Raw genomic sequence first — 55,884 nt, forward strand, 5'->3', positions numbered from 1 at the left:
CCGGGCCGCGCAAAACGCTCTTGCAAATCCGCTGCACTTATCGGTGCCATGAAGACACGGGGGGGGTTGTCTTCGCGGGCCAATGCCGGTTTCTGGGCTCAGTGGCAACAGGTGGGTCCCAATATGCAGACGCGGCAGGATGTGGCGGAGATGATCCGCGTGTTCGGGCGGATCGGGCTTCTGTCTTTCGGCGGACCGGCTGCACAGATCGCGCTGATGCATCGCGAGTTGGTCGAGCGGCGGGACTGGCTGAGCGAGCGGCAATTCCTGGGGGCCCTGTCCTTCACCATGCTGTTGCCCGGGCCAGAGGCGATGCAACTGGCGACTTATGCGGGCTGGCGGCGGGATGGCACGCGGGGCGGGCTGATCGCGGGCGGGTTGTTCGTGGCGCCGGGGGCACTGGTGGTGATGCTGCTGGCGGCGCTCTATGTCAGTTTCGGGCAGATGCCACTGGTCGCGGCGCTGTTCCTCGGCATCAAGGCCACCGTGATCATCGTCGTCATCGAGGCGCTGTTGCGGGTCAGCCGCAAGGCCCTGAAGGGGCGGTTGGCCTATGGGTTGGCGGCGCTGGCGTTTCTCGGGCTCTTCGCCTTCGGCTTGCCATTTCCGCTGGTCATCGCGGTCGCGGCGCTGCTCGGGGCATTGTGGATGGGCCGCAAGGCAGAAGACGCGGAAGCGCCGCCCGTTTCCCTGATGCGCAGTCTGCGGACCGTCCTGATCTGGGGCGCGCTCTGGCTGGGGCCGCTGGCCCTGCTGTGGGGAATCGCGCCGGACAGCGTGCTGACCGAGGTGGGGCTTTTCTTTTCCAAGCTGGCCGTCGTCACCTTCGGCGGGGCCTATGCGGTGCTGGCCTATATGGTGCAGCAGGTGGTGGGCGATTTCGGCTGGCTGACCACCGGGCAGATGATGGATGCGCTCGGGTTGGCGGAAACCACGCCGGGGCCCCTGATTCTCGTGACGGAGTTCGTCGGGTTCCTGGCCGGGGCCGGGCAGGGGGGGCTGGGGCTCGGCCTGCTGGCGGCCTGCGTGACGCTGTGGGTCACCTTCATGCCCTGCTTCCTGTGGATCTTTGCCTTCGCGCCTTATGTGGAGTGGATCACCGCGCAGCCGCGTCTCAACGGGGCGCTGTCGGGGATCACGGCCGCCGTGGTCGGGGTGATTCTGAATCTGTCGATCTGGTTCGCGCTGCATGTCTTTTTCACGGATGTCACGCCAACGGCGCTTGGCCCCGCCACGCTCTGGTTGCCAGAACTGTCGACAATCGACCCCGGCGCGATTCTGTTGGCGGGGCTGGCGGCTTGGCTTCTGATGCAGCGCAAATGGGACCTTCTGGCGGTTCTTGGCACCATGGCAGCGGCCGGAGCGGTCTGGAGCCTCGGAATTCTGCCCCTTTTCGGTTGACACCACATCGCGCAAGGGTAAAAGACGCGCTCAACCAGAGATACGAGCGCTTGGGATCGTCTGCCCCCCGCGCGCCCCGCTTTGCAGGAGTTTGACATGGCGAAGCCGACCACAATCAAGATCCGCCTGAATTCCACGGCGGGCACCGGCCACTTCTATGTGACCAAGAAGAATGCACGCACCATGACCGAGAAAATGACCGTACGGAAGTATGACCCGGTCGTGCGCAAGCACGTGGAATACAAGGAAGGCAAGATCAAGTGATCTGACCCTTTCCAGGTAAGTCTTTGAACCGGGCCGCGCTGAAACCAGTCGCGGCCCGGTTTCTATTTGGGGAAGGACCATGGCTGGAAACATGCGCATCCGCAAAACGCATGCGGCTGATCTGGAGCCGCTGAACCGGCTGTTCATGGACAGCTACCCGGTGTTGCTGGCGGCCGACTACGCGCCGGATCTGTTGGCCCGCGCCCTACCGTTGATCGCCCGCGCCAATCCGGGCCTTCTGGTCTCAGGCAGCTATTACCTTGCAGAGCCCGAGGATGGTGGCGCCCCCCTTGCGGCAGGCGGCTGGACGGTAGAAAGCCCGCATCAGGCGGAACCGACTGGCACGGGCCAAATCCGTCACGTGGTGACACATCCGCAGGCCACGCGGCAGGGGCTGGCGGCGGCGATCATGCGCCGATCTTTCGAGGAAGCGCGAGCCGCCGGGCTGACGCAACTGGTGGCCCTGTCAACGCTGACCGCCGTGCGCTTCTACGCGGCCATGGGCTTTGCGGTGGAGCGGGAGGAGATCATCGCCATGGCCCCTGATGTCAACTTCCCGGCGGTGCGGATGATCCGGGCGCTCTAGGGGCTGTCATCAGAAGATGAGGGGTCAGGGCTTTGGCCCAGAGGGCATAGGCCTGGGGCGCGGGGTGGAATCCGTCCTCGGCCATCAGATCGGGCTGCATCGGCATGCTGAAGGGCAGGTAGAGATGCCCCGCGCGCTCCGCCTGCGCGTGCAGCTGGCGTTCCAGCCGCGCCGCCCGTTGCCCCAGAATCCAGCGCAGGGGATCGGGTAGCAGCGGGAATTGCGCAAGCGGCGGGATGCCGGTGATGATCAGGTTGGGGGTGTTGAGCCGCGCCGCGACCTCCTGCGCGATCTGCGCCCGGTCGGCAAGGATGCGCGTCAGCGGAGCGAAGCTGGTCACGTCATTGACCCCCAGAACCAGCAGGACGATGTCGAAGTGCTGCCGGGGCAGGGTCTCCAGCCGGGTCAGCGTGCTGCGGCTGGTGGCGCCGGTCCTCGCCTCCAACTGCCAGGTCAGGCGGCGATGTGGGGCGAGGGCAGCGGCAAGCTGACCACTCAGCGCCTCCCCTTGATGCGCGGCCCCCACCCCTGCGGCAGAGCTGTCGCCAAGGATCAGCAGGCGCAAATCAGGCCCTCGACCGAGCTCACCGCGTCGTGGGCCGGGCGGTTCCGGCAGGCGCAGCGCACGGGCGCGCAGCCGCAGGGCCTGGGCGATCAGGAGAGGCGACAGAAGCGGGGCAAGCAGGCGATCCATGACGGCAGGATAGGGGCAGGGCGGCACAAGGGAACCGGCGACATGGCGTCAGGGGGCAAAGAAAAAGGCCGGGGATGATCCCCGGCCTCAATTCGTTTCGTCAGTAAAGGTGTTATTCCTGCGAGCCCATGAACATCAGCAGGAACTGGAACATGTTCAGGAAGCTGATGTAGAGGCTGAGCGCGCCGTCGATGGCGGCTTTTTCCAGCCATTCCTGATCGCCATGCATGGCGTGGGCCACGTAGGTGTTCTTGATGTCCTGCGTGTAGAACGCGGTCAGACCCGCGAAGATCAGCACACCGATGGCCGAAATGGCGAACATCATCGCAGGCGATTGCAGGAAGATGTTCACGATCATCGCGATCAGCAGCCCGATCACACCCATCATCAGGAAGGTGCCCATGCCCGACAGGTTGCGCTTCGTCGTGTAGCCATAGAGGCTGAGCGAGGCGAAGGCGATTGCGGTCACGAGGAAGGTCTGCACGATCGAGTAATCGGTGTAGACGAGGAAGATCGAGCTCATCGACACGCCGATCGCAGCGGCGAAGACGAAGAAGCCGAACGACACCGCGGCAGCCGAACCACGGCTCATGAGCGCGCCCCAACCGAAGAACAGGAAGGCCAGCGGGCCGAACATCACAACCCATTTCAGCGGGCTGAGATAGATAGCCTCACCCACGCCAGAGAGGTATTCGCCTTCACGCAGCATGTAGGTTGCGCCAACGGGATCGGTGGTCACGGCAAGGCCTGCGATGGCCCAAGCAGCAAGCGCTGTAATGAGCATGCCGATGGACATGGTCGCGTAGACCTTGTTCATGTGGGCGCGCAGGCCCGCGTCGATCTGGGCGGCGCTGACGCCACCTGCGCCGGCGCGGATCGTGTCGAATTGTGCCATCTGGTCCTCCGAAGAAAGGCATATGAGTGGTGGCGGAAACGCAAAACGCCCCGCCTTACCTGACAATATCGGTAAGACAGGGCGCTATTTCAAGCTCCGCCGGACAGGGAGAACAGTCTTTTTACGGCGTGTGGCTTGGAAGGTGCGGGATCAGACCAGCCAGCTTTGCGGCACGTCCCATGCGGGGCGGTTGATTTCGCGGGTAACGTCGGCCTGGCTCAGGCCAAGATCGCGGCGGGCATTGGCATCCAGACGTTCCAGCGCGCGGCGCTGGCGCCATGCGGCCACGGCGGCACGGAAAAAGGCGATCCCGCCAGACCGGCGGGGGGCGGAGATCGAAGAGCGTGCGATTGCATAGGCCATGGGATGTTCCAGTTCGTGATTGTCGGCGTTTGTCATATTTCGATGGTTGATACATAGGGCGGGTTTGTGCATTATGAAAATGAATGTTTTTGAAAGTTATAATCACAAGGCTTGATGAAATGCGCAATCTCGACATGACCGCCCTGCGCGCCTTCGTCACTGTGGCCGATGCGGGGGGCGTGACCAAGGCCAGCGGGCTGCTGAACCTGACGCAATCGGCGGTGTCGATGCAGCTCAAGCGATTGGAGGAAAGCATCGGCGTGTCCCTTCTGGACAGGTCGGCCCGCAAGATGGCGCTGACCAATTCCGGCGAACAGATGCTCAGCTATGCACGCCGGATGCTCGCCCTCAATGACGAGGTGCTGGCGCGGCTCACGTCTCAGGATTTCGAGGGCGAGCTGTTTCTCGGGGTGCCCCACGACATCGTCTACCCCGCCATTCCGCAGGTGCTGCACCGGTTCAACGCGGCCTTCCCGAGGATGAAGGTACAGCTTGTCAGCTCCTACACCTCGCGGCTGCGCCGGATGCTGGAACGCGGCGAGGTGCATCTTGCCCTGACCACGGAAGGCGCGCTCGACAGCGGCGGCGAGACCTTGCAGGAACGCCCGCTGGTCTGGGTGGGGGCGATCAAGGGCAATGAATGGCGGCAGCGTCCCCTGCGGCTGGCCTTCGAGCAACTCTGCATCTTCCGCAAACCGGTGCAGGAGGCACTGGATAACGCGGGGATCAGCTGGGAAATGGCGGTGGAAAGCGACAATTCCCGCACGGTAGAGGCCTCGATCAGTGCCGATCTGGCAGTGCATGCCTGTGTCGAGGGGGCCGAGCCGCCCTATGTGGAACGCATCCATCACCACGGTGCCTTGCCTGATCTGCCGTCGATCAAGATCAACATGTACGGTGCGGAACTGGCCAAGGAGGAACCCGTGCAGGCGCTGGCCGAGATGGTGCGGCAGGCCTATCGGGCGATGTGAGCCCTAGCGCGGCGCGGGTCCGAGCGTCTCTCGGTCGCACAGGTAGGTGTCCAGCCGGGTGCTGGCCATCGGGCCATCACCGTTGAGCTGTTGCACCAATAGCCGCGCTGCCATGCGCCCCATATCGCGATGCGGGACGTGGACGGTGGTCAGGGGCGGATCGACCAGTTGCGCAAGTTCGATATCGTCGAACCCGGTGATCGACACGTCGCCCGGCACCGACAACCCCATCTGACGCGCCGCGCGCAACGCGCCCACGGCCAGCACGTCATTGCCGCACATCACGGCTGTTGGCGGATCTGGGCTGTCCATCACCTGCCGAAAGGCGGCAGCGCCGTTCTCGATGGAATAGGGGGTCTCGTGCAGCGCCATCGCGTCGGCGGGCAGAGCATGCGCCGCCATCGCCTCGCGGATGCCCTGCACCCGTTCGCTGGCCCGGTCATTGGAATCGCAGGGGGCCGAGATGACGCCGATCCGCCGGTGGCCCTTGGCGATCACCAGTTCCGCCATCTCGCGCATGGCGGCGCGGTTGTCGAAACCGATGGAGGGTTGCGGCTTGTCGGGGTCATAGACCCAGGCCACCAGCACCGGCACCGAGCGCGCCTCCAGAAAATCCAGCGTCCCCTGGCTGCGATGGTGACCGATCAGCAAAAGCGCGTCGGCCCCCCGTGCGCACAGGGTGCGGATCTGTTCCCGTTCCACATCCTCACTGTAGGAAGAACTGGCGACCAGCAGGGTCATGCCGTGCAGCCCAAGCTCTTCCTGAAAGGCCTGAAGCCCGCGCGCGAAGATCGCGTTTTCCATCGTCGGGATGATCGCGCCGATGGTATTGGTGCGTTTCGCCGCCAGGGCCCGTGCCCCGAAATTGGGCGCGTATCCCAACTGGTCCACCGCCGACATCACCCTGTCGCGCGTGCTTTTCACCACCCGGTCGGGCGTGTTCAGGCAGCGCGAGACCGTCGCCGTCGACACACCTGCCAGACGGGCAACATCTTCCAGCGTGGGAACGGGGCGCGGGGCCTGGGGGGCCTTGGCGGTCATATCTCGGTCAGTGCCTTTGGTCTCGTTATGTCGGCTGTCTTTACCCGCTACGTTACGGTGCCGCGAGGGTAAAGCACAAGTGTAAGCGCTTGCACGATGTCGTGTAAGCGCTTACACTGATCTCGAATCGGCACTTTTGCCGAGTTCGGGAGGAACCATGGTCTTCGCAATTTCAGCAGTCTTGTTTCTGATCTTCCTTGCCAATGTCGTGCTTGGCGCTTTCGCCAATGCCGCGTTCATGGGCGATGTGGCTGAAATGATCGTCCTCTTCCTGACATCCATCACGTTCGTGTCCGGCATTCTGAAGGCAGAGGCCCGGCGCAACGCTGACGAATAAGACCGCGAAACTAAGGGAGGAAGCGGAATGGACTTCAAAGACAAGCAGGAGCTGAAATCGGCCGAACGGCGGAATTTCCTCAAGCTGGCAGGGACCGGTGGCTTTACCGCTGCAATGGTTGCCGGGGCAGGGGGCGTTCTGTGGTCCGATCAGGCCGTCGCACAAACCGCGCAGGAGGAGCGCGAGCGTGAGGATGCCGCCGATCACATCATGACGCTGGCCACCGCTTACGTGCTTGGCGCGTCGCGCAGCTATCCGATCATGCAGCTGGACCTGAAGGAAAACATCCAGAACATGACCAACGGCAAAGTCTATGTGCGCCTTGCCCCCGGCGGCCAACTCGGCGCGGGCGGTGCTCTGGTTCAGGCGGTGCAGGGCGGCACCATCCAGTGTGCGCAGCACTCGCTGTCCAACTTCGCCCCCTTCGCCAGCGTGGTGGACCTGATCAACCTGCCGTATTTCTGCGGCTCCAACCAGCGGTTCACCAACCTCACCAGCTCCGAGGCGTGGAAGGCCGAAGTGGACCCGCGCATCGCGCAGGCAGGCTTCAAATCGCTGTTCTACATCGTGATCGACCCGCGTGTTGTCGCGGTCCGTCGTGGCGGCGATGCCATCATCACCCCGGCCGATATGGAAGGCGTCAAGTTCCGCGTTCCGGGGTCCGCCATGCTGCAGCAGTATTACCGCATGGTCGGCGCCAACCCGACCCCGGTGGCATGGGGCGAAACCCCGTCGGCGATCCGTCAGGGTGTGGCCGATGCGCTCGACCCGTCGGTCGGCGCGCTGCATGTCTTCGGCTTCGGTGAAATCCTCAGCCACGTGACCTTCACCCAGGCGGTGCCGGACAGTCAGGTCTATTCTATCAACCTCGAATGGTTCAACTCACTGCCTGCCGACGTGCAGGAAGGCATTGAGTTCGCAGGGGAAATCACCCAGGCCCAGAACCTCGCCAAGGTTCCGGCGGCGCGTTCCTACGCCATGGCGCAGCTGATTGCCAACGGTGTGGAATTCCACTCGCTCAGCGACGACCAGCTTGCCGAATGGCAAGAGGTCGGTGGCTACCAGCGCAGCGAATGGGACGAGTTCAAGATGGAACTCGCCGGATCCATGGAAACCTTCGCACGCCTCGAAGAGGCCGCAGGCACCATGGGCCGCTACTACGTGCACGACGCGTAAGACCAACACAACCCGGATCGGCGCGCAGGTGGTGCGCCGGTCCTTATCCCAACTCCCACAGCGTGTGACGAGATGGAGCCGGCAAGCCGGGTGGAGGGGCCATGTCCAGACTGTATGAAGCCATAGACAGGAACGCGGAGCGCTGGCTCCTGCTTGTTTTCTACGTGATGCTGGTGGTTACCATGGCCATCGAGGTGCTGCGGCGGGAAATCCTGTCCTATTCCTCGATCTGGGGCGAAGAAATCGTCCGCTATTCCTTCATCTATCTCGCCTGGATCGGCGCCGCCGCCGCCGTGCGCGAGAGGGGCCATATCCGTATCGACGTGATCATGAATTATGTCGGGCCACGGGTGAAGGCGCTGCTCTACATCTTCGGCGACATCGTCATGTTCTGCGTTTCCGTGATCGCGCTCTACTGGTCGTGGGAGGCGGTGCACGTGTCCTGGGTCTTCGGCTCGGTCACGCATGGTCTGCGCATCGGCTACTACTTCTTCCTTTTCGCCGTGCCCTTCGGGTTTGCCCTCGTCATCTTCCGGCTGGTGCAATCCTTCCTTCGTGACATCTCTGACCTTCGTAACGGCCGGCCCGTTTACGAAGGCGACAAACTCTTCGATTAAGGGAGGATCTGCACCATGATGTGGCAAGCCCTGCAGGAAACCTCCCTTCAGCTTGGATGGGATTTCTACGGCCCCGTACTTATCTTCGTCGTTCTGGTCGCCCTGGCGGTGCCCGTTTGGGCCTCGATCGGTGTATCGACGATCCTCATGCTGGTCTGGTCCGGCGCGCTGCCGCTCAGCCTTTTGGGTGAAAAGCTCTTCAGCGGCATTGACGCCTTCGCGCTGACCGCCGTGCCCCTGTTCATCCTGACCGGTGACGTGCTGGTGCGCACCGGGTTGTCCCGAAAATTCCTCGACGTGGCCGAGGCGCTGACCTGTTGGGCGAAGGGCGGCTTTGGTTCTGCCACGGTTCTAGTCTGCGGCATGTTCGCGGCGATCTCGGGTTCCGACGCCGCCGGGGCCGCCGCCGTGGGCCGGATGACCATCGACCGTCTGGTCGAGAGCGGCTACCCGCGCCCCTATGCCTGTGCGCTTGTCGCGGCGGGGGCCTGTACCGGCATCCTCATTCCGCCCTCGATCGCCTATATCATCATCGGCCTTGTCCTGGGTATAGCGGTCTCGACCCTGTTCCTTGCTGCCCTCATTCCCGGCATCCTGATCCTGCTGTCGATCCTTGCGACCAACGTTGTCATGAACCGCCTCAACGCCTGGGAAGGCGGCGGCATCATGACCCCTGCGGAATGGCGTGCGAACCTGTGGCGGACGATCAAATCCGGCTGGTACGCCTTCCTCGTGCCCGGCATCATCTTCTACGGCATCTTCTCGGGTCGCCTGACCCCGACCGAGGCGGGCGCTGTCGCCGTGGTCGTGACCATCGTCATGGGCTTCATCCTTGGCACGCTGAAACTGTCGGACTTCCCGGCCATGCTGGTCAGCTCCGCCAAGGTCAATGGGGTGATCCTGCCCATCATCGCGTTTTCCATCCCGCTGGCCGAGGCGCTCGCCATCATCGGCGTGCCGCAGGGCTTCGTGGGGGCGCTGACCTCGCTTTCCGACAACGAGTACGTGCTCATTGGCATGATGGTGCTGATCCTGATCGCGGCGGGCTGCGTCATGGAAACCACGCCCAACATCGTGATCCTCGCGCCGATCCTGAAGCCGCTCGCTGACAATATCGGCATGAACGAGGTTCAGTTCTGCATCATGATGATCACCGCGCTCGGTGTGGGCTTCATCACCCCGCCGCTCGGGCTCAACCTCTTCGTGGTGTCAGGGATTACCGGCGAGTCGATCCTCAGGATCGCGCACCGGGCCATCCCCTTCGTCTTCTTCATGCTGATCGTGACACTGCTGATCGCTTATGTCCCCGCGATCTCCACCACTCTTCTTCCCGAACTATACAGGTAACCGAAATGCCGAGAGAGTATCTCAAGAAAGCTACCCTGACCTCGAAAAGCGACGCCTCCGAGACGCACAAGATCGTGCAGGGCATCCTTGACGACATCGAGCAGGGCGGGGACGCCAAGGCACTGGAATATGCCGCGAAGTTCGACAAATACGAGGGCAGCATCATCCTGTCGCCCGAGGAAATCGAGGCTGCCTGCGCACTGGTGCCCGAAAAGCTCAAGGCCGATATCCGCTTTGCCCATGACAACGTGAAGCGTTTTGCCGAGCGTCAGAAGGAAACCGTCGCCAATGTGGAATACGAGGTGGTGCCGGGGCTGATCGCGGGGCAGAAGGCCATCCCCGTGGACGCAGCGGGCTGCTACGTGCCCGGCGGGCGTTACAGCCACGTCGCCAGCGCCATCATGACCGTGACCACCGCCAAGGTCGCGGGCTGCCGTCACATCACCGCCTGTTCGCCTCCGCATCCCGGCGTGGGCGTGGCACCCGCGATCATCTATGCAGCCCATATCTGCGGCGCTGACAAGATCATGGCCATGGGCGGCGTGCAGGGCGTGGCGGCGATGACCTTCGGCCTCTTCGGTCTGCCCAAGGCCAACATCCTCGTCGGTCCCGGCAACCAGTTCGTGGCAGAGGCCAAGCGCATCCTCTTCGGTCGCGTCGGGATCGACATGATCGCAGGGCCAACCGACAGCTTGATCCTGGCCGACAGCACCGCCGATCCGATGGTGGTGGCGACCGATCTCGTGGGGCAGGCGGAGCATGGCTATAACTCGCCCGTCTGGCTGGTGACGGATGACCGCGCGCTGGCCGAGGAGGTCATGCGTCTGGTGCCCGAGTTGATCAACGATCTGCCCGAGGTCAACCGCGATAACGCCACCGCCGCCTGGCGCGACTATGCCGAGGTGATCCTCTGCGCGGATCGTGAGGAAATGGCGACCTGTTCCGACGATTACGCGCCGGAACACCTGACGGTGCAGGCCGAAGACCTCGATTGGTGGCTCGACCGGCTGACCTGCTACGGCTCGCTCTTCCTTGGGGAAGAAACCACCGTGGCCTTTGGCGACAAGGCGTCGGGGACGAACCACGTTCTGCCCACCTCGGGCGCGGCCAGCTATACCGGCGGGCTCAGCGTGCACAAATACATGAAGATCGTGACATGGCAGCGCGCCACGCGCGAAGGCGCCAAGCCCGTGGCCGAGGCCACTGCGCGCATCGCCCGGCTGGAGGGGATGGAGGGCCATGCCCGCACCGCCGATATCCGGTTGCACAAATATTTCCCCGACGAGGTCTTCGACCTCAGCGCCGAGGCCTGACATGGACAACCCATCCGGCCTCTTCGACCTGACGGGCCGCGTGGCCTGCGTCACCGGGGCCAGTTCCGGCCTCGGGCGTCGGGCCGCGTCGGTTCTGGCGGCGGCGGGCGCTTGCGTCGTGGGCGTTGCCCGCCGGGCCGAGGCGCTGGCCGACTGGCAGGCGGAAACCGGCGAGCGGGCCGCCGTGGTGGCCTGCGACCTTGCCGACCGCGTAGCGCGCGAGGGACTGGCCGAGCGTCTCTCCGCCCCTTTTGGTGCGCCCGATATCCTCGTGACGGCGGCGGGGATCAACACCCGTCAGCCCGCTGACGAGGTCACGGAAGCAGGCTGGGACGTCACGCTGGAGCTGAACCTCTCGGTGCCCTTCTTCCTTGCGCAGATGCTGGCGCCGGGGATGAAGGAAAAAGGCTGGGGCCGGATCGTCAACTTCGCTTCGCTGCAATCCACTCGGGCGTTTCCGGGCGGCATCGCCTACGGCGCCAGCAAGGGCGGCATCGCGCAGCTGACGCGTGCCATGGCCGAGGCCTGGTCGCCCCACGGCATCACGGCAAACGCCATCGGGCCGGGGTTCTTCCCGACCGAGCTGACGGGGGCCGTGTTCAGCGACCCGGACCGCGCCGCCCGCAACGCGGCGCAAACCTGCATCGGCCGCAACGGGGCACTCAGCGACATCGACGGGCCGCTTCTGTTCCTGGCCTCGAACGCCTCGTCCTACGTGACCGGGCAAATCCTGATGGTGGACGGGGGGTTCACGGCCAAATGAAAGCACTTGTCTATACCGGGCCCGAGGCCCTGATGGTCACCGACTGCCCCGATCCGGTTGCGGGCGCGGGCGAGGTCATGATCCGCGTCGACAGTGTCGGCATCTGCGGGTCCGACATGCATGCCTTTCTGGGCCATGACGAACGCCGCCCCGCGCCGCTGATCCTGGGCCACGAGGCAGCAGGCGTGATCATGGGCGGCGCGCGCGATGGTGAACGGGTGACGATCAATCCGCTTGTCACCTGCGGCAGCTGCAAGCCCTGCACCACGGGGCGCGAGAACCTCTGCACCAGCCGCCAAATCATCTCCATGCCGCCGCGAGAAGGCGCGTTTGCGCAGCTTGTAGCGATGCCCGAAGGCAACCTTGTGACCGTGCCCGACCACGTGACGCTGGAACAGGCCTCGCTGGCCGAACCCATTGCCTGCGGCTGGCATACGGTGCGTCTGGCGCTCGACGTGCTGCGTGATGAGCCGCGCGAGGGCCTCACGGCCCTTGTCATTGGTGGCGGTCCCATCGGCGTCGGTGCCGCGCTCAGTCTGAATGCACAGGGTGTTCCGCAGGTGCAGGTGATCGAACCCAACCCGATCCGGGCCGAATACCTGAAGACACGCGGCTTCGACGTGATCGCGCCCGACGATCTGGCCGCCGGTCACATGGTCGATCTGGTGATCGACGGGGTGGGCTACCCCGCCACCCGCGCCACCGCCTCGGCCCATACCCGCCCCGGCGGCGTGATCGGCCATATCGGGCTTGGGGCCTCCGAAGGCGGGCTCGATATCCGGCGGATGACCCTGCAGGAGATCACCTTCATCGGCACCTACACCTACACCGCACAGGATTTCCGCGACACCTGCGCGGCCATGTTCTCCGGCGCGCTCGGTCCCCTCGACTGGACCGAAACGCGCCACCTGGCAGAAGGCCAGCAGGCCTTTGCCGACATCCGGGGCGGACAGGTTCCTGCCCCGAAAATCATTCTCAAACCCTGACACGAGGAAAGAAGACCAATGTCAAACATCCCGCATCTTCTGGTGCATGATCACGAAGACAATGTCGGCGTGGTCGTGGTCGAGGGGCTCACCGCAGGCACCGAGATGTTCTGCTGCGTGACCCATGACAACTCCACCTTCACGCTGACCGCCGGGGCGGATGTGCCGATCGGGCACAAGATCGCGCTCAAGGACCTCAAGGAAGGCGACACCGCCATCAAGTACGGCGAGGACATCGGCAAGATCATCGCCGACATCCCCAAGGGCGCGCATGTGCACACCCACAACTGTAAAACCAAGCGCTGGTAAGGAGCCAAGGACATGGCATCGAAATATTCCAACATCACCTTCATGGGATACCGGCGCGAAAACGGCCGCGTGGGTGTGCGTAATCACGTGATCATCCTGCCTGTGGATGACATCTCGAACGCGGCCTGTGAGGCCGTGGCCAACAACGTCAAGGGCACGATGGCGCTGCCCCACGCCTATGGCCGCCTCCAGTTCGGTGAAGACCTCGAAACCCATTTCCGCACCATGATCGGTACCGGGTCCAACCCCAATGTGCATTCGGTCGTGGTGATCGGGATCGAGCCGGAATGGACCCGCCGCATTGCCGACGGCATCCGCACCACCGGCAAGGAAGTGGCCGAGTTCTCGATCGAACAGAAGGGCGATTTCGAAACCATCCGCGCCGCCAGTTGGGCCGCCAAGGACTTCGTCCACAAGGCCACCGAGGTGCAACGCGAAGAGTGCTCGATCTCGGAACTGTGGGTTTCCACCAAATGCGGCGAATCCGACACCACCACCGGTCTCGGCTCCTGCCCGACGGTCGGCAACATGTATGACAAGCTGCTGCCCGAAGGGATCACCGGCTTCTTCGGGGAGACCTCGGAAATCACCGGGGCGGAGCATATCTGCCAGAAGCGCGCGATCAACGAGGAAGTGGGCGAGCGCTGGTACAAGATGTGGAAGGCCTATCAGGACGAGGTGATCTTCGCCCACCAGACCGATGACCTTTCCGACAGCCAGCCCACCAAGGGCAACATCCTGGGCGGCCTGACGACCATCGAGGAAAAGGCGCTTGGCAATCTCGAAAAGATCGGTCGCACGTCGCAATATATCGACATCCTCGACCCGGCCGAGCAGCCCTCGTCGGGCAACGGGCTCTACTTCATGGACAGCTCCTCGGCCGCGGCCGAATGCGTGACTCTGATGGCCGCCGGTGGCGCCGTGATCCACACCTTCCCCACCGGGCAGGGCAATGTGGTCGGCAACCCGATCGTTCCGGTGATCAAGATCACCGCGAACCCGCGCACCGTGCGCACCATGGGTGAGCATATCGACGTGGACGTGTCGGGCATCCTGCGCCGCGACCAGACCATCGACGAGGCGGGCGACGCCCTGATCGAGATGATCCGGCGCACCGCCAATGGCCGCAACACGGCGGCGGAGGCGCTCGGGCACCGGGAATTCTCGATGACCAAGCTTTATCGCAGCGCGTAAGCGCCCCGACCGGGCGGCGGATTTCCCTGCCGCCCGGCACCAGATCACGGACCCCGAGCCATGACCCAGACCACCCGTATCGGCATGGCCGATGCGACCGACCTTCTGTTTCGCGCCTTCCGCGCCACGGGCCTGACCGGCGACGCCGCCCGGTCGGTGGCCGTGGCGCTCGTGCAGGCCGAGGCGGAGGGGCAGGTGGGCCACGGGTTTTCCCGGTTGGCCGACTACATGGCGCAGGCCCGATCTGGAAAGGTCAATGCCGGGGCTGTTCCCCGCGTCCAAACGCTTTCGCCCACGCAACTGGCCGTCGATGCCGATCACGGCTTCGCCTTCCCCGCGCTCGATCTGGGCATCGCAGAGGGGCTGAGGGTGGCTGGCGAGCTTGGTTTGGCCTCGGTGGCCATCACCCGATCCCACCACGCAGGCGCATTGTCCGTGCAGGTGGACCGGATCGCGCGGGCGGGCTTCATTGGCCTCATGATGGCCAATACCCCCAAGGCGATTGCGCCATGGGGCGGGTCCGCGCCGGTCTATGGCACCAACCCGATTGCCTTCGCGGTCCCCCGAGAAAATGCCGATCCGCTGGTCATCGACCTGTCGCTGTCGCAAGTGGCGCGCGGCAAGCTCATGCATGCCCGCAAGACGGGCCAGCCGATCCCGGAAGGCTGGGCATTGGATGCCGAGGGCCAGCCAACGACGGACCCGGAGGCGGCGCTGCAAGGCTCCATGATGCCCATTGGCGGGGCCAAGGGCACGGCGCTGGCGCTGATGGTCGAGATCCTGTCCACGGTCCTGACAAGTGCTGCTTTCAGCGCCGAGGCCGGGTCCTTCTTCACCGCCGACGGTCCACCCCCCGGCGTCGGGCAATTCCTGCTGATCCTGCGGCCAGACAGCCCTGCACATGATTTCGCCGCGCGGCTGGAAACGCTTCTGTCGCTTGTAACGGGTGAAGACGGCACACGCCTGCCCGGAGAGAGGCGGCTAAAGCAGCTGCGGGCGGCCCAACTGGACGGGCTGACCGTGCCGGTCCACTATCTTGCCATTGCCCACGAACTGGCCGATCGCCCGGCGGCCCAGGCCTAGGAAAGGGAGAAACCCCATGTACAAGAAGATTATCGTCTCACTGGCACTCGATCAGGGCTTTGCCCCCACAGCGCTGGAACTTGCCCGCAAGCTGAAGGATGACGGAGGCGAGATTATCGCGCTCCATGTGTTCGAACCGCTGCACGGATCAGTGAGGGCCTATGTGCCCGATGAGGTTGTTCGGCAGGCGCTGGACAAGGTGCGCGCCGGTCTGGCCGAACGCATCGGCGACGCGGATGACGTGACGCCGATAATCATCAAGGGTCACTCGGGCCGCGACGTGACGGATTACGCCGCGAAAGAGGGCGCGGACCTGATCATCGTCGGTTCGCACAAGCCCGGCATTGGCGACTACCTGCTCGGCTCCACCTCTGCCCGGATCGTGCGCCACGCGCCTTGCGCCGTGCATGTGCTGCGCTGATCAGGGCGTGACGACGACCTTGCCCGTGGATTTGCGGGACTTGAGCAGCGCCAGGGCGTCGGCAGCCTGATCCAACGGATAGACAGCGCCGATATGGGGCTTGAGACCACCGGCCTCGTACATGGCGAACAGTTGCGCGAGGCTGCGGGTCAGCACCTCGGGTGCGAATGTCAGGTAGCCGCCCCAGTAAAGCCCGATCACGTCGAGATTCTTCACCAGCAGGATATTGGCGGGGATCTGGGGCACCTCGCCGCTGGCAAATCCGACGGGAATGAGCCGCCCGCCGGGATTGGTCGCGCGCAGCGCCGCCTTGAACTGATCGCCGCCCACGGCGTCATAGACCACATCCGCGCCGCCAAGCGCCTTCACCTCGGCCCGGATATCCTGCGTTTCGCTGTCAATCAGATGCGTGGCCCCGGCGGATCTGGCCACCTCCAGCTTGGCCGCCCCGCGCGCGCAGGCGATGACCTCCGCCCCCATCCGCGCGCCAATCTCCACCGCCGTCAGCCCGACGCCGCCAGCCGCGCCAAGCACCAGCAATCGTTCGCCCTTTTGAAGCCGCGCCCGGTGCCCAAGCGCCAGGTGCGAGGTGCCATAGGCCACGAGGAACCCCGCCGCCGCCTCGAAGGACATCACATCGGGGATGGGGGTCATCCGGTCGACCGGAAAGCACCCCGCCTCGGCCAGCCCGCCCTGGCCCGCAAAGACCGCCACCCGCGTGCCGGGGGCGGGGCCGTCCGTGTCGGGGCCAAGTGCCTCGACCGTGCCCGCGATTTCCATGCCCATGGTGAAGGGCAGCTCCGGCGTGTCCTGATAGCTTCCCTTCAGCATCAGCAGATCCGCGAAATTGAGCCCGCAGGCCGCGATCCGCACCAGGGCTTCACCCTGTCTCGGGGTGGGGGTGTCGATATCCTCCACGGCGGGGGCGGTGTCGAAACGGCTCAGTCGAAAGGCGCGCATTGCGGATCCTCCTGCGGGACATTCAACGCAAGCTAGCGCCCCTGCGCCGCGATGCAACCGGGACAATGCGTCCTAATGCATTTCACCGCGAAGGATTTTATTGTGCGTGACAAGTACATCGGGCGACGTGACATCCGACCGTGCAACCCTATCTAGATCCAGTAGCCTGCCAGAGTGCAGGACCCGCCAGCCGCTGCGACAGGAGACAGCCATGAAACACCCGGTAGATATCCATGTTGGCAAACGTGTGCGCCACCGCCGCTGGATGGTGGGGATGACACAGCAGCAACTGGCCGAGCGGGTCGGCATCAAGTTCCAGCAGATCCAGAAATACGAGACTGGCATGAACCGTGTCAGCGCGTCCCGCATGTGGGAAATCGCCGCCGCGCTGGAGGTGCCTGTCAGCTTCTTCTTCGAGGGGCTCGAAGGTGGCGTGGATGCGGGCACAGCGCTGCCCGGCGACGTGCTGGCCGACAAGGAAGCGCAGGAACTGGTGCGCTCTTACTACGCGATACCGGAAAACCAGCGCCGCCAGCTGTTCGAACTGGCCCGCGTGCTGTCGGGCGCCGCTGCCTGAGCCTTGGCTTGACGGGGCGCGCGCCCCGTGCCACCCGAGGCGGGAGCTTTCCGCAAGACAGGCCCGCCCATGTTGACCCGTTCCACGATGTCCCCCGCGCTTGCCGCCGAGCTGCTGGCCACGGCCCACGCCATGGCCGACGCCGCCCGCAGCGCCACCCTGCCGCATTTTCGCGCCGCGGGGCTATCGGCAGAGAACAAGCTGAACGATGGCTTTGACCCCGTCACCATTGCCGACCGCGATGCCGAGACTGCCATGCGCGCGGTGCTGGCGGAACGTCGGCCCGAGGATGCGATCCTTGGCGAAGAACACGGGGTGACGGAGGGGCAAAGCGGCCTGACCTGGGTGCTCGACCCGATCGACGGCACGCGCGGTTTCATCTCCGGCACGCCCACCTGGGGCGTTCTGATCGGCTTGCAGGACAGGGACGGGCCGATCTATGGCCTCATCGACCAGCCCTATATCGGTGAACGGTTCGAGGGTGGCCTTGGGCGGGCCATGCTGACCGGCCCCCACGGAACCGAGCCGCTCGGGGCGCGACCCTCCGGGTCGCTGGCGCAGGCGACCCTGTTCACCACCTTCCCCGAGGTCGGGACCGAGGCCGAGCGGCTGGCTTTCGAACGGGTCCGCGACCGGGTGCGGCTCACCCGCTATGGCATGGATTGCTATGCCTATGCGCTGCTGGCGGCGGGGCAGGTGGATCTGGTGATCGAGGCGGGACTGAACGCCTATGATATTTCCGCGCCCATTGCAGTGATCGAGGCGGCGGGCGGCATTGTCACCGATTGGCAAGGCGGCCCTGTGCATGAGGGCGGGCAGGTTCTGGCGGCCTCCAGCGCTGCATTGCATGGCGCGGCCCTGAAACTGCTTCTGCCTGTCTGAGACTTGAAGCGCGGCAAGGGGCTGGCCTATTCTGGCTTCGCGCGGTGTCCCGAGTCCTTTGCCCGTCTTCTGTCGGCCCGCCCTGATCCTCTTACCGAAACGGGCTTCGGAACCTTGAGGGCTGACATGACAGATATCATCATCAAAAACGCGTCCCATATCCTGACCATGGATGACGCAGGCACCGAACTTGAGGGCGCGGATATTCGCATTCGGGGCGGCGTCATTGCCGAGATCGGCCATGGGCTGGAGGGTGGAGAGATCCACAATGCCGAGCACTGCCTCGTCACCCCCGGCCTCGTGAATACCCATCATCACCTGTATCAAAGCCTGACCCGCGCCGTGCCCGCCGCGCAGGATGCGCTGCTCTTTGGCTGGTTGAAGACGCTCTACCCGATCTGGTCGCGTTTTGGCCCGGAAGAGATGTTCGTCTCTGCCCAGACCGGGCTGGCGGAACTGGCGCTGTCGGGATGCACTCTGACCTCTGACCACCTCTATCTCTATCCCAATGGCGCGCGGCTGGATGACACCATCGCGGCTGCCGCCGAGATCGGCATGCGGTTTCACCCGACCCGAGGGGCGATGAGCATCGGGGAAAGCGATGGCGGTCTGCCGCCCGACAGCCTGGTGGAACGCGAAAGCGCCATTCTGGAGGATTGTATCCGTGTCGTCGACGCCTTCCACGATCCGGCCGAAGGCTCCATGTGCCGGGTCGGGATCGCGCCCTGTTCTCCTTTCTCTGTCAGTTGCGAGCTGATGCGGGATGCGGCGCTGCTGGCCCGCGACAAGGGGGTGATGCTGCACACCCATCTGGCTGAAAATGATGAAGATATTGCTTACAGCCTGGAGAAATTCGGCTGCCGACCCGGTCAGTACGCCGAGGATCTGGGCTGGACAGGGGAGGATGTCTGGCATGCCCATTGCGTGAAGCTCGACGGGCAAGAGATTGATCTGTTTGCGAAAACGGGAACCGGCGTGGCCCATTGCCCCTGTTCGAACTGTCGGCTCGGGTCGGGCATCGCACCGCTGCGCAGGATGCGTGACGCCGGTGTGAAAGTGGGGCTCGGCGTCGATGGCTCTGCCTCGAACGATTCGGGAAATCTGGTGGCCGAGGCGCGTCAGGCGATGCTGCTGCAGCGGGTCTCGCAGGGGGCCGATGCGATGAGCGCGCGCGAGGCGCTGCGCATCGCCACGCGGGGCGGGGCCGAGGTGCTGGGGCGCCCGGATTGCGGCCAGATCGCTGTCGGCAAACGCGCCGATATCGCGATCTGGGACATGACCGGTGTGGAGGCCGCGGGCAGTTGGGACATGGCGGCGATTCTGCTGGCGGGTCCGATGAAAACCCGAGATCTTTTCGTGGAAGGTCGCAAAATCGTCTCAATGGGAACACTTTTGAGCGTGGATTTACCTGTTCTTATGGAAAAGCAACGCAAGCTTGCCTTGGCCCTTGCGATGTGAGTCTCTGATAGCCGTGGGGGCGGAACAGGATAGCGACCATGCGTTTACAGATTGTGTCCCTTCTGGCGGCGGCCCTGATGACGGCGGGCTGCATGGGCGGTACGACCGCGCCCTCGGCCACGCGGGCGGTGCCGGTCAGTGCGCCACTCGGCTCCCACGGGGGCGTTGTGACGATGATGAATCAGCAGCGCGGAACGGCAGGGCTTGCCCCGGTTACGCGCTCTCGGCAGTTGGATCGGGTCGCCATGATGCATGCGCAGGACCAGGTGCAAGGCGGCTTCTTCGGCCATCGCGGCTCGAACGGGTCCAATGTGCACGCGCGCATGGCGTCGGCTGGCTACGATGCCTGCCTGTCCGCCGAAAACATCGCCATGGGCCAGACCAGCGAAGCGGCTGTCATGGGCGACTGGATGGCGTCCTCCGGCCACCGCGCCAATATCCTGCACCCGCGTGCGGAGCAGTTCGGTTTCGCCCGGGCGGGCGATCATTGGGTGATGGTGCTGGCGCGGCCCTGCTAGGCCACGGCCGAATCTTTAAAAACGGGCCGCTCAGACCTTGCGGCCCGCGACCCGAACCTCTGCAATCGCGCGGTCATCGCCCATCATGATGGTGGGGAAGAGCGCCTCCCAGATCGTGTCTGCGCGCGCGGATCGCTGCGAGATGGCGGGGGTCGAGGCGAGGTCGAGCACCACCAGATCAGCCTCCATCCCGACGGCCACACGACCGACCTTATCGTCAATCCGGAGCGCACGGGCAGAGCCTTCGGTGGCCAGCCAGATCAGTTCAGCCGGATGCAGGGCGCGGCCCCGAAGCTGGCCGATCTCATAGGCGGCGGCCATGGTACGCAGCATCGAGAAGCTCGACCCGCCCCCGGTATCTGTCGCCAGCCCGACCCGGATCGGACCACCCGCGAGGCCCATATCAAAGAGCCCCGAGCCTATGAACGTGTTCGAGGTCGGGCAATGGATCAGCGCCGCGCCAACCTCTCGCAGCCGGTCGATCTCCCGCTCTTCCAGATGGATCGCGTGGCCATAAAGCCCGCCCGCGCCAAGCAAGCCATGCGCCTCGTAGGTATCGAGGTAATCGCGCGCCTCGGGGTAGAGCCCCTTGACCCATTCGATCTCGTCGGTCTGTTCGCTCAGATGGGTCTGCATCAGGCAATCGGGGTGTTCCGCCCATAGCGCGCCAAGGGCGGACAGCTGATCGGGCGTCGATGTGGGTGAAAAGCGGGGCGTGATGACATAGCCCAACCGGTCCACCCCGTGCCATTTTTCCAGCAGGGCCTTGCTGTCGTCATAGGCCGCCTGCGCCGAATCACGCAGACCCTCGGGCGCGTTGCGATCCATGCAGGTCTTGCCTGCCAGCGCCCGAAGGCCGCGCCGCTGCGCCGCCTCAAAATAGGCGTCCACGCTTTCGGGATGGATGGTGCAGTAGCTGGCGACCGTGGTGGTGCCGTTCGACAGGGTCAGGTCGAAATAGCGCGCCGCGATCTCCGCCGCATAGGCGGGATCGGCAAAGCGCATTTCCTCGGGGAAGGTATAGGTGTTCAGCCAGTCGATCAGCCGCTTGCCCCAGGAGGCGATCATCGCCGTCTGCGGGTAATGGGCATGGGCATCGACGAAACCGGGCAGGATCAGCCCCTGACCGTGATCCACGACATCCGCGCCGGGATGCGCGGCACGCAGGTCGTCGGCCTGACCCAGATCGGCGATCTTGCCATCCCGGATCAGAACCGCGCCGCGGCTGTCATGGCGGGCGGCGTCCACCCCGGCCACGAAAGGATCGGCGTCAAACCGCAGAAGCTGCCCAAGAAGGAGTGTGTCTGTCATAATCTGTCCTTTTCCCGGCCCGGTCCCTGTCATATCCAAGGGCGCAGGGGTATGTTATCCGAAAAAGCGTTAAAGACTTTCAAGGCGGGGGCGAATGGCGAAGGACGAAATCCAGAAATCGGACCTGCCGGAGGACGCCTATGCGTTGGATGCCTCCCTCTATGACGATGTTCTGGATGCGATAGAGGCCCAGGACCCGGACCGGATCGCCGCGCTCTTTGAGCCGCTGCACCCTGCCGACATCGCCGACCTTCTGGAACAGATGTCCCATTCGGAACGGGAAGCGCTGCTTCTGTTCTGGAGCGAGGGGATCGACGGCGAGGTTCTGTCGGAGCTTGACGAAGGCATCCGAGAGGATGTGATCGACCTGCTGCCAGCGCCGCTTCTGGCCGAGGCCGTGCGGGACATGGAAAGCGACGACGTCGTCGACCTGCTGGAAGACCTTGAAGACGCGGACCAGCAGGCGGCGATTCTGGGTGCGCTGGACGATGCCGACCGGGCCGCGGTCGAAGAGGCGCTGACCTACCCGGAATATTCCGCAGGCCGCCTGATGCAGCGCGAGGTCGTGCGGGTGCCGGAATTCTGGACCGTGGGCGAAGCCATCGACTTTCTGCGCGCCGAAACGACCGAGCTGCCGGAACAGTTCTATCACCTGATCCTTGTCGATCCGCGCATGAAACCCGTGGGCAACGTGACCCTCGGGCGGCTTTTGTCGACACAACGCAAGGTGGCGCTGCGCGACATTGTCGAGGACACCTTCGTGCTGATCCCGGTCAGCCAGCCAGAGGCCGATGTGGCCTATGCGTTCAACCAGTATCACCTGATTTCCGCGCCCGTGGTTGACGATGACGGACGGCTTGTCGGGGTCATCACCATTGATGATGCCATGATCGTGTTGGAAGACGAGGCCGAGGAGGACATCCTGCGACTGGCCGGTGTCGGTGAGGGCAGCCTGTCGGACAGGGTGCTGGATACCACGCGTCAGCGCTTTCCCTGGCTGTTCGTCAACCTGATCACGGCGATCTTTGCCTCGCTGGTCATTGCGCAGTTCGAGGATACGATCGCGCAATTCGTGGCGCTGGCGGTGCTGATGCCCATCGTGGCCTCGATGGGGGGCAATGCGGGCACGCAGAGCCTGACGGTTGCGGTGCGCGCCATCGCAACACGCGACCTGACCGGGTCGAACCTGATGCGCGTTGTGATGAGAGAGGCCGGGGTGGGCCTGATCAACGGGGTGATCTTCGCCGTGGTCATGGGGGCTGTTGGGCTGTTCTGGTTCGGATCGGCGGCGCTTGGCGGGGTTATCGCGGTCGCCATGGTGATCAACCTGGTGATCGCGGGGTTGGCGGGCATCCTGATCCCGGTGGCGCTGGACAAGCTGGATATCGACCCGGCCCTGGCCTCTGGCGCTTTCGTGACGACCGTGACCGATGTGGTTGGCTTCTTCGCGTTTCTGGGGCTGGCGGCGGTGGTGCTTCTGTAAGCCGTTGGCGGATCAGCCCGCAGGCACCTGCAACGTGATGGTGCGGCCACGCTTCACATATTGCAAAGAGCTTTCGCCGATGGCGGCGACCTGACCGCCATCCAGCCGGTCGCCGACTTCCACGGTCACGAAACGACCAGAGGGCAGGCGCACCAGCGCCCGGCGCGACCCGGATGCGCCGCTGACGCCGATAAGGTTGAGATTGCGCAGGTTGATGCTGCCATCCTCTGCCGCCGCGCGGGTGACCGAGGCGGAACTGGGGATGTCGGGCTCGATCGTGTCCGAGGTGCTGGCGGCCACCGGCGGCGCGGGGCCGCTATTGCCCGCCGCGCGCGCCTGTTCGACCAGCGTGTCGATATTGGCGGGCCGCTGATTGGGCAGGAAGGACACGGCCACCGCAAGCTCGCTGGCCGAAGCCAGATCGCCCGGAGAGGCGTCCGCTGCCGCTTCTTCGGCCGCTGCGGCGGCCTCTTCCTGAAGCGACAGGGGACGGCTCTCTGGCCGGATGGCGGCCAGCTCGTCGAAGGTGATGCCGCCAAGAACCGCACGTTCACGCTGTTCCTGTAGGTCATCGGGGCGGGCTTCGGGGCGGAACGCCTCCAGCAGGGCGGTATCGACCGCACCGGGCGGGATGGTGTCCGCGTCCTCTGGGTCGGGCTCGGTGGCGTCCTCCAGCGCGGCCACCGATTCCGCGGCGGCGGCGGCCAGAACTTCCGGCGCATCACGGGGGCGCGGCACGGCGCTGACAGGGGGGCTGCCAGCATAGACGAGAATGCCATAGGGGGTCATGGCCCCGTCTGGCGTCGGCTCGACCATGGTTTCGGGGTCGAGTGCCAGAAGCGGCCCGGACAGGCCGGAATCGGCGGGGGCCGTGGGCATGTCGCGCGAGGGCCGGAAATCGGGCACCGGCAGTGCATAGGCGTCATGGGCGGCCACCGCCGGATCCAGACCGGCGAAGATCAGTTCTTCCAGCACGGGTTCAGGATCGGGCAGGGTGATGACCGGAGGGCGCTGCCAGATGCCGGTGCGGGCATAGAAATTGGCGTTCTCCTCTTCCGAGGGCAGCACGGTTTCGGGGTCGATCACCGGAGAGGCGACGGGCGCCGGGCCAAGATCGAGATCTTCGGCATCGATATCGGGCAGCAGTTCCGGCGCTACGGGGGCCACCACCGGCGGGTTTGGCGCGTCCTCTGGCGCCAGGCTTGCCATGACCTCGGGCGCATCCTCGGCAGAGGGCGAGGGCGTCGCCAGCAGCGGTGTATCCAGGACCTCGGGTTCAGTTTCGGCGATGATGATTTCATCTTCGCTGCCCATGCCCATCCAGCGGCCAAGCGCGGTTTCAGGCAGGTAAAACGCCGCCCAGATCCCCACCAGCCCCAGCACCGCCAGCAGGATCAGCGTCAGGATCAGACCGGTCTTGACCGAGGGCCCGTTGCGGCCTGTGGCCACCGAGCCACGCGCCAGCAGACCGCCCATGATCGGGGCATCCGCATCGGCGATCTTCGGGGCATTCCGATTGCGTTTGGGCGGCGAGAAGCGACGGCGCGGCGTGTCTTCGGGCGGCGGCGGCGCAATCGTGTCGGTCGCAGCCATGGTTTGTGCGGTGGCGGCGGGCTCCGGTTTCTTCTTTCGGCCAAACTTGCCCAGACCCTTGCGGGGTTTCGGATCTGCTGCGGGGGGCGCCAGATCAGTCGTCTTGTCCGGCTTGGTCTGCGGCGTCGGCGCTTCTGCCGCCCCATCCGCCGCATCCGCCCCGTCCGTCGCGGGCGCAAGCGGTGCAGCATCTTCCGCCTCGCCCTTGCCAAGCGCGCGGAGCCGATTGCCAATGGACGAACGTCCGCCGGACAGACGCCCGGTCAGGCCCGAGGCCGCATCCCGCGCCTTTCCCGTGCCTTCGGTCAACTGGCGCCCGATCCCGGCCATCCGGTCCTTCAGCGAGGTCTTGTCGCCGCGCAGGCTCGGCGGCGGTCCGGCAAAGGGATTATGGCCGGGGGCGGGCGCGTCATCGGGGGTGCGGGAGGCAATCTGCGACTTCAGTCGTGCCAGAGGCGGCAACTGCGGCTCCGGTCCTGCACGAGGGGGGCGCGCCGGGGCCTGTTTCGCATCGTCCGCAGCGCCGGGCGTCGCGGCCTCCGTCTGTTTGCCAGCCTTGCGCGCAGCCCGGCCGAACACCGGTTCCGTCTTTCCTTCGGCTTCGTCCCTGCGCTCACGCGGCAGGGCGGGTTCCTTGGCGGTAGCCGCATCGGCAGCCGTCTCCGCACCGGGGCCAAAGCGCGACTTGCGGGTCCGAACCAGACTGCCCGCCGCCTCCGGCTCGGCATGTTTGCGCCGCGATCCGAACCCGGCTGGCATCTGCAACGCTTCCGCCGTCGGGGATGGGTCCAGGTCCGGGGCCGGGCCGCTGTCGGAGGTCTCATCATCTCCGGGTGGGGCGTGGTCGGGCGCGGTTTCTTCTTCCGCGGCGGCGTCGCTTTCCAGTTCCAGCGGCGTGGGCTGCGCCGGTTCAGCAAGAGACCCGGAAACATCGGGTGTCTCGGGCTGTTCCGGTCCGGCCGCTTGCCGGTCTTCATTCGGATGATCAGGGGGGGCTGCACCCTCGGGAGGCTCTTCACCGGGCTCCGGGATAGCGGGCGCGGCGTCCGGGTCGGGCGCAACAGGGGCTGCCGCTGCGTCGGCCTCACCGCTCTCATCGTTCTGGGGGGCTGCCGTGGCCGGAGCGTCCGACCCCGCGTCCGGCGAAATCTCCGTATCGGCGGGCTCTTCCGACGCGTCCGCAGCCTTGCGGGGGTTGTGCCAGGTATCATGACCGAACTCGATATCGGCGATATCGGCGGTCCAGTCGATCGAACGGTCGAAATGCGCCACGCCGCGATAGCGGTTGTCCAGCGGCCGCGCGCCGAAGCCCGCAGGCGCGAATCCGTGACCGGTCGCGAATTCACGGGCCTCTTCCAGCGTTTCCTTGGCGACGACGGCCAGCTTGACGCGGCCATCCTCCAGCGGGAACCAGTCGAAAACGAGATCGTCGACAGGGTAGGGCGTCAGCCCGTCAAGCCCGGCGCGGATCTGATCCAGCCGGTCCTCCTCATCCGGGCCGGGGGCGGTCAGCGAGGTATAGAGGATCTGATCATCGGGCAGGATCAGAAGCGTTTCGAAATCCTTGCCTGCCCGCTGCTCTGCCAGTTTGCGCAGGACCAGAAGGGACGCCCCCAGATCGGGTACATCCAAAGCGGTATCGCCCAGAACGGCCCAGTGGCCCCCGGGCTGACGATGCGCCAGGGCAATGCCCTCGGGCGAAAGGAACAGCGCGAAATTTGGTGCCATTCAGGTCCTCTGAAGATCGGGGCCGCAATGTTTACCGGGCCCCCTGCCTAACCCTCGCTCTGTATCGCAGAACGTGCGCAAGCAAAACCCGATGCCCGCGCGCCATGGGCGGGTGGGCGGAATTCATCCTAAGCTGTTCACGCATAAGATCAAAGGAAAGTTAACAGATAGGCTCACCTGCCCCGAAAATCCGGACATTCCGCCCTTCTGGGCAGGCCAAACCCACCCGTTACCCCGGTTTCCGAAATGTAAAGGGCGCACCGTTAACCTTAACGCGCGCGCCCTCTCTTTCATCTTGGCAAAAATACCTCGGGGGAGTCGCCGCAAGGCGACGGGGGCAGAGCCCCCTCCACCCTCTCCGCTCAGGCCGTCGCCCTGGCCAGCGCCTGATCCAGATCGGCGATCAGATCCTCGGCATTCTCGATCCCGATCGACACGCGCACCACATTGGGCGCGGCCCCCGCCGCCTCCTGCTGCTCCGGCGTCAGCTGCCGGTGCGTGGTCGAGGCCGAATGGATGATCAGCGACCTTGTATCGCCCAGATTGGCGACATGGCTGAAGATCTCCAGGCTATCGACCAGCTTCACGCAGGCCTCGTAGCCGCCCTTCACCGCGAAGGTGAACAGGGCACCCGCCCCCTTGGGGCAGACCGCCGGAATGCGCGCCGAATAGGGCGAAGAGTCCAGACCCGCATAGGTCACGTAGTCGACGCGCGGATCGTTCTCCAGCCAGGTGGCGACGGTCATCGCGTTCTCCACGTGACGTTCCATGCGCAGCGACAGCGTCTCGATTCCCATCAGCGTGTAATGCGCCGCTTGCGGGTTCATGGTCATGCCCAGATCGCGCAGACCGATGGCGATGGAATGGAAGGTGAAGGCCAGCGGCCCGAAGGTCTCGTGGAATTTCAGCCCGTGATAGGCGGGCTCGGGCTGCGACAGCGACGGGAACTTGTCGGAGGCGGACCAGTCGAACTGGCCCGAGTCGACGATGCAGCCACCGGTGACAGTGCCGTTGCCGGTCAGGTATTTGGTGGTCGAATGCACGACCAAAGTCGCCCCGAGCGAGATCGGGTTGCACAGGTAGGGCGTGGCCGAGGTGTTGTCGATGATGAGCGGCACACCGGCCGCATCGGCGATATCGGCAATAGCGCGGATATCGGTGATGTAGCCGCCCGGGTTGGCGATGGATTCACCGAAGACCGCGCGGGTATTGTCGTCAATGGCATCGCGCACCGCGTCCAGATCGTCGAAATCGACAAACTTTGCGGACCAGCCGAAGCGCTTGATGGTCTGGCTGAACTGGGTGACCGTGCCGCCATAGAGCCGGGTCGAGGCCACCACGTTGCAACCGGGTTGCATCAGCGGGAAGAGCGCCATGATCTGCGCCGCGTGACCCGAGGAACAGCACACCGCGCCAACACCGCCCTCCAGCGTCGCGATACGTTCCTGCAGAACGGCGACGGTGGGGTTCGTCAGGCGAGAATAGATGTAGCCCACTTCCTGCAGGTTGAAGAGCGCGGCGGCATGTTCCGCATCGCGGAAGACATAGGCCGTGGTCTGGTAGATCGGCGTCTGCCGCGCACCGGTGGCCGGATCGGGCCGGGCGCCTGCGTGGATCTGAAGCGTATCGAAGCCGTAGCTGGGGCCGTCTGACATGGTGAAACCTCCCAAAAAGCAGAAATCCCGCAATCATTAGGCGAAGGGGGATGGGCGAACAACCACTCCGATGAGTGAAGAACAAATGTCATGAACGCGCGGGGCATCCGAGATCGGGCGTCCTCGATCAACGCGATAAACGGGACGTCGTTCCCAGGCTTGAGGTCCGCGCGGTCCAAGGGCTTTCGAAAGCCCTTCAAAAAAGGCGTTTCGAAACGCCTTTCCCCGCCCTATTCTTCGGGCAGTTGCAACTCATACCCCGCCTCGGCGAGGGCCGGAATCACCTGGTTGCGCAGGCTGCGTTGGACGATGGGGCCGCGGAAATGCAGGACGACCACGCCTTCGTTATTGATGAAGAATGTCTCGGGCATCGCCACCACGCCCCAATCGCGGCCATTGCGGGCCTCGGGGTCGGCGCCGATGCGGTCATAAGGGTTGCCGAGGTCTTCAAGGAAGGACAGTGCCAGCGACGGCTGATCGCGGTAATTGATGCCAAAGAGCGGATTGCCCGCCTCGGCCAGCGCGGTCAGCGTCGGGTGTTCGGCCCGGCAGGGGGGGCACCAGCTGGCCCAGAAATTCAGGATGATCAACCCATTGCCGCGAAGGTCGTCATCCGACAGCTCCTCGAACTGGGCCAGTGGGCCAAGGTCGAGCGGCGGGGCCGGGTTGCCCTCGCGGGTCGAGGGCAGCGAGTCGGTATCCACCCCCTGCGCCTGATCGTCCTGATTGTTCATCAGCTGCGTGGCGGCCACCCCGAAAAAGCCGAGGGTCAGGACCAGCGGCAGCACCATAAGCCAGTTGAATTTCATGCGGAGCTATCCCTGCGGTTTTCGGCCTCGCGCAGCTGGCGCAGGACCTTGCGGGCCTTCCAGACCGAGGCCGCGATCAGCAGCGCCAGCAGCACCAGCGTCCCGGCATAGGCGGAGAGAACCTCGGTGGCGTAGCGACCCAGATCAGGCATCAGGCGATCCTTTCGCGCTGAATGAGCGCGCGCAGGCGGCGGGCGCGGATTTCGGTTCTGGTGCGGAAGAGCACCAGTGCCACGAACAGGAACACGAAGCCGATGATGCAGGTCCAGAGCGGATAGGCAAAGACATCGGCCACGTTCTCTTCGGCGTCCATCGACAGCGACGCGCCCTGATGAAGCCCCTGGTTCCAGAACAGAAGCGCATAGCGGGAGATCACGGCAAAGACCGTGCCGACAAGGCACAGCACGCTGGTCAGGTCGGCGGCCGCATCGGGGTTCTCCACCGCTTCCCACAGGGCCATGTAGCCCAGGTAGAACAGGAAGAGGATCAGGAACGCCGTCAGGCGCGGGTCCCATTCCCACCAGGTGCCCCACATCGGCTGGCCCCAGATCGCCCCGGTGATCAACCCGATAAGGGTGAAGACCATGCCCACGGGCGCTGCGGCCTTGGCGGCCAGGGCGCTGACATGGTGGCGGCGAATGAGCCAGATGAGCGAGGTCACCAGCATCATGAACCACGCGCTCGACCCCATGATCGCAGCGGGCACATGGATATAGATGATCTTGACGGTCGATCCCTGGCGGAAATCGTCGGGGGTGAAGAAGAAGCCCCAGATCAGGCCACCCACGACCAGAATGGCCGCAATGACAGACACCCAAGGCAGAAGCGCGCCCGAGGTGGCCATGAATTTGCGAGGATTTGCATATTCCCAGATCGACATGGGGCGGAACTTACGGTGCGATTGTTGCGCTAACAATGGGTTCGGTTGCCGCGCCCCTAGCGCAGATTGACGCGGAGGGCGGCAGCGGCGGCAAAAGGCATGGCGGCGGCGGTCAAAAAGGTGATTCCAGCCAGCAAGGCAAGGGGTGTCAGCGCATCCATGCCTTCGGCCCCCCGGCGGGCGGCTTCGGCCCCGAACAGAAGGGTGGGAACGTAAAGCGGCAATACAAGAAGGGATAGAAGAAGTCCGCCGCGTTTCAGACCCACGGTCAGGGCCGCGCCAAACGTGCCGATGGCTGACAGGGCCGGGGTGCCGAGCGCCAATGATGCGATGAGCCAGGGGAACCCTTCGGGGGGAAGGTTCAGCAGGATCGCCAGCACCGGCGCGGCGGCGACCAGAGGCAGGCCGGTGGTGATCCAGTGGGCCAGCGCCTTGATGCCCGCAACGGCCTCCAGCGGCAGGGGCGAGGTGGCAAGGAGTTCCAGAGAGCCGTCTTCCCAATCCAGCGCGAAGATCCGGTCGAGCGACAGCAGGCAGGCCAGCAAAGCCCCGATCCAGAGGATGCCCGGCGCGATGCGGGTGATCATGCCGGTTTCGGGGCCGATGCCGAAGGGCATCAGGACGGTGACAATGAGGAAGAAGGCGAGGCCAAGCCCGAACCCGCCGCCTGCGCGGATCGCAAGCCGAAGATCTCGTATAAGAAGTCCGATCACAGCGCGCCCTCCGACAGGAAGGGGTCGGCTTCATCCGCTTGCACCGGCCGGTTGCGCCGGGTGAAGGGGCTGATGTCGAGGCTGCGAGCGGTTGGAAGGCCAAGGTCGATATGGGTGGCAATGACGGCGCTGCCGCCGTTTGACAGATGCGCCTCGACCGCGCGGGCGAAGCGGGCGACATTTTCGACATCCAGCGACACTGTGGGCTCATCGAGGCACCAGACGGGCCGCCCGGTGACCAGCAACCGCGCCAGCGACAGACGGCGTTTTTGCCCCGCAGAGAGGTTCCCCGCGCGGCGGTCCAGCAGGTCACCCAGATCAAAGGCCTCTACCGCTGCGTCAATGCCGGTGGCACCGAACACCCCGGCCCAGAAACGCAGGTTCTCCGCCACCGACAATTGCGCCTTCAGCCCGTCGGCATGGCCTGCATAGGCGATCCCGTCATCGGGCGCGTCGATGCGGCCTTCCAAGGGCGGGGTCAGCCCGGCCAGGGTGCGCAACAGCGTCGTCTTGCCAGCGCCGTTTGGGCCGCGCAGGATCAGCGCCTCGCCGGGTGCGACGGCAAAGCCGACACCGGTCAGCACCTGTATGCCGCCACGGGCGCAGGACAGGGAATGGACGCTCAGACTCATGCCCTCAGCCCTAGCCGAAACCGGCCCGGTGGGGAAGCGCCGCGGCGGGTCCATATCGGCGCATGGGGCAGGGGGCGGGAAAAAAGCGCGCATTTAGGTATGCAACGGCATACAAAATCGCCGCACCCCCCTTGAACGACTCCTGTTATGCTGGCATAGCCCGCGCAGCACGTACCCACATCGTCTGGAACGAGGGAGGCTCTCCATGCCCATCACTGTCGGTCAGGACACCGCAAAGACCCGTAAAACGCTTACGGTCGGCGATCAGTCCATTGCCTATTACTCCATCCCCGCCGCCGAGGCTGCCGGGCTTGGCACATTCTCCAAACTGCCCGCTGCGCTGAAAGTGGTGCTGGAAAACATGCTCCGCTATGAGGATGGCAAGACCGTCTCGGTGGACGACATCAAAGCCTTCTCCGATTGGGCCGACAATGGCGGCAAGGGCGACCGGGAACTGGCCTATCGCCCCGCCCGCGTTCTGATGCAGGACTTCACCGGCGTTCCCGCCGTGGTCGATCTGGCCGCGATGCGCGACGGCATCAAGGCGCTTGGCGGTGACCCGCAGAAGATCAACCCGCTGGCCCCCGTCGATCTGGTCATCGACCACTCGGTCATGATCGACTATTTCGGCAATCCGCGCGCCTTCCAGATGAACGTGGACCGCGAGTATGAGCGGAACATGGAGCGGTATACCTTCCTCAAATGGGGTCAGAACGCGTTCAACAACTTCCGCGTGGTGCCGCCGGGCACCGGCATTTGCCACCAGGTGAACCTGGAATACCTGGCCCAGACCGTTTGGACCGATGTGGACCAGAACGGCGAAACCGTTGCCTATCCCGACACGCTGGTCGGCACCGACAGCCACACCACCATGGTCAACGGCGCGGCCGTCCTGGGCTGGGGCGTTGGCGGCATTGAGGCCGAGGCCGCGATGCTGGGACAGCCGATTTCCATGCTGATCCCCGAAGTGATCGGGTTCGAGCTGACTGGCGAGATGGTCGAAGGCACCACCGGTACCGACCTGGTGCTGAAAGTCGTCGAGATGCTGCGCGCCAAGGGCGTGGTTGGAAAGTTCGTCGAATTCTACGGCGCGGGTCTCGATCACCTGCCGCTTGCGGACCGGGCCACCATCGCCAACATGGCCCCGGAATACGGCGCCACTTGTGGCTTCTTCCCGATCGACGACGAAACGCTGCGTTACCTGCGCACCACCGGCCGTGACGAGGACCGGATCGCGCTGGTCGAGGCCTATGCCAAGGAAAACGGCTTCTGGCGCGGCGCGGATTATGCGCCGGTCTACACCGACACGCTGCATCTCGACATGGGCTCCATCGTGCCCGCTATCTCCGGCCCCAAGCGCCCGCAGGACTATGTGGCCCTGACCGAGGCGAAAGCCGCCTTCGCCAAGGAAATGGCCGAGACCTTCAAGCGCCCCATGGGCAAAGAGGTTGCCGTCGAGGGCGAAGATTACACGATGGAATCGGGCAAGGTCGTGATCGCCTCGATCACCTCCTGTACCAACACCTCGAACCCCTATGTGATGATCGGCGCGGGCCTTGTGGCGCGCAAGGCGGCGGCCCTTGGCCTTGACCGCAAGCCCTGGGTGAAGACCTCTCTCGCTCCCGGCTCGCAGGTCGTGTCCGCCTATCTGGAGGCCGCTGGCCTGCAGGAAGACCTGGACAAGGTCGGCTTCAACCTCGTGGGCTATGGCTGCACCACCTGTATCGGCAACTCCGGCCCGATCCAGCCGGAACTGTCCAAGGCGATTGCCGAGGGCGATCTGGTGGCGACCTCTGTCCTGTCCGGCAACCGCAACTTCGAGGGCCGCATCAGCCCCGATGTGCGCGCCAACTACCTGGCCTCTCCGCCGTTGGTTGTGGCCTACGCTTTGGCCGGGACCATGGATATCAACCTGGCGACCGACCCGATTGCCCAGACCCCCGAGGGCAAGGATGTCTACCTGAAAGACATCTGGCCGACCGCCAAGGAGGTCGCCGATCTGGTCGCTCAGACCGTCACCCGCGAGGCGTTCCAGGAGAAATATGCCGACGTCTTCAAGGGCGATGAAAAGTGGCAGGGCGTGGAAGTGACCGAGGCCGAGACCTATGACTGGCCCGCCTCCTCGACCTACATCCAGAACCCGCCCTATTTCCAGGGCATGTCCAAGGAACCCGGCACCATCTCGAATATCGAGGGCGCCAAGGTGCTGGCGCTTCTGGGTGACATGATCACCACCGACCACATCAGCCCGGCAGGATCGTTCAAGGACACCACGCCGGCTGGTCAGTACCTGATCGAGCGTCAGGTTCCGGTGCGCGAGTTCAACTCCTACGGCTCGCGTCGCGGCAACCACGAGGTCATGATGCGCGGCACCTTCGCCAATATCCGCATCAAGAACGAGATGCTGGATGGGGTCGAGGGCGGCTACACCAAGGGCCCCGATGGTCAGCAGACCTCGATCTTCGACGCGTCCATGGCCTATCAGGAGGCAGGCACGCCGCTGGTGGTCTTCGGGGGCGAGCAGTACGGCGCGGGGTCGTCCCGTGACTGGGCCGCCAAAGGCACCGCTCTGCTCGGCGTCAAGGCCGTGATCGCCGAAAGCTTCGAGCGTATCCACCGCTCGAACCTGGTGGGCATGGGGGTAATCCCCTTCGAGTTCACCGGCGGCGACACCCGCAAATCGCTCGGCCTGACCGGTGAGGAAACGGTGGCGATCTCGGGTCTGGACACCATCCAGCCGCTGCAGGAAGTGCCCTGCACGATCACCATGGCGGACGGTACGGTGAAGAACATCCTGCTGAAATGCCGGATCGATACCGCGATCGAGATCGAATACATCGAACATGGCGGCGTCCTGCACTATGTGCTGCGCAACCTCGCGAAGTCGTAAGGACCGCTCGTAGGGTGGGCAGTCTGCCCACCTTGCCTTTCAACATCCCGAAACCCCGGCCATCGCGCCGGGGTTTTGCCGATTTTGGGCCTGATGGCTGGATGGTGGGCAAACTGTCTACCCGACACTTGCTTGACCTTCCAGCAGTCAGGTTAGCTATAACAAGACGTGCTCGTTAACAATTGAATCAGTCTCGACAACTCAGGCTGGGGGAACTGGCACCTATGGCTTCGATCGGCAACTTGTACTTTCACGGAACTTTTCACGAGTCGGTGGGCACATTTACACCGATCCCACTGCCCGGCCCCTACACGTTGGACGATGGAAACGGCGCAGGTGACACGGTCTTTACATCTGGTGAAGACGTCAATCAGCCATTCACCGATGGCTCGGCAACCGATGGGTTTTACGGGACCTATGAGAAGGATGGGGTGGTCTATATTGTCTGCCGGCAGGGGCCTTACTACGATCTCTACTCAACGACGGATCCGGCGGTTGCAACTCTAGCGGCTGGCACTGCAATCCCGACTTTCAATACTGCGGATTTCACGACGTGTTTTCTGGGCGGCACGTGCATATCAACGCCTGATGGCTCCACACCCGTCGAAAACCTCCAGATCGGCGATTGCGTCGTCACCCATGGAGGCCGCGCAGTGCCGGTCAAGTGGATTGGTCGTCAGACCGTCGTAGCCGCATTTCGACCTGCGGAACGGCTGATGCCTGTGCGCTTTGCCGCCGGATCTCTTGGCGATGGCCTGCCGCAGTCTGACCTCACGGTGACCGCCGACCACGGCATGATGGTGGATGGGGTCATCTGCCATGCGGGTGCCTTGGTGAACGGGACGACGATCATCCGCGTTCCGCTCTCTGAGATGGGCGAGACCTACACAGTCTATCACATCGAGACCGAAGAGCACGAAATCATCCTCGCCAATGGCGCCCCTGCGGAGACCTTCATCGACAACGTCTCGCGTCGGGCCTTCGACAACTTCGCAGAGTTCGAAGCGCTCTATGGCGATGTGCCCGAGATGGAGGAGCTTCCATACCCCCGCGCGATGTCCGCGCGGCAGGTGCCTGTTGCGATCAAGGTGAGGCTGGACGGAAAAGCCGTGGCCTGACGCTTGGGCGGGATCGTTTGCCCGACGTTTGCATCGCCATAAGCGCGACGTTTCAGGGCGAGGTGATCGGGACGGCGGACGCCCACGAATTTGCGCGCGATGTCGGCGTGGCGGGTGCCGGTTGCGGACCGTGGACGCGGGCTTTCGGCGTTGCTGCAAGGCAAGATCGGCGACCGGGCAAGGCCGGATTGGCGGAAGGCGCACCGGCGACGGATTGCGCTGCGAACTGCTTGTGAATCGCGGTCCGGAGCGGGGCCCTGCGACTTGGAACGCACCCGGAGTGGCTTCAGGATGTCGATGTCGGAATGGTGTGCGCTTCGCGGTTGGCACAAAAGCCCATGTGCCGTAGGGTCGCGTTCAGATGGCGAATGCGCGTCCGCGTTTTGATAGCGAGGGCCAGAGATTTAAGGACTTCTTTGAAGAACATGAACGCGGCCCTTATTTCAGCGATCTGTTCGGCCACGGTGATCGCCGCCGCAACCCTTGGAGGAGGATCCGCCATGGCACAGACCACATCGGGTGACGTGCTGTCCCTCACCTGCGAGACAGCTTCCGGGGCTCCGTCTTCTCATATCGACGCGCTTTGTGCGGAACTGACACGACAGCTGCAAGAGCAGGATCCACCGTGGGAGGTCAGGCTGTCGGAGGATCCGGCCCAAAACGGCGCGGACGCGGCGGCCAGCATGACGCTTACGCTTCTTTCCGCAGGAAAGCACGACCTGCGCGCGCAGCTCTCTTGGCGGCGCGGCGATCTTGGCGGGACCAGCCCGGACTACACCTTTTCCGTCGTCGATGCGCCGCTTGGGGCCGCGCCCTATGACAGGTTCATCGGCACCCTTCTGAACAGCGCGGGCTGGCCTGATGCAGATTGACGGACCGGCCAGCAAGACCCTTCTTTTTCCTGGAAGCAACGCTGCTTCACGATCATTTAATCTCTCCCGGAGAAACGCGCCATGTGTCTGATATGCTCGACATTTCAACCCTTTAAGGAGACCTGTGACTATGAGGATCTGGCAGCGATATCGGTAGATGATGCCGCACTGCTGGAGGATTCAGGTGACGCGGTCGCCTCGATCTCGACAAGCTATTCCATGTCGGTCGGAGACACCTTTGCAGGCACCCTGGATTCCCTGGGAGACCGGGATTGGATCGAACTGAACGTGGTTGCCGGTGAAAGCTATGACATCAATCTGACAGGCGTTGGCGGCAGCGCCGTCGGCGACACCTATATGCGCCTTTATGATTCAAGCGGCAATTACCTTGGCTTCGATGATGATGGCGGGGTGGGGCTGGCGTCCCATGCCTGGTTCACCGCTGACACGACCGGTACGATCTACATCTCGGCCGGGTCATGGAATGATACCGAGACGGGTGATTACCAGATATCGGTCACCGCGGCGGGCGACAGAACGACCTTCACGAACGATCAGATCGCCGATCAGCTGACCGACGGCTACTGGACAAGCCTGACCAATGAAACCACCGCGCGCGAGTTCAACGTTTCCGTTGGCGATACGCTGGATGTGCATATTGGCGGACTGACCGCAGAAGGTCAGCAGCTGGCATCCTGGGCGTTCGAAGCATGGACGGCCGTGTCGGGCCTGAACTTCAACCTGGTCACGACGGGCGTCGCGGATGCGTCGCATGAAATCGTCATGGATGACAACGCGTCGGGTGCCTATAACTCCTCGACCCATAGCGGCGGGTTCATCACCCAGTCGACCGTGAATGTCTCCACCGACTGGTTGGCGACCTATGGCACCACGATCGACAGCTATTCCTTCCAGACCTACATGCACGAGATCGGCCACGCTCTCGGGCTGGGGCATGCGGGCAACTACAATGGCTCCGCAGCCTGGAACATAGATAACTAATACCTGAACGACAGCTGGGAAGCGACGATCATGTCGTATTTCAGCCAGAACGAAAATCCGACGGTCAGCTCGGACATCGCACTCGCATCGACGCTGATGATGGCCGATATCCTTGCCATTCAGAATCTGTACGGAACGGGCGTCACAAACAATGCCGGCGACACGGTCTACGGGTTCAATTCGAACGTTTCTGGCTATCTTGGCGATCTCTTCGGCCAGATAACCGGGGAAGATGCTGCCGACCCGTCGATCTATGCTGGCAACTATGTGATGTACACGATGTACGACACCGGCGGCGAAGACACGCTTGATATGAGCGGGTCCAGCCTGGACCAGCGGGTCAACATGAATGACGAGACCTATTCGGACCTGTCCGGGCGGATTGGCAACTTCTCCATCGCGCGCGGCACCGGGCTTGAGAACTACATCGGCAGTTCCGGGGCCGACGATGTCACCGGCAACGAGCTTGCCAATGAAATCTCGGGCAATGACGGCAATGACTCCTTGTCCGGCGGGGCAGGTGCCGACACGCTTGATGGCGGCGACGGCAATGACACCCTGACAGGCGGCGCGGATGCGGATCTGTTTGCCGGCACCGGTTTCGGCACGGGCGACACGGACAGGATCACGGATTTCAACGGCGCCGAGGATGTGATCGACCTGTCCAGCTTCTTTGCCGACATCTCGGATGTTGTCGCTGCGGCCACCGATGTTTCGGGTGATCTGCATATCGACCTCGGGGGAGGTGCGACGCTGATCCTCGAAAACACGTCGGTCGGCGATCTGACCTTCACCAATACCAACACCTTGTGCTTCTGCGCGGGAACGCTGATTGCAACCCCGGAAGGGGACCGCCTGGTTGAAGAGCTTTCGATCGGTGACCGCGTGTTGAACGCCCAAGGCCGGGCCATTGCGGTCAAATGGATCGGGTATCAGACCGTCTCTACCCGGTTCGGCCCGGCGGAACGACTGATGCCGGTGCGCTTTGCGGCGGGATCGCTTGGGGCTGGCCTGCCTTATGAGCCGCTGACCGTCACTGCCGACCATGGGATGCTGGTGGATGGCGTCATTTGCCACGCAGGCGCGCTGGTGAATGGAACGACGATCACGCAGGTGCCTCTGGCCGAGATGGGGGCGAGCTACACCGTCTACCACGTTGAGACCGAGGAACACGAGATCATCCTCGCCAACGGTGCCCCCGCCGAGACCTTTATCGACAATGTCAGTCGCCGCGTCTTCGACAATTATGCGGAGTTCGAAGCACTCTATGGCGACGTGCCCGAGATGGAAGAACTGCCATACCCCCGCGCCATGTCCGCACGGCAGGTGCCTGTGCTGATCCGCAACCGCTTGAAGGCAGTCGAGGCGGCCTGATCAGCCGGACCGTTCATGCCCTGCGGCCTTTTCGGGGGGGGGCGCAGCCCCTTCGCGTCTCGGTGCCCTACCTCTAAGGGGCAAGTCTCGATCATTTCCTAGAAGGGCCGGTCATGTCGAGCCAAAAAGGCTCGCCAGAAACCCCGCTATCGGATAGCTATCAAGGACTGACCCGTTTTAGGAACTCAAGATATGGCCGACACCGATATTCAGATCACTGAAATTCACTATGACAGCAGCCCTGTTCATCCTTATTCTGACGTTGTCCTTGAATGGGTCGAACTTCGAAATGATGGCGCGACCGCAGTCAGCCTGGATGGTTGGACAATTACCGATGCGGGTGGCGGCGTAACGAGCTTCAATGCCGGGTTCACCTTGCAGGCGGGGCAGTACGGGATCGTCTACAACTCACAACGCATTTCCGAGTCTGACTTTCTGTCGATCTACGGCCCACTTCCGCCAAATACCGTGCTCATTACTCGGAGTGGGCTATCTTCGGACTGGGCCGCGATGAGCAACTCCGGCGATCAGATCATCCTGAGAAACGACAGCGGCACAGTCATCGAGGATCTCACTTATCCTGACATTGCCGCCGATGGGCAAACGGTGTCCGTTGGAGGCACGGATGAGGCCGAGACCTTTACGCTGCAGAACGACCCAACCCCCGGGGCCCAAGTCTGCTTTGCTGCCAAAACCTTGATCGAGACAAGCGACGGGCCTGTCATGGTCGAAGACATGCAAATCGGTACAAACCTTGCGACCGCAGAAGGCGGGATCGTCCCGGTCAAATGGATTGGTCGCCAAACCGTCTCCACCCGCTTCGGCCCCGCCGAACGCCTGATGCCGGTGCGCTTTGCTGCCGGGTCTTTGGGCGACAGCCTTCCGACAACCGATCTGACGGTCACCGCCGATCACGGGATGCTGGTGGATGGCGTCATTTGCCATGCGGGTGCACTTGTGAATGGGACGACGATCACGCGGGTGCCCTTGGAGGAGATGGGAGAGACCTACACCGTCTATCACGTCGAGACCGAGGCGCATGAGATCATCCTCGCCAACGGTGCCCCTGCCGAGACCTTTATCGACAATGTCAGTCGCCGCGTGTTCGATAACTATGCCGAGTTCGAGGCGCTTTACGGCGATGTGCCCGAGATGGAAGAGCTGCCCTATCCCCGCGCGATGTCCGCGCGGCAGGTGCCTGTTGAGATCAAGGTGAGGCTGGACGGAAAAGCCGCAGCCTGATCCCTCCCGGTCGAGCTATCAGGATCGAAGTCATAGAAAATAGCGGCGTCATGCACTAGGTGCTGCCCACTCTGCGCTTGCCGCCCTATCCCATGTTTTCCTCGCATTGGTGCATCAGCCAATAGCCCTGTCACGCTCAAGTGCAGGTTTGTTGGCATATCGAAGAGGGTGACCGCATGACTGGCCCAATCTCGCCTGTGACTCGTGTCAGGCACCGGCTTTGACGGGGTCTTCCTGATCGTCGTTGCTGCGTATGCAGGCTTGTCATGCCCGACAGTGTTGTTAGAATTGCATAAAGAATTTTAGTCTTTCGTATCTTCGGCGCTCTGGCGCCGAGCCATAGCCATATGGGGGTAATATGCCAACTTTACACACCGCACCCGGATAGGTCCGGCTTTTGAATGTGACCTTTACGGGCGGATCTGGAAACCCTGGGTCCACGCTCAATTGGAACCTGATAAACGAATCCAACACCGACACTCAAGTCAGCGACAACAATGACGACGGAAACCTCGATGAGGGAAGCGACACTTGGGTCGTGACCGGCGATCCGAATATTTACACTTTTACTGGCTATACCATCACGTCCGGCGGCACGGAGTATGGCGTATTCTCGAACGGAACGCTTTATTATGTTCCGATCAATGAGGACGGTGTCGGCCAGTCGACCATTGGCACTTCTGGAACGTCGAACGTGTTTCAATCCGAAGCCGCCGCCTATCTGTGTTATGGCCCTGGCACCCTTATATCAGCACCTCTCGGAGACGTGTCTGTCGAGACTCTGCAAATCGGCGATCTTGTGCAAACGGTTGACGGCAAGCACGTCTCGGTCAAATGGATCGGCCGCCAGACCGTCTCGACCCGCTTCCGCCCCGCAGACCGGATGGGGCTGGTGCGCTTTGCTGCCGGGTCTTTGGGCGAGGGGCTGCCGCATACGGACCTGACCGTCACCGCCGATCACGGGATGCTTGTGGATGGCGTCATCTGCCACGCGGGCGCCTTGGTGAACGGGACAACGATCACGCGCGTTCCGTTGTCCGAGATGGGGGACACCTTCACCGTCTACCATATCGAGACCGAAGAACACGAGATCATCCTCGCCAATGGCACCCCTGCCGAGACCTTCATCGACAACGTCTCGCGCCGCGTGTTCGACAACTACGCCGAGTTCGAGGCGCTCTACGGCGATGTGCCCGAGATGGAGGAGCTTCCATACCCCCGCGCGATGTCGGCGCGGCAGGTGCCGGAGCGGCTCAAGCTAAAGCTGGACGGACAACGCGCAGCGTAATCCCCGCCTTTTCGGCTGGCACAAGACCGGGAATGGCGGCACAGTGGCCGCCATGACCGATCATTCCTTCCGCTTCACCCATGCCCTGTGCCGCCGCCCCGCGCGGTCCTGCACGCAAGGCTTGCGCGCCGTTGACATGGGTGCGCCCGACCCGGACCTCTTCGACGCCGAACACGCCGCCTATATGGATGCCCTGCGCCATGCGGGCGCGATGGTGACGGTGCTGGAACCGCTGGAGGACTTCCCCGACAGCTGCTTCATCGAGGACCCGGCCCTGTGTCTGAAGGGCACCGCCATCGTGCTGCGCCCCGGCGCGCCCACCCGGCTTGGCGAGGCGCAGGCACTGAAACCCGTGTTGGAGGGGATGTTCCCCGAGGTGCGTGACCTGCCCGGCACAGGCTTTGTCGATGGGGGCGATATCCTGTGTTCCGACACGGAGGTCATGGTGGGCCTGTCGGCGCGGACCGATCTGGCAGGGGTAGAGGCGCTGCGCCCGCTGGTCGAGGATCTGGGCTACCGCCTGCGGATCGTGGAAACCCCCGCCGATATCCTGCATTTCAAGACCGAAAGCAGTCTTCTGGATGCGGAAACCATCCTGGCCACACCCAAGCTGGCAGCAACCGGCTGTTTCGACGGCTACCGGGTGATCGAGACGGCGCCGCTTGAGCATGCGGCGGCCAATGCGATCCGCTTCAACGATCATGTCTTCGTCAGCGCCGGCCACCCGCGCACCGTGGAGCGGTTGGACAAGGCGGGCTACACCGTGGCGGAACTGCCGATGACGCAGGCGGCGTTGCTGGATGGCGGTCTGTCCTGCCTGTCGCTGCGGTTCTCGCTGGCCGGCGGGCTGACATGAGCGGCTTCGGGTGCCATGACCATCGGCCCACAGGGCAGGGGCAGTAAAGGGGCTCAGATGTTCAAGGGCTTCCCCGATTGGCCGCCGATCTGGTTTGCGGGCTTTTGCGCGGCGGCGTGGCTTCTGGCGCGGGAAGTGCCGCTTGTCGTGGCCTTCGGCCCGCTGTTCTGGGGGCTTGGACTGCTGCTGATCGCAGGCGGGCTGGTTCTGATCGGCTGGTCGGCCATCTGGTTCTGGCGCAAGAAAACCCCGATCGAGCCGCATCATACGCCCAAGGCGCTGATCGTGGAGGGGCCATACCGCTGGTCGCGCAATCCGATCTACCTCGCCATGGTGGCGATGCTGACGGGCTATGTGCTGTGGCTGGGGGTGCTGAGCCCGATCCTGCTGCCGGGGCTGTTCGTGTCGGTCCTGACCCTGCGGTTCATCATCCCGGAGGAGGACGCGCTGGTCGACAGCTTCGGGCTGGAGGCGCGACGCTATCTTCAACAAACCCGGCGTTGGCTGTAACGCGAACTCGCAAAGGCTTGATTGGCGTCCCCGGACCAGGTTCACTACCTATCAGGGGACATAAGGGAACACTCACGACTATCATGCGGAAACTCATCGCCTCACTTGCCCTCGGTCTGCTTTCGCTGACTGCCCCCGCGGCCCGTGCCGACAGCCCGGTCGTGGTGGAGCTGTTCACCTCGCAAGGCTGCTCGGCCTGCCCGCCTGCCGATGCGTTGCTGACACAGCTGGCCGGGCGGGAGGACGTGATCGCATTGGCGCTGCATGTGGACTACTGGGACTATATCGGATGGGCCGATACCTTTGCCTCCGGTCAGTTCACCCGCCGCCAGCACGCCTATGCCCGCCATGCCGGGCAGCGCATGGTATATACGCCGCAGATGATCGTGGGGGGCGTGGAACGGGTGGTGGGCTACGAGCCGATGGATGTGGCGGAACTGATCGCCCAATACAGGGTTGTGGATTATCCGGTGGAGGTCAGCCTGTCGCGTGTCGAGGGGGGGATCGTGCTGCGCGCCGTGGCCTCCATGGCGCTGGAGGAACCCGGCATGATCGTTCAGATCGTGCGCTACATGCCCAGTGAAATGGTGGAGATCCGGCGCGGAGAGAATGCGGGCCGCACCGTGGAATACAGCAATATCGTCACCGAATGGATGCGGGTCGGAGACTGGTCGGGGGCCGAGCCTTACGAGCTTCAGCTGGTCGACGACTCGGCCCTGCCCATTGCTGCGATCGTGCAGATGGCGGGGCCGGGCCAGATCCTTGGCGCCGCGCGGCTGGACTGAGCGGCTTGGAGACCTCGCCGCCGTCAGGCGAGGAATACGCCCATCACCACCGACATCAGGCCAAGCGCCGAGATCAGCAGAGCCCCCATATTGAGAAACACGATCCGCTGCAGCCGGGCGCGGGTTTCCACATCGGGCAGGTCCGCCCGGCGCACCCGGATGGCCGAGGCGATGCAATAGGCGATGATGATGAGCCCCACAGACGTGAGCGCCGCGCCGAGCCAAACAAGCCATTCCATGTGCAGATCCCTTCGTTCCGTCCCTGATAGTCGCCTAGCCGAGCCCGTCGCGCTTCGCAAGTCTTGCGGGGGGCGGGCAGGGGGGCTAGACCGGGGCTCTGGTGAGATCCGGCAATGAGAGGCAGGCCCGATGGATGACGTGAATTCCCCCCCCGACAGCTACCGTGTGACCGCAGATGAGCTGCGCCAGTTCATCGAACGGGTGGAGCGGCTGGAAATGGAAAAGAAGGACATCGCCGACCAGATCAAGGAGGTGATGGCCGAGGCCAAGGGGCGCGGCTATGACACCAAGGTCATGCGCAAGGTGATCGCGCTGCGCAAACGCGAGCCCGACGATATCGCCGAGGAAGAGGCGGTGATGGAGATGTACAAGGAAGCGCTTGGCATGCGGTGATGTCGCCGCCTTTGGCGTCGATCCGGGGGCGCCCCTCGTCAGGCGCCTCTGGCGCCCTCCTCGGGCCGCGTTGCCACGGCTGTGTGGCACGCTTCGAGAGCCGATCAGCCCCTTGCGCCTTTTGCAGTGGCGGGATGCCTCCGGCGGGAGTATTTTGGCCAAGAAGAAGGGATCAGGGCGTGATCAGGGTGACGCCGGGGATATGGGCGACCGCGTCCATGTCTTCTTCGTAGGAGGCGGTCATGTCGTCGAGCATCTCGGCGGACCATCCGGGGGTGTCCAGGTCTTCCTCCAGCGCGTCGTCGAGCGCGTATTTGTCAAGGAAGGCGGCTACCACCCGTCGGCGCAGCATCTCGTTTTCCGGCGGGTTTTCAGACAGGTAGCGTTGCATCCGCCGGAAGCCGGCAGGGTCCATCAGATCCTCGATCAGGTCATCCACACCATCGAGCGGGGCCAGCGGGTCGCAGCCCGCCAGTTCGCGCATCACCTCGCCCCAGATCAGCGGCGTGTCTTCGTTGCACCAGGCTGATACCGGGCAATCGGGCACCGCCACGCGCATGCGCGCCAGCATTTCGGACCAGGCCAGGGCGTGCGGCTGCATGTCTTCGGTGAATTCCTCGAACTGGCGGAAACGCGAGGTCTTGAAAAGCGCCGGGATCAGCGTTGCGGGATCGCGCATTCCAAGCATGAATTCCACCTGTGCCGTGGGAAAGAGGTTTCGCAAGCTGCGCGAGACCCGGTCGATCATCGGCCAGATCTGCGCGCCGATCACCACCAGCCGGTTGATCGAAACCATGCGCGGATCGGAAAAGATGATGCGCTCCGTGCCGTCGGGAATCTTGGCCGAGGTCAGGATATTGCGCTGCAACTCTTCCGGGGCGGGGGCGCCGTCAAGCGCGCGCAGCGTGTCCTTCAGGACATCTCGGTAAAGCGCCGGTGTAGGCACCGCGATGCCCTGTTTTGCCAGCGGCTCCCGGTTCTTCAGGAGGGACCGGATCAGCCTGTCGTCATCGGTGCACGGGGCCCCCATGTGAAACACGACCTGCATGATACCTGCCCCCTCGCAGTCAACCAAACCCGCCTGACCCTAACCGGGGCCGGGGCCGAGGCAAAGCCCCAAGATATTAACGGACCGGGTAGCCCTGCCAGAACTTGATGGGACGCAGCGCGAAGGTGGTGTGCATGGAGGACACATCCGGCAGCGCCGCCAGGCAATCGCGGTGGATACGGTCGTAGTCGTCCATGTCGCGGGCGACCACGCGCAGGGTGTAGTCGGCCTGCCCGCTGGTCAGGTGGCATTCGAGGATATCGGGCGCGGCGCGGACCGCGGCCTCGAACCCGTCCAGCACACTCCGCTCCTGGCTGCGCAGGGTGATCTCGACAAAGACCAGAAGATTGAAACCCATCTTGCGGCGGCTGAGCCGGGCAGAGTAGCCCGCGATGATGCCAGAGGCCTCCAGTGACTTGATGCGCCGATGGCAGGCAGAGGCGGAGAGGCCGAGCTCATTGGCGAGATCGGCGACCGGGCGGCTCGAATCGCGTTGAAGCGCATGCAGGATACGGGTGTCGATGCTGTCCATTTTTTCCCGGTTTTTGGCGGTTTTGCGCAAGATTGCTGCGCTGATATCGTCAAATTTCGGGAAGAAATCAAGAAAATTGCACTCAATCGCGCGTATTCTGACGCAAAGGAAATGCCGCGATGGAGGAGGTCGTCATGATCGTCGGGTGTCCCAAGGAAATCAAGAATCACGAATACCGGGTCGGTCTGACGCCGGAAAGCGCGGGCGAACTGGTGGCCCATGGCCACAGCGTCCTGATCGAGACCAATGCCGGATCCGGCATCGGCGCGATGGATGAGGATTACGTGGCTGCCGGTGCCACCATCATCGACACCGCCGAAGAAATCTTCGCCAAGGCCGACATGATCGTGAAGGTCAAGGAACCGCAGGCCATTGAACGCGCCATGCTGCGCGAGGGCCAGATCCTCTACACCTACCTTCATCTCGCCCCCGATCCGGAGCAGACCAAGGACCTCGTCGCCTCGGGTGCGACCTGCATCGCCTATGAAACCGTGACCGGTGCGGGTGGCGGCCTGCCGCTGTTGAAGCCGATGAGCCAGGTGGCGGGGCGGATGTCGATCCAGGCGGGTGCAACGGCGCTGGAAAAATCCCATGGCGGTCGTGGTGTTCTGCTTGGCGGCGTGCCGGGCGTGGTGCCCGCGAAAGTGGCCGTCATCGGTGGCGGCGTCGTGGGCTTCAACGCGGCGCAGATGGCCGTGGGTCTGGGCGCGGATGTGACCATTCTCGACCGCAGCCCCGATGTGCTGGAGCGCCTGTCGATGCATTTTGAATCCTCGGCCAAGACCCGGTTTTCGAACCTCGCCAACCTCGCCGAATGCGTGGCCGAGGCGGATCTGGTCATCGGGGCGGTTCTGGTGCCTGGCGCTGCCGCGCCCAAGCTGGTGACCCGCGCTATGCTGTCCACCATGAAGCCCGGCGCGGTGATGGTGGATGTGGCCATCGACCAGGGCGGCTGTTTCGAGACCTCGAAGGCCACCACCCATGCCGATCCGATCTACACCGTGGACGGGATCGTTCATTACTGCGTGGCCAACATGCCCGGTGGCGTGGCACGCACCTCGACCTATGCGCTGAACAACGTGACCCTGCCGCATGCGCTGCGCATTGCCGATCTCGGCTGGAAAGAGGCGCTGGCCCGCGATCCGCATCTGGCGAACGGGCTCAACGTCTGGAATCACCAGGTGACATATGAGGCCGTGGCCCGTGACCTCGGTTACGACTACACGGCTGCTGCTGCTGCGCTGGCGGCCTGATCCAAGCGATCCTCCCCCGCCCGGTCTTGTTGGCCGGAGGGAGTGCACCCCGGACGGTTTACCCTTCCCGTCCGGGGTGCATTTTCATGCGTGTCCGCAGTGCTTGGAAAGACGGTGTTTTCATTCATCTTTAGGAGTTCTGCTCGCCCTTCATTCAGGAAAGCAATTCTAAAGGCGGAGCTGGTTCGTTAATAATTGTTAATGTAAAATAGTCTCTTGGCAGGTAACCAATTAACGCATAACAATCTATTGTAGTTGTTTTTGTAACGAGTGGGGCTTGAGATGGCTGCTGAGTCTTTTGCGTTTTCCTATGTTGTTTCATCGGGGTCAGTCGGGGGAACCTTGACGCTTGTAAGCCCCCTCGTAAATACCGCTGACATTTCCGAACAGGACACCAACCCAAACGACGGAACCGTTGCCGTTGGGGATGATGTGTTCTGGGACGGGGGCACCTACAAGGTTCTTGGGATTACTTCCGATGGCGATCCGATCATTCAGCCCGGAGGCGGCGGTATTATCCGCGTGCTGTCAAATAATGGCGCGCTCTCGTCGGTCGGAAGCTCGGTCAGTGCCTATGCTTTGTGCTTTCTGGCAGGAACAGAGATTTCCACCCCTTTCGGTCGCCGCGCGGTGGAAGCCTTGGAAATTGGAGATCGAATCCTGACAACATCGGGCGGAACGGTGCCTGTCAAATGGATCGGCCGCCAGACCGTCTCCACCCGCTTCGGCCCCGCCGAACGTCTGATGCCGGTGCACTTTGCCGCCGGGTCTCTGGGCGATGGCCTGCCGCAGACCGACCTGACGGTCACCGCCGATCACGGGATGCTGGTGGATGGCGTCATCTGCCACGCGGGTGCGCTTGTGAACGGGACCACCATCCGCCGAGTGCCGCTGGCCGAGATGGGCGACAGCTACACGGTCTACCACGTGGAAACCGAAGCACATGAAATCATCCTCGCCAATGGCGCGCCCGCCGAGACCTTCATCGACAATGTGTCCCGCCGCGCCTTTGACAATTTCGCGGAGTTCGAGGCCCTCTATGGCGACGTGCCCGAGATGGAGGAACTGCCCTTCCCCCGCGCGATGTCGGCGCGCCAGGTGCCTGCACGAGTCAGGGCGAAACTGGTGGGAAGGGCCGTCGCCTGACCTTCCGAGCCGTTGCGCACATTTGGATCCTGCTAGGCAGCGTCTCCGCCCAGTGGCGACGGTTGCTGCGAAGGACGATGCGGATGGTCGGTTTCTCAGATATTGGCGAGGTTTGAGGCGACGTGTACTCGAGCAGGTAGAGGCCACAGTGTTTCGTAGACCCGCTATTGGACTTGTGCTATCGGTCCTGATCACGGGTTGATACCGTACATCATATTTCATCCAGTCCGGGGGGCAGTTTTTTGGCCGATTTTGACTTCGACAGTGTTCAGGAATACCAAGTTTCCAACGGGAATATCATCGGGAGCAATTACAGCCAGACCGAGACGCTTTTCGACGATGGAACCGTCGATTCCGAGTTCACGAATGGTGAGCAAGTTCTCTGGGGGACGAACGATTTCAACGATACCTTCTTCGGGACGACTGTCCACGAAGGGGTGACGCTGGCGATTACCTTTGATGGGGTTCACTACTATGTACTGGTGCCAGCCGGTGAAACGATCTCGTCCTGGCCGGCCAACTTCAGCAGCTTCACAGTCGATCAAACCGCTTTTACACCCTGTTTTTTGGGCGGAGTGGAAATAGACACGCCTAGTGGCACGGTCCGAGTGGAAGAGTTGGCGATCGGAGACAAGATCAGGTCCTGGAAGGGATCCTCGGTTACGGTAAAATGGGTGGGCCACAAGACCGTTTCGACCCGCTTCGCACGGGCCGAACGTCTGATGCCGGTGCGTTTTGCCGCCGGGTCTTTGGGCGATGGCCTGCCGCAGTCGGACCTGACCGTCACCGCCGATCATGGGATGCTGGTGGATGGCGTCATCTGCCACGCGGGTGCACTTGTGAACGGGACCACCATCCGCCGAGTGCCTCTGGCCGAGATGGGCGACAGCTACACGGTCTACCACGTGGAAACCGAAGCACATGAAATCATCCTCGCCAATGGCGCGCCCGCCGAGACCTTCATCGACAATGTGTCCCGCCGCGCCTTTGACAATTTCGCGGAGTTCGAGGCCCTCTATGGCGATGTGCCCGAGATGGACGAACTGCCTTACCCCCGTGCGATGAGTGCCCGGCAGGTTCCACAAGGTATCTTCATGCGCCTGTCGCAGCGGGAGGTCGCCTGAAAGCGATCTCGGCCTGCCTCGGCAACGCAGATTGACCGGCCGTTTAAGCGCGTGATACCGCTGTTGGAATTGGTTTTCTGGTAACTCTGCCTGCGGGGGATGTTTGGTGCTGGAGATTGTCAACACAGGCACCACCGATCTGGTGCATCTGACCGCTGTTCAGGTCAAATGGTCCGGCGTTCACATCGGTGGCGGCATCTATTTCAGCGCCAATCACTTCCCTTCGGCAGGCGGGTCCCACACGGCAACGCCGCAGCAAGGCCTGCCCGGCGCGGCCGAAAGCCACGCAACGACGGAATATGATTTCACCCTGCCGTCAGGGGGGTCCCCCTGGACGGCCTACCGGGAAGATCTTGACGGTAACGGCACGCCGGAAACGATCCTCGCCGGGTTCGACATCAGCCTGCAGGTGGGGGATGCGTTGGTCTCCACGGGGGCATTCTACGACGGTCCCGCCGCGCCGATGCTGATCGCCAACGATCCAAACGACCTGTCCGGCAATGTGGTGATCACCGGGTATCCCGAGGAAGACAACTCGCTGAACAACACCGCGGGCGTCCTGCACCAGACCACCGGCACCCTCGCCGCCGGTGACTATTCCGAGCAGAACGTCGGCGGGGACATCGGCGGCTACTACACCGTGGAGGGGGCCGAACCCGTTGGCGGCATGAGCGGCGGAGGCACCTTCCTGAGCTTCGATCCGAGCGGGGCAGGCGCGTCTCAGTCCTACCTGATCGGGGTCGTGGTGCGGGGGGGCGAACACACCACGCCCGGCGGGGTGGTGACCGGCACCTACGCGGAGTCTTCCAGCCTGTCGCCCCATTACGCCGAGCTCGCCGCCGCGATCGAGTCCCTGTCCGGGGCGGATGCGCGGACCGCCGATGACTTTGCCCGTATGGTGCTGATGTCCGCACAGTCAGCCGGGTCGTCTCTGACAACCGTCAATGGCCAGTTCTTCCACGAAGACATCTTCGGCGGTGTGAACAACGACACGCTTCTGGGCAATGGCGGCAATGACAGCATCTTCGGGCGGGAGGGGGCGGATACGGTCAATGGCGGCGATGGCGACGACACGTTGTCGGGTGGGACCGGCGCCGACCTCTTCCGTGGGTTTGGCGGTGGGGCAACCGACCGGATCACGGATTTCAATGCCGGTGACGGGGACATCGTCGATCTGTCATCTCTCTTCAGCAATTTTTCAGAATTGCTTGCGGCCGCCGCTGAGCAGGGTGACGGATCATTGCTGATCACTTTGCCCGCCGGGGCTGGCGGCGGATTCCTGGTGATGGAAGGCACCAGCCTGTCGGACCTGACCACCTCGAACACCAACCTCGTTTGCTTTTGCGCAGGGACATGGATTGCAACGCCGGACGGCCCGCGCGCGGTCGAGGAGCTTGGGCTCGGCGACCGGGTTCAGACCGTTGAAGGGCGCTCCGTTCCGGTCAAATGGATTGGTCGCCAGACGGTCATGACCCGCTTCGGACCTGCCGAGCGTCTGATGCCGGTGCGGTTTGCCGCCGGGTCACTTGGGGGCGGGTTGCCTTTCGCAGATCTGAATGTCACCGCTGATCACGGGATGCTGGTCGATGGGGTGATCTGCCACGCGGGGGCTTTGGTGAACGGGACGACCATTTGCCGGGTGCCTCTGGCCGAAATGGGCGAAAGCTACACGGTCTATCACATCGAGACCGAGGAACATGAGATCATCCTCGCCAACGGCGCGCCCGCCGAAACCTTCATCGACAACGTGAGCCGCCGGGTGTTCGACAACTTCGCCGAATTCGAGGCGCTCTACGGCGACGTGCCCGAGATGGAAGAGCTGCCTTACCCCCGCGCGATGAGTGCAAGGCAGGTTCCGGCCGCGATCCGGATGCGGCTGTCTGGAAAGGCCGTGGCTTGATCAGAGGGGTGGGCAGAACTGCCCACCCTACGCGCGGTGTCGCAATGCCGCCCCCCGCCCGCGACACCCATCCGCAGGGTTTCACGCTGGACCTTGCCCCGCAGATGCGGCATTAGTCCCTCAACGCGTATCTTGCCGGAGGCACAGCCATGCTCTCTTTCCTCAACCGTCTGGTGACCTGGTGGAACGGGTCGACCATCGGCACCCAGATCTACACCAAACGCAATGGCCAGAAAGTGGGTGAGGACGATCAGGGCAACACCTATTACCAGACACGCGACGGCAAGCGCCGGTGGGTCATGTTCAACGGTGAAGCGGAGGCAAGCCGCGTCAGCCCCGATTGGCATGGCTGGCTGCATCACACCTATGACGAGTCGCCCGCCGACCGTCCGCTGGCCCACAAGGCCTGGGAAAAGCCGCACCAGCCCAACCTGACCGGCACCATGGCCGCCTATGCGCCCTCGGGTTCTCTGCGTCAGGCCCAACCTGCCGAGCGCCGCGATTACGAGGCCTGGAGCCCCGAATAAGCCTGAGGGTCGGGAGGCATCCGATGTCCGAGAATGCGACAGAAGTTCTGGTTGGCGGGGTCGTTCTGGCCGCAGCCATCGGCTTTTTCGTCTATGCCGGGCAAGTCACCGGTTTTGAAAGCGGCGGCGACAGCTATCCGCTCAGCGCCTCGTTCCGCTCTGCCGACGGGATCGGCGTGGGTACCGATGTGCGCCTTGCCGGTGTGCGCGTCGGGTCCGTCACCGGGCTCGACCTGAACCCCGAAACCTTCCGCGCCGATGTGGATTTCACCGTGGCGGGTGGCATCGAAATCCCCGACGACACTCAGGCTGTCATCGCCTCCGAGGGGCTGCTTGGTGGCAATTTCCTGGAACTGGTGCCGGGTGGATCGGCCTTCAACCTCGCCCCCGGAGACGAGGTTTACGAGACCCAGAGCGCCGTCAGCCTGACCACGCTGATCCTGCGCGCCGTGGGCGGCGGCGACGAATGATCCTGCGCGCCCTTGCCCTTGCCCTGTTCTTGCCCGCAACGGCCTTTGCACAGGAAGGCGTTGAACTGACAATCGAGCCCAATCCGAATGTGGATGCGGGCCCGCCGGTGGTGACCGCCCCCGGTGCGCTGCTGCGCGGGCTGGATAAATCCGTGGGCCGCGCGACGGATATCGAACTGGCCACCGGTCAGACCGTGGTGTTCGGCCGGATCGCCGTGCGCTTGCTGGAATGCCGCTATCCCGAAGGCGCGCCGGGGTCAGAGGCCTACGCGCATGTGCAGATCACCGACCTTGAAGGGCAGGGGCTGTTTGACGGCTGGATGATCGCCACTTCGCCCGCCCTGTCAGCGCTGGAACACCCGCGCTATGATGTCTGGGTTCTGCGGTGCAACACAGCCTCGGGCGAGACCCAGGACGGCTGAGCCTTGAAATTCGCGTCCCAGTGCAGCGCGCGTTCCAGCCGCTTGCGATAGTCGCTGCGCGGGATTTCCACCGCCCCGAGCGAGATCAGGTGGTCGGTCACGAATTGCGTGTCGAACAGCTGGAACCCGCCATAGCGCAGCCGGTAGACCAGATAGGCCAGGGCGATCTTGGAGGCGTCCCTGCGGCGCGAAAACATGCTTTCCCCGAAAAACGCCGCGCCAAGGGCCACGCCATAGACGCCGCCCACCAGGTCCGGGCCGTCCCAGACCTCCAGCGAATGGGCAAAGCCCGCCAGGTGCAACTGCTCATAGAGATCGAAGATACGCGGGTTGATCCAGGTTTCCGCCCGGTCCGCGCAGCCCGCGACCGTGCCCGTGAAATCGCTGTCCACCTTGATCTGATAGGGCTCTCGCCGGATCGTTCGCGCCAGCGAGCGGGAAATGCGAAACCCGTTCAGCGGAATGATCCCGCGCATCTGCGGATCGACCCAGAACACATCCGGGTCATCGCGTGATTCCGACATCGGGAAGATCCCCGCCGAATAGGCGCGCAGAAGCAGATCGGGCGTAAGCGCCGGGCGCTGCGGGGTCAGAAGGTCATGGGCCATCGAGGTCGAATTCCGGTGCCGGGTCAGATGTTCAGACTAGCGCAGATTGCCGTAAAAATGCCAGAATTGCCTTGCGGACATTGTGTTTCCAAATCGGCCATGCCTTTGGCGTTATTGGCACTTGTGATTTCTGAACGAGGGATTGAAGTGGGATGAGACGGCGGCATTTTCTGCAAGGCACGGGCGCGGCCGCCCTTCTGACGGGCCTGCCGGGGGGCATCATGGCGGACGAGACATTGCTGAACGTCCCGGCGGAAGAGGCGCCCCATCAGCGGACCTTCATGCAATGGCCGAACAGCCGCGCTGTCTATGACGATGCGGAGTTCCTGCGCATGACGCAAGCCACCATTGCCGAGATCGCCAACACGATTGCCGCGTTCGAGCCGGTCACGATGCTGGCCGCAGAGGAGCATCACGCGCGGATCGGGCGGATGGTCTCGGGCGAGGTGGAGCTGTGGGATATCCCGACCGAGGATCTGTGGTGCCGCGATGCGGGGCCGCTTTTTGCGCGCCGCCCCGACGGGTCGCTTGTCGTCAGCCACCTGCAATTCAATGGCTGGGGCAACAAGCAGGTCGATACCCATGACAGCCAGATCGCCACCCGCGTGGCCGAGCGGCTCGGCCTGCCGGTGGTCCCGTCGGGTCTGGTGGGCGAGGCGGGCGGTGTGGATCATGACGGGCATGGACTGCTGATCGGTCATGAAAGCAGTTGGGTCATCGACAACCGCAATCCCGGCCTGTCCCGCGCCGAGATCGAGGCGCGATTGCTGGCGGCTTATGGGGCCACACGGATGATCTGGGCGCCGGGTCTGCGCGGGCAGGACATCACCGATTACCATATCGACAGCCTCGCGCGCTTTACCGGGCCGAACCGGGTGCTGATCAACCTGCCCGATGAGCCCGATGAGGCCGACCCGTTCCACATGGCCGCGCTGGACACCTATGACGCGCTGATCGCGGGCGGGGTAGAGGTCGAGGTAATCCCGGAGCCCTGGGACCGCCGCGTCGACAGTGAGGATTTCGTGGCCTCCTATGCAAATTTCTACACCTGCAACGGCGCGGTGATCGCGGCGGAGTTCGGTGACGCAGAGGCCGACGAAATCGCACGCGAAGCGCTGGCGCGCCATTATCCGGGCCGGGAGGTCATCATGGTAAATGTCGATCCATTGGGCGAGCTTGGCGGTGGCATTCACTGCGCCACGCAGCAGATGCCCGCATGATGGGCTGGTTTCGGAATAACACCGCCCAGATCGAGGCGGGGGCGGCGGTGGTGACGGCCCTTGTCGCGGTGGCGGCGCTTGTGGGGGTCAAACTGCAACTCGATGCAGCGGACGAGATCCAACGCGCGCAATCCGCCCGCGACGCCTACCGTGCGCATTTGGCCCTTGCGGTGGCGCATCCCGCCCTTGCCGATCCGGTGGATGCCTGCGCGCTGATAGGGTCGCGCAATGGGGCGTCCTATGCGGCCTTTGTCGATCACCTGCTCTATTCCGCCGAACAGATGCTGACCGTGGACCCGAGCTGGGAAAGCACCTTCGCCGAGGAACTGGAACCGCACCGCGCCTATATGTGCTCCTCCGTCGTCTCGATCAGCTATGATGCGGCGATGGAGCCGTTCATCACCCGTTTCCTTGCCGAAGGTTGTGACGAGGTGCCGGTCTGTGAATAGAAAAAGCCGCCCGTTTCGGGGCGGCCTTTCACATCAGGAACCCAAGGCTCACCCCTGCAAGTTGGTTTCCAGCCACTTCTCCAGCCAGTGGATGTTGTAATCCCCGGTCAGGACGGCCTCTTCCTCCAACAGCGCGTGGAAGAGCGGGATGGTGGTGTCGATCCCGTCGATGATCAACTCGCCCAATGCCCGTTTCAGGCGTGACAGCGCCTCGGGCCGGTCACGACCGTGGACGATGAGCTTGCCGATCAGGCTGTCGTAATAGGGTGGGATCGAATAGCCGGTATAAAGCGCCGAATCCATCCGAACGCCAAGCCCGCCGGGCGCGTGGAACTGGGTGATCTTGCCGGGGCAGGGGGTGAAGTTCGGCAGCTTCTCGGCGTTGATCCGCACCTCGATGGAATGGCCCTCGACCTGCAGATCCTCCTGCGTGAAGGACATGGGCAGGCCTTCGGCCACGCGGATCTGTTCGCGCACGAGGTCGACGCCGAAAATGCCCTCGGTCACCGGGTGTTCCACCTGCAGGCGGGTGTTCATCTCGATGAAATAGAACTCACCGTTCTCATAGAGGAACTCGATCGTGCCCGCGCCCTCATAGCCGATGGCGGCGATGGCATCGGCGCAGGTCTTGCCGATCCGCGCGCGGGTTTCGGCGTCGATGGCAGGGCCGGGGGCCTCTTCGAACACTTTCTGGTGGCGGCGTTGCAGGGAACAGTCGCGTTCGCCCAGATGGACCGCGCCACCCTTGCCGTCGCCGAACACCTGCACCTCGATATGGCGGGGCGCACCGAGGTATTTCTCGATATAGACCTCGTCATTCCCGAACGCGGCCTTGCCCTCGGAGCGGGCGGTGCGGAAGGCGTTGTCGAGTTCTGCAGCCGATTTCGCCAGCTTCATACCGCGACCGCCGCCGCCGGCGGTGGCCTTGATGATGACGGGATAGCCGATCTCCTCGGCCACCTTGCGGGCGGTGTCGAGGTCCGGCACGCCACCGTCGGACCCGGGCACGCAAGGGACGCCCAGTTTCTTCATCGTGTCCTTGGCGGTGATCTTGTCGCCCATGATGCTGATATGCTCAGCAGAGGGACCGATGAACTTGATGCCATGATCTTCCACGATCTGCACGAAGTTCTGGTTTTCCGACAGGAAGCCATAGCCGGGGTGGATCGCCTCCGCCCCGGTGATTTCACAGGCGGAGATGACCGAGGCCACGTTCAGATAGCTCTGCGCGCCCGAGGGCGGGCCGATGCAGATCGCCTCATCCGCCATGCGCACATGCATCGCGTCGCTGTCGGCGGTGGAATGCACGGCCACGGTCTGGATGCCCATCTCGCGCGCGGCGCGGATCACGCGGAGCGCAATCTCGCCGCGGTTGGCAATGAGAATCTTGGAAAACATGCGCGTCCCCATCAGGCGATGATCATCAGGGGCGTGCCGAATTCGACCGGGTCGCCGTCACCCACCAGGATGCGCGTGACCTTGCCGGCACGGGGGGACGGGATCTGGTTCATGGTCTTCATCGCCTCGACGATCATCAGGGTCTGACCCTCGGCCACCGTGTCGCCAACGCTGACAAAGGCGGGGCTGCCGGGTTCGGCCTGAAGGTAGGCGGTGCCGACCATCGGCGAGGTGACCGCGCCGGGGTCTTGCGCCGG

General features: G+C 63.7%; 60 protein-coding genes. 40 read left to right on the forward strand and 20 right to left on the reverse strand.

Features of this window, described 5'->3' with window-relative positions; genetic code table 11:
- The first annotated feature begins 123 nt into the window (after window positions 1-123).
- The 3 genes from chrA to RBB16_RS12605 all read left to right on the forward strand — a co-directional run bounded on the left by chrA (window position 124) and on the right by RBB16_RS12605 (window position 2,251).
- Window positions 124-1,401: a chromate efflux transporter gene (chrA, locus tag RBB16_RS12595; RefSeq protein ID WP_306046556.1), complete on the forward strand. Its 1,278-nt coding sequence runs from the start codon at window positions 124-126 to the stop codon at window positions 1,399-1,401.
- 96 nt (window positions 1,402-1,497) lie between these two features.
- Window positions 1,498-1,665, forward strand: coding sequence for a 50S ribosomal protein L33 (rpmG, locus tag RBB16_RS12600; protein WP_007799108.1), 168 nt, complete (start codon window positions 1,498-1,500; stop codon window positions 1,663-1,665).
- Window positions 1,666-1,744: 79 nt separating this feature from the next.
- The gene (locus tag RBB16_RS12605) at window positions 1,745-2,251 is read left to right on the forward strand and encodes a GNAT family N-acetyltransferase (RefSeq protein WP_306046506.1); all 507 of its coding nucleotides are present in this window, start codon (window positions 1,745-1,747) and stop codon (window positions 2,249-2,251) included.
- Here the strand turns inward: RBB16_RS12605 and RBB16_RS12610 are convergent.
- The 3 genes from RBB16_RS12610 to RBB16_RS12620 all read right to left on the reverse strand — a co-directional run bounded on the left by RBB16_RS12610 (window position 2,214) and on the right by RBB16_RS12620 (window position 4,239).
- Window positions 2,214-2,945, reverse strand: coding sequence for an SGNH/GDSL hydrolase family protein (locus RBB16_RS12610; RefSeq protein ID WP_306046507.1), 732 nt, complete (start codon window positions 2,943-2,945; stop codon window positions 2,214-2,216). The genes RBB16_RS12605 and RBB16_RS12610 overlap by 38 nt on opposite strands.
- 112 nt (window positions 2,946-3,057) lie before the next feature.
- Entirely contained in the window at window positions 3,058-3,840 is a 783-nt protein-coding gene (locus RBB16_RS12615; protein WP_071688372.1) for a Bax inhibitor-1/YccA family protein, read from the reverse strand.
- A gap of 150 nt (window positions 3,841-3,990) precedes the next feature.
- A complete protein-coding gene (locus RBB16_RS12620; protein WP_306046509.1) occupies window positions 3,991-4,239 on the reverse strand; it encodes a DUF1127 domain-containing protein in 249 nt (82 codons plus the stop codon).
- Between the two features lie 83 nt (window positions 4,240-4,322).
- Here RBB16_RS12620 and RBB16_RS12625 point away from each other — a divergent pair, with 83 nt between their 5' ends.
- Entirely contained in the window at window positions 4,323-5,174 is an 852-nt protein-coding gene (locus tag RBB16_RS12625) for a LysR family transcriptional regulator (protein ID WP_306046510.1), read from the forward strand.
- Between the two features lie 3 nt (window positions 5,175-5,177).
- Here RBB16_RS12625 and RBB16_RS12630 read toward each other — a convergent pair whose 3' ends face one another.
- Complete coding sequence (locus RBB16_RS12630) at window positions 5,178-6,215, reverse strand: LacI family DNA-binding transcriptional regulator (RefSeq protein ID WP_306046511.1); 1,038 nt, start codon at window positions 6,213-6,215, stop codon at window positions 5,178-5,180.
- Between the two features lie 157 nt (window positions 6,216-6,372).
- Between RBB16_RS12630 and RBB16_RS12635 the strand changes: the two genes are divergently transcribed.
- From RBB16_RS12635 to RBB16_RS12685, 11 genes are all read left to right on the forward strand, one after another.
- Window positions 6,373-6,552 carry a hypothetical protein gene (locus tag RBB16_RS12635; protein WP_071688369.1) on the forward strand — a complete coding sequence of 60 codons (180 nt, stop codon included), beginning with the start codon at window positions 6,373-6,375 and terminating at the stop codon, window positions 6,550-6,552.
- Window positions 6,553-6,579: 27 nt separating this feature from the next.
- Window positions 6,580-7,728, forward strand: coding sequence for a TRAP transporter substrate-binding protein (locus RBB16_RS12640; protein WP_071688368.1), 1,149 nt, complete (start codon window positions 6,580-6,582; stop codon window positions 7,726-7,728).
- Window positions 7,729-7,829: 101 nt separating this feature from the next.
- Window positions 7,830-8,345 (forward strand): TRAP transporter small permease, encoded by a 516-nt coding sequence (locus tag RBB16_RS12645; RefSeq protein ID WP_306046512.1) that lies wholly within the window; start codon window positions 7,830-7,832, stop codon window positions 8,343-8,345.
- A gap of 18 nt (window positions 8,346-8,363) precedes the next feature.
- A complete protein-coding gene (locus RBB16_RS12650; protein WP_371931244.1) occupies window positions 8,364-9,692 on the forward strand; it encodes a TRAP transporter large permease in 1,329 nt (442 codons plus the stop codon).
- 5 nt (window positions 9,693-9,697) lie between these two features.
- Complete coding sequence (gene hisD / locus RBB16_RS12655; RefSeq protein WP_306046514.1) at window positions 9,698-11,005, forward strand: histidinol dehydrogenase; 1,308 nt, start codon at window positions 9,698-9,700, stop codon at window positions 11,003-11,005.
- Window position 11,006: 1 nt separating this feature from the next.
- Entirely contained in the window at window positions 11,007-11,768 is a 762-nt protein-coding gene (locus tag RBB16_RS12660; protein WP_306046515.1) for an SDR family NAD(P)-dependent oxidoreductase, read from the forward strand.
- The gene (locus tag RBB16_RS12665; protein ID WP_306046516.1) at window positions 11,765-12,754 is read left to right on the forward strand and encodes an alcohol dehydrogenase catalytic domain-containing protein; all 990 of its coding nucleotides are present in this window, start codon (window positions 11,765-11,767) and stop codon (window positions 12,752-12,754) included. The genes RBB16_RS12660 and RBB16_RS12665 overlap by 4 nt, the downstream gene beginning before the upstream one ends.
- An 18-nt stretch (window positions 12,755-12,772) precedes the next feature.
- Window positions 12,773-13,063, forward strand: coding sequence for a UxaA family hydrolase (locus tag RBB16_RS12670; RefSeq protein ID WP_306046517.1), 291 nt, complete (start codon window positions 12,773-12,775; stop codon window positions 13,061-13,063).
- 12 nt (window positions 13,064-13,075) lie between these two features.
- Window positions 13,076-14,257: a UxaA family hydrolase gene (locus tag RBB16_RS12675; RefSeq protein WP_306046518.1), complete on the forward strand. Its 1,182-nt coding sequence runs from the start codon at window positions 13,076-13,078 to the stop codon at window positions 14,255-14,257.
- A 60-nt stretch (window positions 14,258-14,317) separates the two neighbouring features.
- Window positions 14,318-15,340, forward strand: a complete 1,023-nt coding sequence (locus tag RBB16_RS12680; protein ID WP_306046519.1) for an Ldh family oxidoreductase — start codon at window positions 14,318-14,320, stop codon at window positions 15,338-15,340.
- Window positions 15,341-15,356: 16 nt separating this feature from the next.
- Window positions 15,357-15,761, forward strand: coding sequence for a universal stress protein (locus RBB16_RS12685; RefSeq protein WP_306046520.1), 405 nt, complete (start codon window positions 15,357-15,359; stop codon window positions 15,759-15,761).
- Here the strand turns inward: RBB16_RS12685 and RBB16_RS12690 are convergent, their stop codons facing one another.
- Window positions 15,762-16,721 (reverse strand): NADPH:quinone oxidoreductase family protein, encoded by a 960-nt coding sequence (locus RBB16_RS12690; protein ID WP_306046521.1) that lies wholly within the window; start codon window positions 16,719-16,721, stop codon window positions 15,762-15,764.
- 211 nt (window positions 16,722-16,932) lie between these two features.
- On the opposite strand from RBB16_RS12690, the gene RBB16_RS12695 reads away from it, so the two are divergent.
- The 4 genes from RBB16_RS12695 (at window position 16,933) to RBB16_RS12710 (ending at window position 20,156) form a co-directional block, all read left to right on the forward strand.
- Window positions 16,933-17,298, forward strand: coding sequence for a helix-turn-helix domain-containing protein (locus RBB16_RS12695; protein WP_071688357.1), 366 nt, complete (start codon window positions 16,933-16,935; stop codon window positions 17,296-17,298).
- Between the two features lie 87 nt (window positions 17,299-17,385).
- Window positions 17,386-18,180: a histidinol-phosphatase gene (hisN, locus tag RBB16_RS12700; protein ID WP_371931245.1), complete on the forward strand. Its 795-nt coding sequence runs from the start codon at window positions 17,386-17,388 to the stop codon at window positions 18,178-18,180.
- 126 nt (window positions 18,181-18,306) lie between these two features.
- Window positions 18,307-19,638 (forward strand): 8-oxoguanine deaminase, encoded by a 1,332-nt coding sequence (locus RBB16_RS12705; RefSeq protein ID WP_306046523.1) that lies wholly within the window; start codon window positions 18,307-18,309, stop codon window positions 19,636-19,638.
- Window positions 19,639-19,676: 38 nt separating this feature from the next.
- A complete protein-coding gene (locus RBB16_RS12710) occupies window positions 19,677-20,156 on the forward strand; it encodes a CAP domain-containing protein (RefSeq protein ID WP_306046524.1) in 480 nt (159 codons plus the stop codon).
- 30 nt (window positions 20,157-20,186) lie between these two features.
- Here RBB16_RS12710 and guaD read toward each other — a convergent pair whose 3' ends face one another.
- Entirely contained in the window at window positions 20,187-21,467 is a 1,281-nt protein-coding gene (gene guaD, locus RBB16_RS12715) for a guanine deaminase (RefSeq protein WP_306046525.1), read from the reverse strand.
- Window positions 21,468-21,561: 94 nt separating this feature from the next.
- Between guaD and mgtE the strand changes: the two genes are divergently transcribed.
- Window positions 21,562-22,950, forward strand: coding sequence for a magnesium transporter (mgtE, locus tag RBB16_RS12720; protein ID WP_306046526.1), 1,389 nt, complete (start codon window positions 21,562-21,564; stop codon window positions 22,948-22,950).
- A 12-nt stretch (window positions 22,951-22,962) separates the two neighbouring features.
- On the opposite strand, the gene RBB16_RS12725 is transcribed toward mgtE, so the two are convergent.
- The 7 genes from RBB16_RS12725 to ccmA form a co-directional block, all read right to left on the reverse strand.
- The gene (locus RBB16_RS12725; protein ID WP_306046527.1) at window positions 22,963-26,271 is read right to left on the reverse strand and encodes a hypothetical protein; all 3,309 of its coding nucleotides are present in this window, start codon (window positions 26,269-26,271) and stop codon (window positions 22,963-22,965) included.
- Window positions 26,272-26,633: 362 nt separating this feature from the next.
- Window positions 26,634-27,926 (reverse strand): O-acetylhomoserine aminocarboxypropyltransferase/cysteine synthase, encoded by a 1,293-nt coding sequence (locus RBB16_RS12730; protein ID WP_306046528.1) that lies wholly within the window; start codon window positions 27,924-27,926, stop codon window positions 26,634-26,636.
- Between the two features lie 230 nt (window positions 27,927-28,156).
- A complete protein-coding gene (locus RBB16_RS12735) occupies window positions 28,157-28,735 on the reverse strand; it encodes a DsbE family thiol:disulfide interchange protein (RefSeq protein WP_306046529.1) in 579 nt (192 codons plus the stop codon).
- A complete protein-coding gene (gene ccmD, locus RBB16_RS12740) occupies window positions 28,732-28,887 on the reverse strand; it encodes a heme exporter protein CcmD (protein WP_321184859.1) in 156 nt (51 codons plus the stop codon). Before ccmD ends, RBB16_RS12735 begins: the two co-directional genes overlap by 4 nt.
- Entirely contained in the window at window positions 28,887-29,615 is a 729-nt protein-coding gene (locus RBB16_RS12745) for a heme ABC transporter permease (protein ID WP_306046530.1), read from the reverse strand. The genes ccmD and RBB16_RS12745 overlap by 1 nt, the downstream gene beginning before the upstream one ends.
- A 56-nt stretch (window positions 29,616-29,671) precedes the next feature.
- Window positions 29,672-30,328 carry a heme exporter protein CcmB gene (ccmB, locus tag RBB16_RS12750; RefSeq protein WP_306046531.1) on the reverse strand — a complete coding sequence of 219 codons (657 nt, stop codon included), beginning with the start codon at window positions 30,326-30,328 and terminating at the stop codon, window positions 29,672-29,674.
- A complete protein-coding gene (ccmA, locus tag RBB16_RS12755) occupies window positions 30,325-30,960 on the reverse strand; it encodes a heme ABC exporter ATP-binding protein CcmA (protein WP_306046532.1) in 636 nt (211 codons plus the stop codon). The genes ccmB and ccmA overlap by 4 nt, the downstream gene beginning before the upstream one ends.
- A gap of 205 nt (window positions 30,961-31,165) precedes the next feature.
- On the opposite strand from ccmA, the gene acnA reads away from it, so the two are divergent.
- Both acnA and RBB16_RS12765 read left to right on the forward strand, forming a co-directional pair.
- Window positions 31,166-33,850 carry an aconitate hydratase AcnA gene (acnA, locus tag RBB16_RS12760; protein ID WP_306046533.1) on the forward strand — a complete coding sequence of 895 codons (2,685 nt, stop codon included), beginning with the start codon at window positions 31,166-31,168 and terminating at the stop codon, window positions 33,848-33,850.
- A 272-nt stretch (window positions 33,851-34,122) separates the two neighbouring features.
- Window positions 34,123-34,968: a Hint domain-containing protein gene (locus tag RBB16_RS12765; RefSeq protein ID WP_306046534.1), complete on the forward strand. Its 846-nt coding sequence runs from the start codon at window positions 34,123-34,125 to the stop codon at window positions 34,966-34,968.
- A gap of 286 nt (window positions 34,969-35,254) precedes the next feature.
- Here RBB16_RS12765 and RBB16_RS12770 read toward each other — a convergent pair whose 3' ends face one another.
- Window positions 35,255-35,431 (reverse strand): hypothetical protein, encoded by a 177-nt coding sequence (locus RBB16_RS12770; protein ID WP_306046535.1) that lies wholly within the window; start codon window positions 35,429-35,431, stop codon window positions 35,255-35,257.
- A gap of 37 nt (window positions 35,432-35,468) precedes the next feature.
- Between RBB16_RS12770 and RBB16_RS12775 the strand changes: the two genes are divergently transcribed.
- From RBB16_RS12775 to RBB16_RS12810, 8 genes are all read left to right on the forward strand, one after another.
- Entirely contained in the window at window positions 35,469-35,840 is a 372-nt protein-coding gene (locus RBB16_RS12775) for a hypothetical protein (protein WP_306046537.1), read from the forward strand.
- 81 nt (window positions 35,841-35,921) lie between these two features.
- Entirely contained in the window at window positions 35,922-36,842 is a 921-nt protein-coding gene (locus tag RBB16_RS12780; RefSeq protein ID WP_306046538.1) for a hypothetical protein, read from the forward strand.
- A 30-nt stretch (window positions 36,843-36,872) separates the two neighbouring features.
- Complete coding sequence (locus tag RBB16_RS12785) at window positions 36,873-38,216, forward strand: Hint domain-containing protein (protein WP_306046539.1); 1,344 nt, start codon at window positions 36,873-36,875, stop codon at window positions 38,214-38,216.
- A 192-nt stretch (window positions 38,217-38,408) separates the two neighbouring features.
- Window positions 38,409-39,458 (forward strand): Hint domain-containing protein, encoded by a 1,050-nt coding sequence (locus tag RBB16_RS12790; RefSeq protein WP_306046540.1) that lies wholly within the window; start codon window positions 38,409-38,411, stop codon window positions 39,456-39,458.
- Between the two features lie 403 nt (window positions 39,459-39,861).
- Window positions 39,862-40,746, forward strand: coding sequence for a Hint domain-containing protein (locus RBB16_RS12795; RefSeq protein WP_306046541.1), 885 nt, complete (start codon window positions 39,862-39,864; stop codon window positions 40,744-40,746).
- A 52-nt stretch (window positions 40,747-40,798) separates the two neighbouring features.
- Window positions 40,799-41,602 carry a dimethylarginine dimethylaminohydrolase family protein gene (locus tag RBB16_RS12800; protein WP_071690100.1) on the forward strand — a complete coding sequence of 268 codons (804 nt, stop codon included), beginning with the start codon at window positions 40,799-40,801 and terminating at the stop codon, window positions 41,600-41,602.
- Between the two features lie 57 nt (window positions 41,603-41,659).
- Window positions 41,660-42,112, forward strand: coding sequence for an isoprenylcysteine carboxylmethyltransferase family protein (locus RBB16_RS12805; RefSeq protein WP_306046542.1), 453 nt, complete (start codon window positions 41,660-41,662; stop codon window positions 42,110-42,112).
- A gap of 83 nt (window positions 42,113-42,195) precedes the next feature.
- The gene (locus RBB16_RS12810; protein WP_306046543.1) at window positions 42,196-42,897 is read left to right on the forward strand and encodes a DUF1223 domain-containing protein; all 702 of its coding nucleotides are present in this window, start codon (window positions 42,196-42,198) and stop codon (window positions 42,895-42,897) included.
- Window positions 42,898-42,920: 23 nt separating this feature from the next.
- Here the strand turns inward: RBB16_RS12810 and RBB16_RS12815 are convergent, their stop codons facing one another.
- Window positions 42,921-43,136: a hypothetical protein gene (locus RBB16_RS12815; RefSeq protein ID WP_306046544.1), complete on the reverse strand. Its 216-nt coding sequence runs from the start codon at window positions 43,134-43,136 to the stop codon at window positions 42,921-42,923.
- Window positions 43,137-43,266: 130 nt separating this feature from the next.
- Between RBB16_RS12815 and RBB16_RS12820 the strand changes: the two genes are divergently transcribed.
- Window positions 43,267-43,530: a DUF2312 domain-containing protein gene (locus RBB16_RS12820; protein ID WP_071690104.1), complete on the forward strand. Its 264-nt coding sequence runs from the start codon at window positions 43,267-43,269 to the stop codon at window positions 43,528-43,530.
- A 172-nt stretch (window positions 43,531-43,702) separates the two neighbouring features.
- Here RBB16_RS12820 and RBB16_RS12825 read toward each other — a convergent pair whose 3' ends face one another.
- A complete protein-coding gene (locus tag RBB16_RS12825; RefSeq protein ID WP_306046545.1) occupies window positions 43,703-44,578 on the reverse strand; it encodes a hypothetical protein in 876 nt (291 codons plus the stop codon).
- 76 nt (window positions 44,579-44,654) lie between these two features.
- Window positions 44,655-45,110, reverse strand: a complete 456-nt coding sequence (locus RBB16_RS12830; protein ID WP_071690106.1) for an Lrp/AsnC family transcriptional regulator — start codon at window positions 45,108-45,110, stop codon at window positions 44,655-44,657.
- Between the two features lie 134 nt (window positions 45,111-45,244).
- On the opposite strand from RBB16_RS12830, the gene ald reads away from it, so the two are divergent.
- The 7 genes from ald to RBB16_RS12865 all read left to right on the forward strand — a co-directional run bounded on the left by ald (window position 45,245) and on the right by RBB16_RS12865 (window position 51,952).
- Window positions 45,245-46,363 carry an alanine dehydrogenase gene (ald, locus tag RBB16_RS12835; protein WP_306046557.1) on the forward strand — a complete coding sequence of 373 codons (1,119 nt, stop codon included), beginning with the start codon at window positions 45,245-45,247 and terminating at the stop codon, window positions 46,361-46,363.
- 342 nt (window positions 46,364-46,705) lie between these two features.
- The gene (locus tag RBB16_RS12840) at window positions 46,706-47,509 is read left to right on the forward strand and encodes a Hint domain-containing protein (protein ID WP_306046546.1); all 804 of its coding nucleotides are present in this window, start codon (window positions 46,706-46,708) and stop codon (window positions 47,507-47,509) included.
- 242 nt (window positions 47,510-47,751) lie between these two features.
- Entirely contained in the window at window positions 47,752-48,633 is an 882-nt protein-coding gene (locus tag RBB16_RS12845; protein ID WP_306046547.1) for a Hint domain-containing protein, read from the forward strand.
- A gap of 106 nt (window positions 48,634-48,739) precedes the next feature.
- Window positions 48,740-50,533, forward strand: coding sequence for a Hint domain-containing protein (locus tag RBB16_RS12850; RefSeq protein ID WP_306046548.1), 1,794 nt, complete (start codon window positions 48,740-48,742; stop codon window positions 50,531-50,533).
- Window positions 50,534-50,682: 149 nt separating this feature from the next.
- Window positions 50,683-51,060 (forward strand): NADH:ubiquinone oxidoreductase subunit NDUFA12, encoded by a 378-nt coding sequence (locus tag RBB16_RS12855; protein ID WP_306046549.1) that lies wholly within the window; start codon window positions 50,683-50,685, stop codon window positions 51,058-51,060.
- A 23-nt stretch (window positions 51,061-51,083) separates the two neighbouring features.
- Window positions 51,084-51,530: an outer membrane lipid asymmetry maintenance protein MlaD gene (gene mlaD, locus RBB16_RS12860; RefSeq protein ID WP_306046550.1), complete on the forward strand. Its 447-nt coding sequence runs from the start codon at window positions 51,084-51,086 to the stop codon at window positions 51,528-51,530.
- On the forward strand, window positions 51,527-51,952 hold the full coding sequence (locus RBB16_RS12865) for a DUF2155 domain-containing protein (RefSeq protein ID WP_306046551.1): 426 nt from the start codon (window positions 51,527-51,529) through the stop codon (window positions 51,950-51,952). The genes mlaD and RBB16_RS12865 overlap by 4 nt, the downstream gene beginning before the upstream one ends.
- Here RBB16_RS12865 and aat read toward each other — a convergent pair.
- Window positions 51,895-52,560: a leucyl/phenylalanyl-tRNA--protein transferase gene (gene aat / locus RBB16_RS12870; RefSeq protein ID WP_071690112.1), complete on the reverse strand. Its 666-nt coding sequence runs from the start codon at window positions 52,558-52,560 to the stop codon at window positions 51,895-51,897. The two genes, RBB16_RS12865 and aat, sit on opposite strands and share 58 nt — an antisense overlap.
- Before the next feature lie 152 nt (window positions 52,561-52,712).
- On the opposite strand from aat, the gene RBB16_RS12875 reads away from it, so the two are divergent.
- Window positions 52,713-53,780: an agmatine deiminase family protein gene (locus RBB16_RS12875; protein WP_306046552.1), complete on the forward strand. Its 1,068-nt coding sequence runs from the start codon at window positions 52,713-52,715 to the stop codon at window positions 53,778-53,780.
- Window positions 53,777-54,229: a hypothetical protein gene (locus RBB16_RS12880; RefSeq protein WP_306046553.1), complete on the forward strand. Its 453-nt coding sequence runs from the start codon at window positions 53,777-53,779 to the stop codon at window positions 54,227-54,229. Before RBB16_RS12875 ends, RBB16_RS12880 begins: the two co-directional genes overlap by 4 nt.
- 48 nt (window positions 54,230-54,277) lie before the next feature.
- On the opposite strand, the gene accC is transcribed toward RBB16_RS12880, so the two are convergent.
- Together accC and RBB16_RS12890 are read right to left on the reverse strand one after the other, a co-directional pair.
- Entirely contained in the window at window positions 54,278-55,627 is a 1,350-nt protein-coding gene (gene accC / locus RBB16_RS12885) for an acetyl-CoA carboxylase biotin carboxylase subunit (RefSeq protein WP_306046554.1), read from the reverse strand.
- An 11-nt stretch (window positions 55,628-55,638) separates the two neighbouring features.
- A partial coding sequence (locus tag RBB16_RS12890; RefSeq protein ID WP_306046555.1) for an acetyl-CoA carboxylase biotin carboxyl carrier protein subunit occupies window positions 55,639-55,884 on the reverse strand: 246 nt, incomplete at its 5' end.

It is taken from the genome of Nioella sp. MMSF_3534, assembly GCF_030732985.1.
In the GTDB taxonomy this organism is placed as follows: Bacteria; Pseudomonadota; Alphaproteobacteria; order Rhodobacterales; family Rhodobacteraceae; genus Nioella.

Coding starts and splice junctions, on each gene's coding strand:
- chrA (WP_306046556.1), top strand. CDS start 124: ATGCAGACGCGGCAGGATGTGGCGGAGATGATCCGCGTGTTCGGGCGG.
- rpmG (WP_007799108.1), top strand. CDS start 1,498: ATGGCGAAGCCGACCACAATCAAGATCCGCCTGAATTCCACGGCGGGC.
- RBB16_RS12605 (WP_306046506.1), top strand. CDS start 1,745: ATGGCTGGAAACATGCGCATCCGCAAAACGCATGCGGCTGATCTGGAG.
- RBB16_RS12610 (WP_306046507.1), bottom strand. CDS start 2,945: ATGGATCGCCTGCTTGCCCCGCTTCTGTCGCCTCTCCTGATCGCCCAG.
- RBB16_RS12615 (WP_071688372.1), bottom strand. CDS start 3,840: ATGGCACAATTCGACACGATCCGCGCCGGCGCAGGTGGCGTCAGCGCC.
- RBB16_RS12620 (WP_306046509.1), bottom strand. CDS start 4,239: ATGACAAACGCCGACAATCACGAACTGGAACATCCCATGGCCTATGCA.
- RBB16_RS12625 (WP_306046510.1), top strand. CDS start 4,323: ATGCGCAATCTCGACATGACCGCCCTGCGCGCCTTCGTCACTGTGGCC.
- RBB16_RS12630 (WP_306046511.1), bottom strand. CDS start 6,215: ATGACCGCCAAGGCCCCCCAGGCCCCGCGCCCCGTTCCCACGCTGGAA.
- RBB16_RS12635 (WP_071688369.1), top strand. CDS start 6,373: ATGGTCTTCGCAATTTCAGCAGTCTTGTTTCTGATCTTCCTTGCCAAT.
- RBB16_RS12640 (WP_071688368.1), top strand. CDS start 6,580: ATGGACTTCAAAGACAAGCAGGAGCTGAAATCGGCCGAACGGCGGAAT.
- RBB16_RS12645 (WP_306046512.1), top strand. CDS start 7,830: ATGTCCAGACTGTATGAAGCCATAGACAGGAACGCGGAGCGCTGGCTC.
- RBB16_RS12650 (WP_371931244.1), top strand. CDS start 8,364: ATGTGGCAAGCCCTGCAGGAAACCTCCCTTCAGCTTGGATGGGATTTC.
- hisD (WP_306046514.1), top strand. CDS start 9,698: ATGCCGAGAGAGTATCTCAAGAAAGCTACCCTGACCTCGAAAAGCGAC.
- RBB16_RS12660 (WP_306046515.1), top strand. CDS start 11,007: ATGGACAACCCATCCGGCCTCTTCGACCTGACGGGCCGCGTGGCCTGC.
- RBB16_RS12665 (WP_306046516.1), top strand. CDS start 11,765: ATGAAAGCACTTGTCTATACCGGGCCCGAGGCCCTGATGGTCACCGAC.
- RBB16_RS12670 (WP_306046517.1), top strand. CDS start 12,773: ATGTCAAACATCCCGCATCTTCTGGTGCATGATCACGAAGACAATGTC.
- RBB16_RS12675 (WP_306046518.1), top strand. CDS start 13,076: ATGGCATCGAAATATTCCAACATCACCTTCATGGGATACCGGCGCGAA.
- RBB16_RS12680 (WP_306046519.1), top strand. CDS start 14,318: ATGACCCAGACCACCCGTATCGGCATGGCCGATGCGACCGACCTTCTG.
- RBB16_RS12685 (WP_306046520.1), top strand. CDS start 15,357: ATGTACAAGAAGATTATCGTCTCACTGGCACTCGATCAGGGCTTTGCC.
- RBB16_RS12690 (WP_306046521.1), bottom strand. CDS start 16,721: ATGCGCGCCTTTCGACTGAGCCGTTTCGACACCGCCCCCGCCGTGGAG.
- RBB16_RS12695 (WP_071688357.1), top strand. CDS start 16,933: ATGAAACACCCGGTAGATATCCATGTTGGCAAACGTGTGCGCCACCGC.
- hisN (WP_371931245.1), top strand. CDS start 17,386: ATGTCCCCCGCGCTTGCCGCCGAGCTGCTGGCCACGGCCCACGCCATG.
- RBB16_RS12705 (WP_306046523.1), top strand. CDS start 18,307: ATGACAGATATCATCATCAAAAACGCGTCCCATATCCTGACCATGGAT.
- RBB16_RS12710 (WP_306046524.1), top strand. CDS start 19,677: ATGCGTTTACAGATTGTGTCCCTTCTGGCGGCGGCCCTGATGACGGCG.
- guaD (WP_306046525.1), bottom strand. CDS start 21,467: ATGACAGACACACTCCTTCTTGGGCAGCTTCTGCGGTTTGACGCCGAT.
- mgtE (WP_306046526.1), top strand. CDS start 21,562: ATGGCGAAGGACGAAATCCAGAAATCGGACCTGCCGGAGGACGCCTAT.
- RBB16_RS12725 (WP_306046527.1), bottom strand. CDS start 26,271: ATGGCACCAAATTTCGCGCTGTTCCTTTCGCCCGAGGGCATTGCCCTG.
- RBB16_RS12730 (WP_306046528.1), bottom strand. CDS start 27,926: ATGTCAGACGGCCCCAGCTACGGCTTCGATACGCTTCAGATCCACGCA.
- RBB16_RS12735 (WP_306046529.1), bottom strand. CDS start 28,735: ATGAAATTCAACTGGCTTATGGTGCTGCCGCTGGTCCTGACCCTCGGC.
- ccmD (WP_321184859.1), bottom strand. CDS start 28,887: ATGCCTGATCTGGGTCGCTACGCCACCGAGGTTCTCTCCGCCTATGCC.
- RBB16_RS12745 (WP_306046530.1), bottom strand. CDS start 29,615: ATGTCGATCTGGGAATATGCAAATCCTCGCAAATTCATGGCCACCTCG.
- ccmA (WP_306046532.1), bottom strand. CDS start 30,960: ATGAGTCTGAGCGTCCATTCCCTGTCCTGCGCCCGTGGCGGCATACAG.
- acnA (WP_306046533.1), top strand. CDS start 31,166: ATGCCCATCACTGTCGGTCAGGACACCGCAAAGACCCGTAAAACGCTT.
- RBB16_RS12775 (WP_306046537.1), top strand. CDS start 35,469: ATGGCACAGACCACATCGGGTGACGTGCTGTCCCTCACCTGCGAGACA.
- RBB16_RS12780 (WP_306046538.1), top strand. CDS start 35,922: ATGTGTCTGATATGCTCGACATTTCAACCCTTTAAGGAGACCTGTGAC.
- RBB16_RS12785 (WP_306046539.1), top strand. CDS start 36,873: ATGTCGTATTTCAGCCAGAACGAAAATCCGACGGTCAGCTCGGACATC.
- RBB16_RS12790 (WP_306046540.1), top strand. CDS start 38,409: ATGGCCGACACCGATATTCAGATCACTGAAATTCACTATGACAGCAGC.
- RBB16_RS12800 (WP_071690100.1), top strand. CDS start 40,799: ATGACCGATCATTCCTTCCGCTTCACCCATGCCCTGTGCCGCCGCCCC.
- RBB16_RS12805 (WP_306046542.1), top strand. CDS start 41,660: ATGTTCAAGGGCTTCCCCGATTGGCCGCCGATCTGGTTTGCGGGCTTT.
- RBB16_RS12810 (WP_306046543.1), top strand. CDS start 42,196: ATGCGGAAACTCATCGCCTCACTTGCCCTCGGTCTGCTTTCGCTGACT.
- RBB16_RS12815 (WP_306046544.1), bottom strand. CDS start 43,136: ATGGAATGGCTTGTTTGGCTCGGCGCGGCGCTCACGTCTGTGGGGCTC.
- RBB16_RS12820 (WP_071690104.1), top strand. CDS start 43,267: ATGGATGACGTGAATTCCCCCCCCGACAGCTACCGTGTGACCGCAGAT.
- RBB16_RS12825 (WP_306046545.1), bottom strand. CDS start 44,578: ATGCAGGTCGTGTTTCACATGGGGGCCCCGTGCACCGATGACGACAGG.
- RBB16_RS12830 (WP_071690106.1), bottom strand. CDS start 45,110: ATGGACAGCATCGACACCCGTATCCTGCATGCGCTTCAACGCGATTCG.
- ald (WP_306046557.1), top strand. CDS start 45,245: ATGATCGTCGGGTGTCCCAAGGAAATCAAGAATCACGAATACCGGGTC.
- RBB16_RS12855 (WP_306046549.1), top strand. CDS start 50,683: ATGCTCTCTTTCCTCAACCGTCTGGTGACCTGGTGGAACGGGTCGACC.
- mlaD (WP_306046550.1), top strand. CDS start 51,084: ATGTCCGAGAATGCGACAGAAGTTCTGGTTGGCGGGGTCGTTCTGGCC.
- RBB16_RS12865 (WP_306046551.1), top strand. CDS start 51,527: ATGATCCTGCGCGCCCTTGCCCTTGCCCTGTTCTTGCCCGCAACGGCC.
- aat (WP_071690112.1), bottom strand. CDS start 52,560: ATGGCCCATGACCTTCTGACCCCGCAGCGCCCGGCGCTTACGCCCGAT.
- RBB16_RS12875 (WP_306046552.1), top strand. CDS start 52,713: ATGAGACGGCGGCATTTTCTGCAAGGCACGGGCGCGGCCGCCCTTCTG.
- RBB16_RS12880 (WP_306046553.1), top strand. CDS start 53,777: ATGATGGGCTGGTTTCGGAATAACACCGCCCAGATCGAGGCGGGGGCG.
- accC (WP_306046554.1), bottom strand. CDS start 55,627: ATGTTTTCCAAGATTCTCATTGCCAACCGCGGCGAGATTGCGCTCCGC.